The sequence below is a fragment of the Roseateles sp. GW821-FHT09G03 genome (assembly GCF_059416045.1).
The window spans coordinates 1,489,569-1,545,665 of record NZ_JBWKOK010000001.1 but is presented as its reverse complement, the minus strand read 5'-3'; the positions used below and the strand labels follow the sequence as shown (position 1 = coordinate 1,545,665).

The 56,097-nt window shown below is 68.0% G+C and carries 52 protein-coding genes (2 of these 52 running past the window's edge); 23 read left to right on the top strand and 29 right to left on the bottom strand.

Features of this window, described 5'->3' with window-relative positions; all coding sequences use genetic code 11:
* The 4 genes from carA to AC07OZ_RS06870 form a co-directional block, all read left to right on the top strand.
* A protein-coding gene (carA, locus tag AC07OZ_RS06885) for a glutamine-hydrolyzing carbamoyl-phosphate synthase small subunit (protein WP_495466398.1) crosses the window boundary here: on the top strand, positions 1–789 show its 3' portion. 372 nt of this gene lie to the left of the window's left edge; 789 of the gene's 1,161 nt are visible here — the last part of the coding sequence; the start codon falls outside the window, past its left edge; its stop codon occupies positions 787–789.
* Positions 790–807: 18 nt separating this feature from the next.
* Complete coding sequence (gene carB, locus AC07OZ_RS06880) at positions 808–4,074, top strand: carbamoyl-phosphate synthase large subunit (RefSeq protein WP_495466397.1); 3,267 nt, start codon at positions 808–810, stop codon at positions 4,072–4,074.
* 84 nt (positions 4,075–4,158) lie between these two features.
* Positions 4,159–4,638: a transcription elongation factor GreA gene (gene greA, locus AC07OZ_RS06875; protein WP_088406621.1), complete on the top strand. Its 480-nt coding sequence runs from the start codon at positions 4,159–4,161 to the stop codon at positions 4,636–4,638.
* An 11-nt stretch (positions 4,639–4,649) separates the two neighbouring features.
* Positions 4,650–5,087 carry a DUF4149 domain-containing protein gene (locus tag AC07OZ_RS06870; RefSeq protein ID WP_495466396.1) on the top strand — a complete coding sequence of 146 codons (438 nt, stop codon included), beginning with the start codon at positions 4,650–4,652 and terminating at the stop codon, positions 5,085–5,087.
* Positions 5,088–5,185: 98 nt separating this feature from the next.
* On the opposite strand, the gene yhbY is transcribed toward AC07OZ_RS06870, so the two are convergent.
* Positions 5,186–5,665 carry a ribosome assembly RNA-binding protein YhbY gene (gene yhbY, locus AC07OZ_RS06865; protein WP_495466395.1) on the bottom strand — a complete coding sequence of 160 codons (480 nt, stop codon included), beginning with the start codon at positions 5,663–5,665 and terminating at the stop codon, positions 5,186–5,188.
* A gap of 18 nt (positions 5,666–5,683) precedes the next feature.
* On the opposite strand from yhbY, the gene AC07OZ_RS06860 reads away from it, so the two are divergent.
* From AC07OZ_RS06860 to phoR, 11 genes are all read left to right on the top strand, one after another.
* Positions 5,684–6,358, top strand: coding sequence for an RlmE family RNA methyltransferase (locus AC07OZ_RS06860; protein WP_495466495.1), 675 nt, complete (start codon positions 5,684–5,686; stop codon positions 6,356–6,358).
* A gap of 286 nt (positions 6,359–6,644) precedes the next feature.
* Complete coding sequence (ftsH, locus tag AC07OZ_RS06855) at positions 6,645–8,552, top strand: ATP-dependent zinc metalloprotease FtsH (protein ID WP_495466394.1); 1,908 nt, start codon at positions 6,645–6,647, stop codon at positions 8,550–8,552.
* A 202-nt stretch (positions 8,553–8,754) separates the two neighbouring features.
* The gene (folP, locus tag AC07OZ_RS06850) at positions 8,755–9,603 is read left to right on the top strand and encodes a dihydropteroate synthase (protein ID WP_495466393.1); all 849 of its coding nucleotides are present in this window, start codon (positions 8,755–8,757) and stop codon (positions 9,601–9,603) included.
* A gap of 139 nt (positions 9,604–9,742) precedes the next feature.
* Positions 9,743–11,080 (top strand): phosphoglucosamine mutase, encoded by a 1,338-nt coding sequence (gene glmM, locus AC07OZ_RS06845; protein ID WP_495466392.1) that lies wholly within the window; start codon positions 9,743–9,745, stop codon positions 11,078–11,080.
* A gap of 382 nt (positions 11,081–11,462) precedes the next feature.
* Entirely contained in the window at positions 11,463–12,497 is a 1,035-nt protein-coding gene (pstS, locus tag AC07OZ_RS06840; RefSeq protein ID WP_495466391.1) for a phosphate ABC transporter substrate-binding protein PstS, read from the top strand.
* Between the two features lie 187 nt (positions 12,498–12,684).
* Positions 12,685–13,704, top strand: a complete 1,020-nt coding sequence (gene pstC, locus AC07OZ_RS06835) for a phosphate ABC transporter permease subunit PstC (RefSeq protein WP_495466390.1) — start codon at positions 12,685–12,687, stop codon at positions 13,702–13,704.
* Positions 13,701–14,561, top strand: a complete 861-nt coding sequence (gene pstA, locus AC07OZ_RS06830) for a phosphate ABC transporter permease PstA (protein ID WP_495466389.1) — start codon at positions 13,701–13,703, stop codon at positions 14,559–14,561. The genes pstC and pstA overlap by 4 nt, the downstream gene beginning before the upstream one ends.
* Positions 14,562–14,602: 41 nt before the next feature.
* Entirely contained in the window at positions 14,603–15,388 is a 786-nt protein-coding gene (pstB, locus tag AC07OZ_RS06825) for a phosphate ABC transporter ATP-binding protein PstB (RefSeq protein WP_067270340.1), read from the top strand.
* A gap of 19 nt (positions 15,389–15,407) precedes the next feature.
* A complete protein-coding gene (gene phoU / locus AC07OZ_RS06820) occupies positions 15,408–16,115 on the top strand; it encodes a phosphate signaling complex protein PhoU (RefSeq protein WP_067270342.1) in 708 nt (235 codons plus the stop codon).
* 77 nt (positions 16,116–16,192) lie between these two features.
* Positions 16,193–16,897, top strand: a complete 705-nt coding sequence (gene phoB, locus AC07OZ_RS06815) for a phosphate regulon transcriptional regulator PhoB (protein WP_495466388.1) — start codon at positions 16,193–16,195, stop codon at positions 16,895–16,897.
* Between the two features lie 10 nt (positions 16,898–16,907).
* Positions 16,908–18,290 carry a phosphate regulon sensor histidine kinase PhoR gene (phoR, locus tag AC07OZ_RS06810; protein WP_495466387.1) on the top strand — a complete coding sequence of 461 codons (1,383 nt, stop codon included), beginning with the start codon at positions 16,908–16,910 and terminating at the stop codon, positions 18,288–18,290.
* A 212-nt stretch (positions 18,291–18,502) separates the two neighbouring features.
* On the opposite strand, the gene AC07OZ_RS06805 is transcribed toward phoR, so the two are convergent.
* The 4 genes from AC07OZ_RS06805 to trxA all read right to left on the bottom strand — a co-directional run bounded on the left by AC07OZ_RS06805 (position 18,503) and on the right by trxA (position 22,636).
* On the bottom strand, positions 18,503–20,152 hold the full coding sequence (locus tag AC07OZ_RS06805; protein ID WP_495466386.1) for a hypothetical protein: 1,650 nt from the start codon (positions 20,150–20,152) through the stop codon (positions 18,503–18,505).
* A gap of 245 nt (positions 20,153–20,397) precedes the next feature.
* On the bottom strand, positions 20,398–20,667 hold the full coding sequence (locus AC07OZ_RS06800) for a type B 50S ribosomal protein L31 (RefSeq protein WP_331614594.1): 270 nt from the start codon (positions 20,665–20,667) through the stop codon (positions 20,398–20,400).
* Positions 20,668–20,807: 140 nt separating this feature from the next.
* Positions 20,808–22,070 carry a transcription termination factor Rho gene (gene rho, locus AC07OZ_RS06795; RefSeq protein WP_067270357.1) on the bottom strand — a complete coding sequence of 421 codons (1,263 nt, stop codon included), beginning with the start codon at positions 22,068–22,070 and terminating at the stop codon, positions 20,808–20,810.
* A 236-nt stretch (positions 22,071–22,306) separates the two neighbouring features.
* Positions 22,307–22,636, bottom strand: a complete 330-nt coding sequence (trxA, locus tag AC07OZ_RS06790) for a thioredoxin TrxA (RefSeq protein WP_088406647.1) — start codon at positions 22,634–22,636, stop codon at positions 22,307–22,309.
* A gap of 213 nt (positions 22,637–22,849) precedes the next feature.
* Between trxA and AC07OZ_RS06785 the strand changes: the two genes are divergently transcribed.
* Together AC07OZ_RS06785 and AC07OZ_RS06780 are read left to right on the top strand one after the other, a co-directional pair.
* Positions 22,850–25,690, top strand: coding sequence for a PD-(D/E)XK nuclease family protein (locus AC07OZ_RS06785; protein WP_495466385.1), 2,841 nt, complete (start codon positions 22,850–22,852; stop codon positions 25,688–25,690).
* Positions 25,687–29,085, top strand: a complete 3,399-nt coding sequence (locus tag AC07OZ_RS06780) for a UvrD-helicase domain-containing protein (RefSeq protein ID WP_495466384.1) — start codon at positions 25,687–25,689, stop codon at positions 29,083–29,085. Before AC07OZ_RS06785 ends, AC07OZ_RS06780 begins: the two co-directional genes overlap by 4 nt.
* Positions 29,086–29,242: 157 nt before the next feature.
* On the opposite strand, the gene AC07OZ_RS06775 is transcribed toward AC07OZ_RS06780, so the two are convergent.
* A complete protein-coding gene (locus AC07OZ_RS06775; RefSeq protein WP_495466383.1) occupies positions 29,243–29,926 on the bottom strand; it encodes a hypothetical protein in 684 nt (227 codons plus the stop codon).
* 172 nt (positions 29,927–30,098) lie between these two features.
* On the opposite strand from AC07OZ_RS06775, the gene AC07OZ_RS06770 reads away from it, so the two are divergent.
* On the top strand, positions 30,099–30,791 hold the full coding sequence (locus tag AC07OZ_RS06770; protein WP_495466382.1) for a glutathione S-transferase N-terminal domain-containing protein: 693 nt from the start codon (positions 30,099–30,101) through the stop codon (positions 30,789–30,791).
* Between the two features lie 83 nt (positions 30,792–30,874).
* On the opposite strand, the gene AC07OZ_RS06765 is transcribed toward AC07OZ_RS06770, so the two are convergent.
* Both AC07OZ_RS06765 and AC07OZ_RS06760 read right to left on the bottom strand, forming a co-directional pair.
* Positions 30,875–31,102 (bottom strand): hypothetical protein, encoded by a 228-nt coding sequence (locus AC07OZ_RS06765; RefSeq protein ID WP_067270377.1) that lies wholly within the window; start codon positions 31,100–31,102, stop codon positions 30,875–30,877.
* Positions 31,103–31,133: 31 nt separating this feature from the next.
* The gene (locus tag AC07OZ_RS06760; protein ID WP_495466381.1) at positions 31,134–31,970 is read right to left on the bottom strand and encodes a PEP-CTERM sorting domain-containing protein; all 837 of its coding nucleotides are present in this window, start codon (positions 31,968–31,970) and stop codon (positions 31,134–31,136) included.
* A gap of 354 nt (positions 31,971–32,324) precedes the next feature.
* Between AC07OZ_RS06760 and AC07OZ_RS06755 the strand changes: the two genes are divergently transcribed.
* Positions 32,325–32,582, top strand: coding sequence for a hypothetical protein (locus tag AC07OZ_RS06755; protein ID WP_495466380.1), 258 nt, complete (start codon positions 32,325–32,327; stop codon positions 32,580–32,582).
* Between the two features lie 58 nt (positions 32,583–32,640).
* Here AC07OZ_RS06755 and AC07OZ_RS06750 read toward each other — a convergent pair whose 3' ends face one another.
* The 9 genes from AC07OZ_RS06750 to AC07OZ_RS06710 all read right to left on the bottom strand — a co-directional run bounded on the left by AC07OZ_RS06750 (position 32,641) and on the right by AC07OZ_RS06710 (position 41,531).
* The gene (locus tag AC07OZ_RS06750; protein WP_495466379.1) at positions 32,641–33,642 is read right to left on the bottom strand and encodes a PA2778 family cysteine peptidase; all 1,002 of its coding nucleotides are present in this window, start codon (positions 33,640–33,642) and stop codon (positions 32,641–32,643) included.
* A gap of 7 nt (positions 33,643–33,649) precedes the next feature.
* Positions 33,650–34,114 (bottom strand): PA2779 family protein, encoded by a 465-nt coding sequence (locus AC07OZ_RS06745; protein WP_495466378.1) that lies wholly within the window; start codon positions 34,112–34,114, stop codon positions 33,650–33,652.
* A gap of 172 nt (positions 34,115–34,286) precedes the next feature.
* Positions 34,287–35,093, bottom strand: a complete 807-nt coding sequence (locus tag AC07OZ_RS06740) for a hypothetical protein (RefSeq protein ID WP_495466377.1) — start codon at positions 35,091–35,093, stop codon at positions 34,287–34,289.
* 262 nt (positions 35,094–35,355) lie between these two features.
* Positions 35,356–36,219, bottom strand: coding sequence for a hypothetical protein (locus AC07OZ_RS06735; protein WP_495466376.1), 864 nt, complete (start codon positions 36,217–36,219; stop codon positions 35,356–35,358).
* A 15-nt stretch (positions 36,220–36,234) separates the two neighbouring features.
* On the bottom strand, positions 36,235–36,459 hold the full coding sequence (locus tag AC07OZ_RS06730; protein WP_297525741.1) for a DUF350 domain-containing protein: 225 nt from the start codon (positions 36,457–36,459) through the stop codon (positions 36,235–36,237).
* A 141-nt stretch (positions 36,460–36,600) separates the two neighbouring features.
* On the bottom strand, positions 36,601–38,202 hold the full coding sequence (locus tag AC07OZ_RS06725; RefSeq protein WP_495466375.1) for a DUF4178 domain-containing protein: 1,602 nt from the start codon (positions 38,200–38,202) through the stop codon (positions 36,601–36,603).
* Between the two features lie 51 nt (positions 38,203–38,253).
* The gene (locus AC07OZ_RS06720) at positions 38,254–39,339 is read right to left on the bottom strand and encodes an SPFH domain-containing protein (protein WP_495466374.1); all 1,086 of its coding nucleotides are present in this window, start codon (positions 39,337–39,339) and stop codon (positions 38,254–38,256) included.
* A gap of 122 nt (positions 39,340–39,461) precedes the next feature.
* The gene (locus tag AC07OZ_RS06715) at positions 39,462–41,009 is read right to left on the bottom strand and encodes a carbohydrate-binding protein (RefSeq protein WP_495466373.1); all 1,548 of its coding nucleotides are present in this window, start codon (positions 41,007–41,009) and stop codon (positions 39,462–39,464) included.
* 189 nt (positions 41,010–41,198) lie between these two features.
* The gene (locus tag AC07OZ_RS06710; RefSeq protein WP_495466372.1) at positions 41,199–41,531 is read right to left on the bottom strand and encodes a hypothetical protein; all 333 of its coding nucleotides are present in this window, start codon (positions 41,529–41,531) and stop codon (positions 41,199–41,201) included.
* A 315-nt stretch (positions 41,532–41,846) separates the two neighbouring features.
* Between AC07OZ_RS06710 and AC07OZ_RS06705 the strand changes: the two genes are divergently transcribed.
* On the top strand, positions 41,847–42,542 hold the full coding sequence (locus AC07OZ_RS06705; RefSeq protein WP_495466371.1) for an alpha/beta fold hydrolase: 696 nt from the start codon (positions 41,847–41,849) through the stop codon (positions 42,540–42,542).
* Positions 42,543–42,588: 46 nt separating this feature from the next.
* On the opposite strand, the gene AC07OZ_RS06700 is transcribed toward AC07OZ_RS06705, so the two are convergent.
* From AC07OZ_RS06700 to AC07OZ_RS06670, 7 genes are all read right to left on the bottom strand, one after another.
* Entirely contained in the window at positions 42,589–43,266 is a 678-nt protein-coding gene (locus AC07OZ_RS06700) for a hypothetical protein (RefSeq protein WP_495466370.1), read from the bottom strand.
* 19 nt (positions 43,267–43,285) lie between these two features.
* On the bottom strand, positions 43,286–44,848 hold the full coding sequence (locus tag AC07OZ_RS06695; protein WP_495466369.1) for an aspartate aminotransferase family protein: 1,563 nt from the start codon (positions 44,846–44,848) through the stop codon (positions 43,286–43,288).
* A complete protein-coding gene (locus AC07OZ_RS06690) occupies positions 44,848–45,510 on the bottom strand; it encodes a class II aldolase/adducin family protein (protein WP_495466368.1) in 663 nt (220 codons plus the stop codon). Before AC07OZ_RS06690 ends, AC07OZ_RS06695 begins: the two co-directional genes overlap by 1 nt.
* Positions 45,507–47,201, bottom strand: coding sequence for a xylulokinase (locus AC07OZ_RS06685; RefSeq protein WP_495466367.1), 1,695 nt, complete (start codon positions 47,199–47,201; stop codon positions 45,507–45,509). Before AC07OZ_RS06685 ends, AC07OZ_RS06690 begins: the two co-directional genes overlap by 4 nt.
* Positions 47,201–48,157, bottom strand: a complete 957-nt coding sequence (locus AC07OZ_RS06680; RefSeq protein ID WP_495466366.1) for a TorF family putative porin — start codon at positions 48,155–48,157, stop codon at positions 47,201–47,203. The genes AC07OZ_RS06685 and AC07OZ_RS06680 overlap by 1 nt, the downstream gene beginning before the upstream one ends.
* 23 nt (positions 48,158–48,180) lie before the next feature.
* Positions 48,181–48,657: a DUF2147 domain-containing protein gene (locus tag AC07OZ_RS06675; RefSeq protein ID WP_495466365.1), complete on the bottom strand. Its 477-nt coding sequence runs from the start codon at positions 48,655–48,657 to the stop codon at positions 48,181–48,183.
* Between the two features lie 179 nt (positions 48,658–48,836).
* Positions 48,837–50,021, bottom strand: coding sequence for an MFS transporter (locus tag AC07OZ_RS06670; RefSeq protein WP_495466364.1), 1,185 nt, complete (start codon positions 50,019–50,021; stop codon positions 48,837–48,839).
* A gap of 108 nt (positions 50,022–50,129) precedes the next feature.
* Between AC07OZ_RS06670 and AC07OZ_RS06665 the strand changes: the two genes are divergently transcribed.
* Both AC07OZ_RS06665 and AC07OZ_RS06660 read left to right on the top strand, forming a co-directional pair.
* Entirely contained in the window at positions 50,130–50,900 is a 771-nt protein-coding gene (locus AC07OZ_RS06665; protein WP_495466363.1) for a TetR/AcrR family transcriptional regulator, read from the top strand.
* Positions 50,897–51,433, top strand: a complete 537-nt coding sequence (locus tag AC07OZ_RS06660) for a hypothetical protein (protein WP_495466362.1) — start codon at positions 50,897–50,899, stop codon at positions 51,431–51,433. Before AC07OZ_RS06665 ends, AC07OZ_RS06660 begins: the two co-directional genes overlap by 4 nt.
* Positions 51,434–51,476: 43 nt before the next feature.
* On the opposite strand, the gene AC07OZ_RS06655 is transcribed toward AC07OZ_RS06660, so the two are convergent.
* The 5 genes from AC07OZ_RS06655 to AC07OZ_RS06635 all read right to left on the bottom strand — a co-directional run bounded on the left by AC07OZ_RS06655 (position 51,477) and on the right by AC07OZ_RS06635 (position 55,845).
* Positions 51,477–52,613: a hypothetical protein gene (locus AC07OZ_RS06655; RefSeq protein WP_495466361.1), complete on the bottom strand. Its 1,137-nt coding sequence runs from the start codon at positions 52,611–52,613 to the stop codon at positions 51,477–51,479.
* Positions 52,614–52,732: 119 nt separating this feature from the next.
* Positions 52,733–53,362: a substrate binding domain-containing protein gene (locus AC07OZ_RS06650; RefSeq protein ID WP_495466360.1), complete on the bottom strand. Its 630-nt coding sequence runs from the start codon at positions 53,360–53,362 to the stop codon at positions 52,733–52,735.
* Positions 53,363–53,465: 103 nt separating this feature from the next.
* On the bottom strand, positions 53,466–53,984 hold the full coding sequence (locus tag AC07OZ_RS06645; protein WP_495466359.1) for an ester cyclase: 519 nt from the start codon (positions 53,982–53,984) through the stop codon (positions 53,466–53,468).
* A 630-nt stretch (positions 53,985–54,614) separates the two neighbouring features.
* Positions 54,615–55,097, bottom strand: coding sequence for a hypothetical protein (locus tag AC07OZ_RS06640; RefSeq protein ID WP_495466358.1), 483 nt, complete (start codon positions 55,095–55,097; stop codon positions 54,615–54,617).
* A 22-nt stretch (positions 55,098–55,119) separates the two neighbouring features.
* A complete protein-coding gene (locus AC07OZ_RS06635) occupies positions 55,120–55,845 on the bottom strand; it encodes a hypothetical protein (RefSeq protein WP_495466357.1) in 726 nt (241 codons plus the stop codon).
* Between the two features lie 237 nt (positions 55,846–56,082).
* On the opposite strand from AC07OZ_RS06635, the gene AC07OZ_RS06630 reads away from it, so the two are divergent.
* Positions 56,083–56,097 carry the 5' end (the start) of a DUF3667 domain-containing protein gene (locus AC07OZ_RS06630; protein WP_495466356.1) on the top strand. It continues 1,185 nt past the right edge of the window, so the window shows 15 of its 1,200 coding nt (coding positions 1–15); it begins with the start codon at positions 56,083–56,085; the stop codon falls past the right edge of the window.

The following is a 56,097-nucleotide window of genomic DNA, read 5'->3' as shown; positions in this document are numbered from 1 at the left end:
ACGCGCGTGCTGCGCGAGAAGGGCGCCCAGAACGGCTGCATCCTGGCGCTGGGCGCCGGTGAACAGATCACGCAAGCGCACATCGACGAAGCGGTCGCGCTGGCCAAGGGCGCGCCCAGCATGGCTGGCCTGGACCTGGCGAAGGTCGTCAGCCGCACGGAACGCGAAGTCTGGACCGAGACCGAGTGGACGCTCGGCACGGGCTACGGCAAGCAGACCTCCCCGAAGTTCCACGTCGTCGCCTATGACTTCGGTGTGAAGAGCAACATCCTGCGCATGCTGGCCTCCCGCGGCTGCCGCATCACGGTGGTGCCGGCGCAGACGCCGGCCTCGGAGGTCTTCGACCTCGAGCCGGACGGCGTGTTCCTGTCCAACGGCCCCGGTGATCCGGAGCCCTGCGACTACGCCATCAAGGCCACCGCGCAGCTGATCGAGGCCGGCATCCCGACCTTCGGCATCTGCCTGGGCCACCAGATCATGGCGCTGGCCTCCGGCGCGAAGACCTTCAAGATGAAGTTCGGCCACCACGGCGCGAACCATCCGGTGAAGGACCTCGACAATGGCCGCGTTAGCATCACCAGCCAGAACCACGGTTTCGCGGTCGATCCCGACACGCTGCCATCCAACCTGCGCGCGACGCACGTCAGCCTGTTCGACGGCACGCTGCAGGGCCTGGCCCGCACCGACAAGCCCGCGTTCTGCTTCCAGGGCCACCCGGAAGCGAGCCCCGGCCCGCACGACATTTCGTATCTGTTCGACCGCTTCATCGGTCTCATGTCCAAGGCCTGATGAAGAGGGAGACGACTCATGCCCAAGCGTTCTGACATCAAAAGCATCCTCATCATCGGCGCCGGCCCGATCATCATCGGCCAGGCCTGCGAGTTCGACTACTCGGGCGCCCAGGCCTGCAAGGCGTTGCGCGAGGAGGGCTACAAGGTCATCCTGGTGAACAGCAACCCGGCGACGATCATGACGGACCCGGACACCGCGGACGTCACCTACATCGAGCCGATCACCTGGCAGGTGGTCGAGAAGATCATCGCCAAGGAGCGTCCCGACGCGATCCTGCCGACGATGGGTGGCCAGACCGCGCTGAACTGCGCGCTGGACCTGCACAAGCACGGCGTGCTGGACAAGTACAAGGTCGAGATGATCGGCGCCAACGAGCACGCGATCGAGAAGGCCGAGGACCGTCTGAAGTTCAAGGACGCGATGACCAAGATCGGGCTGGGCTCTGCCCGCTCGGGCATCGCGCATTCGCTGGAAGAGGCGTGGTCGGTGCAGAAGCGCATCCACGCCGAGATCGGCGGCGCGGGCTTCCCGATGGTGATCCGCCCCAGCTTCACGCTGGGCGGCACCGGCGGCGGCATCGCCTACAACCCGGAGGAGTTCGAGGAGATCTGCAAGCGCGGCCTCGACCTGTCGCCGACGAACGAGCTGCTCATCGAAGAGTCGCTGATCGGCTGGAAGGAATACGAGATGGAAGTGGTCCGCGACAAGGCGGACAACTGCATCATCGTGTGCTCGATCGAGAACCTGGATCCGATGGGCATCCACACCGGTGACTCGATCACGGTGGCGCCCGCGCAGACGCTGACCGACAAGGAATACCAGCTGCTGCGCAACGCCTCCATCGCGATCCTGCGCGAGATCGGCGTCGACACCGGCGGTTCGAATGTGCAGTTCTCGATCAACCCGGTCGATGGCCGCATGGTCGTGATCGAGATGAACCCGCGCGTGTCGCGCTCGTCGGCGCTGGCCTCGAAGGCCACCGGCTTCCCGATCGCCAAGATCGCCGCGAAGCTGGCCGTCGGCTACACGCTCGACGAGCTGAAGAACGACATCACCGGCGGCATCACGCCGGCCTCGTTCGAGCCGAGCATCGACTACGTCGTCACCAAGATCCCGCGTTTCGCCTTCGAGAAGTTCCCGATGGCCGACTCGCGCCTGACGACGCAGATGAAGTCGGTCGGCGAAGTGATGGCCATGGGCCGCAACTTCCAGGAATCGTTCCAGAAGGCGCTGCGCGGCCTGGAGACCGGCATCGACGGCCTGTCCGAGATCAGCAGCGACCGCGAGGAGATCGTGCAGGAGATCGGCGAACCCGGTCCGTCGCGCATCCTGTTCCTGGGCGATGCCTTCCGCATCGGCATGACGCTGGACGAGGTCTTCGAGGAAACGAAGATCGATCCGTGGTTCCTCGCCCAGATCGAGCAGCTGATCAAGATCGAACTGTCGCTGGCCGGCCGCACGCTGGCCTCGCTGAGCGTCGACGAGCTGCGCCTGCTCAAGAAGAAGGGCTTCTCGGACAAGCGTCTGGCCAAGCTGCTGGGCACCAACCAGCACGAGGTGCGCAAGACGCGTCACGCGCTGAACGTGCGCCCGGTCTACAAGCGTGTCGACACCTGCGCCGCCGAGTTCGCGACGCAGACGGCCTACATGTACTCCACGTACGACGAGGAGTGCGAGGCCAACCCGACCGACAAGAAGAAGATCATGGTGCTGGGCGGCGGTCCGAACCGCATCGGCCAGGGCATCGAGTTCGACTACTGCTGCGTCCATGCGGCCCTCGCGATGCGCGAGGACGGCTACGAGACCATCATGGTCAACTGCAATCCGGAGACGGTCTCGACCGACTACGACACCTCGGACCGCCTGTACTTCGAGCCGGTGACGCTCGAGGACGTGCTCGAGATCGTGGCCAAGGAGAAGCCGGTCGGCGTGATCGTGCAGTACGGCGGCCAGACACCGCTGAAGCTGGCGCTGGACCTCGAGGCCAACGGCGTGCCGATCATCGGCACCTCGCCGGACTCGATCGACATGGCCGAGGACCGCGAGCGCTTCCAGAAGCTGCTGCATGAGCTGGGCCTGAAGCAGCCGCCCAACCGCACGGCGCGCAACGAAGACCAGGCCGTCGCGCTGGCCAACGAGATCGGCTACCCGCTGGTCGTGCGTCCCAGCTACGTGCTGGGCGGCCGCGCGATGGAGATCGTCCACGGCGACAAGGACCTCGAGCGCTACATGCGCGAGGCCGTGCGCGTCAGCGAGAAGTCGCCGGTGCTGCTGGACCGCTTCCTCGAGGACGCGGTCGAGGTCGACGTCGACTGCATCTGCGACGGCGAAGACACGATGATGGGCGGCATCATGGAGCACATCGAGGCCGCCGGCATCCACTCCGGCGACTCGGCCTGCTCGCTGCCGCCGTACACGCTGTCCAAGGAGCTGCAGGACGAGCTGCGCCGCCAGACGGCGGAGATGGCCAAGGCGCTGAAGGTCGTCGGCCTGATGAACGTGCAGTTCGCGATCCAGGGCGACGTCACCAAGGGCTTGTCCGAGAACACGGTCTACGTGCTCGAAGTGAACCCGCGTGCCTCCCGCACGGTGCCGTTCGTGTCCAAGGCGACCAGCCAGCCGCTGGCCAAGATCGCGGCGCGCTGCATGGCCGGCGTCAAGCTCAAGGACCAGAAGGCCGCCGGCGGCAAGCCGCCGGTGGAGATCCAGCCGCCGTATTTCAGCGTCAAGGAAGCCGTCTTCCCGTTCAACAAGTTCCCTGGCGTGGATCCCATCCTCAGCCCGGAAATGCGGTCGACCGGCGAAGTGATGGGCGCCGGCCGGACCTTCGGCGAAGCGATGCTGAAGAGCCAACTGGGCGCGGGCTCCCGGCTGCCGCGTCAAGGCAACGTCCTGATCACCGTCAAGAACAACGACAAGGATCGTGCCGTCGCCCTGGCGCGCGATCTGGCGGCGTTGGGCTTCGGCGTGGTGGCGACCAAGGGCACGGCTGCGGCGATCGAAGCCGCCGGCATCCCGGTGCGTGTCGTCAACAAGGTCAAGGACGGACGTCCGCACATCGTCGACATGATCAAGGGCGGCGACATCCAACTGGTGTTCACGACCGTCGACGAGACGCGCACGGCGATTGCCGACAGCCGCCACATCCGTCAGGCGGCGCTGGCCAACCGGGTGACCTACTACACGACGATGGCCGGCTGCGAAGCCGCCGTCGAAGGCATGAAGCACAAGGACGGGCTGCTGGTGCAATCGCTGCAGGAACTGCACGCGGAACTGCATTAAACTGCCTCATCCCATTCCGCCGCCGCTGCTCAGCGATCCTGAGCGGCAGCGGCGGTTTGTTTTGTTACTCAAGGTTCTAGAGACATGGCCACGACGATCCCACTGACCAAGCGCGGCGCTGAGAAGCTCAAGGAAGAACTGCATCGGCTGAAGACGGTCGAGCGGCACGCCGTGATCAACGCCATCTCGGAAGCCCGCGCGCAAGGCGACCTGTCGGAAAACGCCGAGTACGAGGCGGCCAAGGACAAGCAGGGCTTCATCGAAGGCCGCATCCTGGAGATCGAAGGCAAGCTGTCGTCGGCGCAGGTGATCGATCCGTCGTCGGTGAACGCCGGCGGCAAGGTGGTGTTCGGCACCACGGTCGACCTCGAAGAGGAAGAGTCCGGCAACGAGGTCACCTACCAGATCGTCGGTGACGACGAAGCGGACCTGAAGCAGGGTCTGATCTCGATCAGCTCCCCGATCGCGCGCGCGCTGATCGGCAAGGAAGCCGGCGATGTCGCCGAAGTCGTGGCGCCCGGCGGCATCAAGCGTTACGAGATCGTCGACGTCCGCTACATCTGAGGCGGGGAACGATGCTGCTGCGGATCCGCGCGCTGCTGGCGTCGCTGTGGGCCGGCGAACTGCTGACGGTGGCCCTGCTGGCGGCACCGAACGCGTTCGCGACCCTCGAGCGGGCTGCGGTTGGCAAGTACGTCGCACGGCTGTTCGAGATGGACGCCCGTGTGGCGCTTGCCGCCGGCGTGTTGCTGATCCTCATGGAGCGGCGGCTGCACCGTGACGGCGTGGTCCGCGGTTCGGCGATGAGTCCCGATTTCTGGCTGCCCCTGCTGGCCATCGGATGCACGGCTGCTGGCTTCTATGCCTTGCAGCCGCTGATGGAGGCAGCACGGCAAGGGCAGGGGACCTGGACCTTCCTGCAGCTGCATGCGGTGTCGCTGGTCCTCTTCGGGGTGAGAACCCTCGCCGTGCTGGCGCTGGCGTGGCGGGTGAGCGGCGCGGCATCGCGCTGACCGACCGTCTCCGAACGGCGAGGGCAAAAAGAAAGACGGCCCGTGGGCCGTCTTGTCGTTGATGCCGAAGCGGCGGTGTCGCCGCCTCCATGTCGCGTTCAGCCCTGGCTGGCTTTCTTCACGCTGGTCTGGCGCGGCTTCTTGGCGCGCTTGACCTCACCACCCTGGGTGACGCGCTGGTTGCCCAGCACGGTGACCTTCTTGATCTGCGGACGGTTGTTGCCGCTCTTCGAGAACTTCACGATCTTGACGATCTTGGGAGCGGAACGGGCGTCGTCCTTCGGGGCGGCCTTTTCCTTCTCGGGCATCGGGCGCCACAGGACGAGCAGCTTGCCGATGTGCTGGATGGGCGCGGCGTCGAGCTCTTCGGCCAACGTGGCCAGGATGGCCTCGCGGCCATCGCGGTCGTCGGACATGACGCGCACCTTGATCAGTCCGTGGGACTTCAGCGCGTTGTCGACCTCCTTGGTGACGGCGGCCGTCAGGCCATCGCCGCCTATCATCACCACGGGATCCAGGTGATGAGCGTCGGCGCGTTTTTCCTTGCGCTGGGCAGGGGTCAATTGAATAGCAGGCATCTGCTTATTATCGGTGCAATGAAAGTCGATACCAAAAGCAAGAAGGTGAACAAGGCGTGGTTGAACAACCACGTCAACGATCCCTACGTCAAACTGGCCCAGAAAGAGGGCTACCGCTCCCGCGCGGCCTACAAGCTCAAGGAAATCGACGAGGAATTCCAGTTGATCCGTCCCGGGCAGGTGGTGGTCGATCTCGGCGCGTCGCCGGGGGCCTGGAGCCAGTACCTGCGCCGCCGTTTCGCGCCCAAGGAAGCCGGCGCCGGCGGCGCCGCGGTCGGTGAACTGAACGGGCGCATCATCGCGCTGGACCTCCTGGAGTGCGAGCCGATCGAGGGCGTGGAGTTCATCCAGGGCGATTTCCGCGAGAGCGAGGTCCTGGCGCGGCTGGAGGCGACGCTCGACGGCAGGAAGGTGGACTTGGTGGTCTCGGACATGGCGCCCAACCTGTCCGGCATCGAAAGCACCGACGCCGCGCGCATGGAGCATCTGATCGAACTGGCGCTCGACTTTTCCCAGCAACACCTGAAGCCCGAAGGCGCGCTGGTTGCCAAGGTGTTCCATGGCAGCGGTTACGACCAGCTCGTGCATGCCTTCCGTGCGCAGTTCAAGCGGGTGAAGACCGCCAAGCCCAAGGCCTCCCGGGAAAGATCGGCAGAGAATTTCCTGGTCGGCATCGGACTGAAGAAGGCCTGAACAAGGCTTGGATGGGTCCGATGACCCCTGCGAAGGGGCTGGCGACAAGCGGCGGAATGGGCCGGAAAGCGGCTGGCGGCGACTGAAAGCGCGATGAGGCGTCAAAGTCGGGGGCGCTTCGAACGGTCGGCCGATGTCGCGCGTGGCAATATCTATCGTGGTGTATGGGAATGCCAATCAGGTCTGGGGACTTGACTGGCCTAGAATCCGCCCCATATGCCGTCAAAGTCCGCTGCCCGAGGCTGTATCCGTGGGCGGGCGGTGATGGAATGACAAAGGAGTCGCGGTGAACAATCAGTGGTTCTCGAAAGTAGCTGTTTGGATGGTGATCGCCCTGGTGCTGTTCACTGTCTTCAAGCAGTTCGATCGCAGCGCAACCCAGGGTACTCAGACCGGTTATTCGGAATTCCTCGAAGAGGTCCGCGCCAAACGCGTCAAGCAGGTCATCCTCCAGGAGTTCCCCGGTGGCAGCACCGAGATCCAGGCGACGACCAGCGATGGCACCAAGCTGCGCACGAGCGCCCCGTATCTGGATCGCGGCCTGATCGGCGACCTGATCAACTACGGCGTCAAGTTCGACGTCAAGCCCCGTGAAGAACCCTCGGTGCTGATGAACATCCTGCTCAGCTGGGGCCCGATGCTCCTGCTGATCGCCGTGTGGGTGTACTTCATGCGCCAGATGCAGGGCGGCGGCAAGGGCGGCGCGTTCAGCTTCGGCAAGTCGAAGGCGCGCATGCTCGACGAGGCCAACAACACCACGACCTTCGCCGACGTCGCCGGATGCGACGAGGCCAAGGAAGAGGTCAAGGAGCTCGTCGACTTCCTGAAGGACCCGCAGAAGTTCCAGAAGCTCGGCGGCCGGATCCCGCGCGGCGTGCTGCTGGTCGGCCCTCCGGGGACCGGCAAGACGCTGCTGGCCAAGGCCATCGCCGGCGAGGCGAAGGTCCCGTTCTTCACGATCTCCGGCTCCGATTTCGTCGAAATGTTCGTCGGCGTCGGCGCGGCCCGTGTGCGCGACATGTTCGAGCAGGCCAAGAAGAGCGCCCCTTGCATCATCTTCGTCGATGAGATCGACGCGGTCGGCCGCCATCGCGGCGCCGGCCTGGGCGGCGGCAACGACGAGCGCGAGCAGACCCTCAACCAGATGCTGGTGGAGATGGACGGCTTCGACACCAACCTCGGCGTCATCGTGATGGCCGCGACCAACCGTCCGGACATCCTGGATCCGGCGCTGCTGCGTCCGGGACGTTTCGACCGCCAGGTCTACGTGACGCTGCCCGATGTGCGCGGCCGCGAACAGATCCTGAACGTGCACATGCGCAAGGTCCCGGTCGGCCAGGACGTGCGCGCCGACATCCTGGCGCGCGGCACCCCGGGCTTCTCGGGCGCCGATCTGGCCAACCTGGTCAACGAAGCCGCGCTGTTCGCCGCCCGCCGCAATGGCCGGGTGGTCGACATGCAGGACTTCGAGAAGGCCAAGGACAAGATCATGATGGGCCCCGAGCGGAAGTCCATGGTCATGCCCGAGGAAGAGCGCAAGAACACCGCGTACCACGAAGCTGGCCACGCGCTGGTGGCCCGCCTGCTGCCCAAGACCGATCCGGTCCACAAGGTGACGGTGATCCCGCGCGGCCGCGCGCTGGGCGTGACGATGCAGTTGCCCGAGGGCGACCGCTACAGCATGGACAAGGACCGCATGCTGTCGACGATCTCCGTGCTGTTCGGCGGCCGGATCGCTGAAGAGGTCTTCATGAACCAGATGACGACCGGCGCCAGCAACGACTTCGAGCGCGCCACGGCCATCGCCCGCGACATGGTCACCCGTTACGGCATGACCGACGAACTGGGACCGATGGTCTACGCCGACAACGAGGGTGAAGTCTTCCTGGGCCGATCGGTCACGAAGACGACCAACATGTCGGAAGAGACGATGCGCAAGGTCGATCAGGAGATCCGCAGGATCATCGACGAGCAGTACACGACCGCCCGGGACCTGATCGAAGGCAACAAGGACAAGATGCACGCGATGGCGACGGCGCTGCTCGAATGGGAAACCATCGACGCCGACCAGATCAACGACATCATGGAAGGTCGCCCCCCGCGTCCGCCGAAGGACTGGACACCGCCGGCCAACAAGCCGGACAGCGGTGGCACCCCGGCGGTCACGACGGGCAGTGCCCCGGCAGCCGCCTGATCGACAGGGCATCGGATGACCCGCGAGGGCGTCTGATGCGCGATTGATTCCCGAAGGGCCGGTCTCGCGACCGGCCCTTCTGTTTTTGCGATCTACCCCGACCGGAATTGCTGGCCCTTTCGAGCTTGCGTCATACTCGTCGTCTGGCAAGGCAGTCCTCTGGCGCAGAGCGCGCGGCCGCGCCCTCGACACTCAGCCGTCCATGACTTCTCTCTCGATCTGGCAGACCACGCGCTTCGACCTCGACCTGGCGGAGCGACCCTTGGTGATGGGCATCGTCAACGTGACGCCCGATTCCTTCTCTGACGGCGGGCATCATGCCGACGCGCTGAGCGCGATCAATTTCTGTGAGCGACTGCTTGGCGAGGGCGTCGACATCCTCGATCTGGGCGGCGAATCGACCCGACCGGGCGCGCCTCGGCTCGATGCCGACGAAGAATGGCAGCGACTGGAGCCGGTGGTGCGCGCCGCGCTGAATTTCGGCGTCCCCGTGTCGGTCGATACCTGCAAGACCGAGGTGATGCGCCGTGCGCTGGATCTGGGCGTCGACATCATCAATGACGTGCAGGCTTTGCGCGACGAAGGCGCCGACAGGCTCCTGGCCGAACATGGCAGCGCCGGCATCTGCCTCATGCACATGCGTGGCCAGCCCGCAGGCATGCAGCAACTGACCGCCTACGACGACGTTGTCGTCGAGGTCGCCGACTTCCTGCGGGAGCGGATGAACCATCTGATCGAGATCGGCGTGTCTGCCGAGCGGATCACCTTGGACCCGGGTTACGGCTTTGCGAAAACGGTGGAGCAGAACCTCGAGTTGCAACGGCGCCAGCGCGAACTGCTCGTGCTAGGACGGCCGCTGCTGATCGGCTGGTCACGCAAATCCACGCTCGGAGCCGTGACCGGCAAGGCCGTCGATGAACGCATGCCGGCCAGCGTCGGCGCGGCACTGGCGTCGGTGGCGTTGGGGGCGCGCGTCGTGCGTGTGCACGACGTCGGTGCGACCGTCGACGCGCTCAAGGTCTGGCAGGCCTTCGGCGCATTGCAAGGCTGACGCGGCCCGGGCGGATCCCGCCCGACTGGCGCTTCTGCGTTCCCCTGATCGGGTGCCCCAAGGCGGGCGATCAGCGACCACCTCGGCATCGGCGACAATCCGCAGATTCAAGATCCAGAAGTCGCAGGAGATCGCCTCAATGAGCCGGAAGTATTTCGGAACCGACGGAATTCGCGGAACCGTGGGCCGCACCCCCATCACCCCAGACTTCATGTTGAGGCTGGGCCATGCGGTGGGCCGCGTGCTCAAGCGCAGCTATGCCAAGCCCAGCGTGCTGATCGGCAAGGACACCCGCATCTCCGGCTACATGCTCGAATCCGCGCTCGAAGCCGGTTTCGCGTCCGCCGGCGTCAACGTGCTGCTGACCGGTCCGCTGCCGACTCCCGGCGTCGCCTACCTCACCCGTGCGCTGCGCCAGCATCTCGGCGTGGTGATCTCGGCATCGCACAACCCGTTCGCCGACAACGGCATCAAGTTCTTCTCGTCCAAGGGTGAGAAGCTGCCCGACGCCTGGGAGCTGGACGTCGAGGCCGTGCTGGACGAGCCGCCGGTCTGGGTCGATTCCGCCAGCCTGGGGCGCGCGCGTCGCCTGGATGATGCCCAGGGCCGCTACATCGAGTTCTGCAAGGCCAGCTTCAGCACCGACCTCAGCCTGCGGGGCATGAAGCTCGTGATCGACGCGGCGCACGGTGCGGCCTACCAGGTGGCACCGTCGGTGTTCCATGAGCTGGGCGCCGAGATCATCACGATCGGCAACAAGCCCGACGGCTACAACATCAACGACAAGGTCGGCGCCACGGCGCCCCAGGCATTGGTTGCCGCAGTCAAGGAGCATCAGGCCGACTACGGCATCGCGCTCGACGGCGACGCCGACCGCCTGCAGATGGTGGACGGCGAGGGCCGGCTCTACAACGGCGATGAACTGCTCTATGTGATGGTCGCGGACCGGCTCGCCCGCGGCGAGCGCGTTCCTGGCGCGGTCGGCACGCTGATGACGAACATGGCGGTCGAACTGGCGCTGCGCCAGCGGGACGTCGAATTCGTCCGCGCCAAGGTCGGCGACCGCTACGTGCTCGAGGAACTGGCCGCCCGCGGCTGGCAACTCGGCGGGGAGGGCTCCGGCCACCTGCTGTCGCTGGACCGTCACACGACCGGCGACGGCATCGTGAGCAGCCTGCTGGTGCTCGAGGCGGTCTGCCGCAGCGGTCGCCGCCTGGCGGACCTGCTGGACGGCGTCACGCTGTTCCCGCAGACGCTGATCAACGTCCGCCTGCAGGCGGACCACCAGGATTGGAAGAGCAATCCTGCGCTGGCCCGTGTCGAAGCCGAAGTCATGGCCGAGCTGGGCGACCGCGGGCGCGTGCTGATCCGCAAGTCGGGCACCGAGCCGCTGCTGCGGGTCATGGTCGAAGCCAGCGACGCCGAGGTGGCGCAGCGCTGCGCCGAACGCCTCGCCGACGCCATCCGCGGCGGCTGAGCCGCCTTCCAAATCGCGAAAAAAGAAGGGCCGCCGACGCGGGAGCGTCGACGGCCCAATTTGCATTGGTCGGGTCGCGTCAGGCGCGACTCTTCGGGAGCTGGGCAGGTTGATCCTTTCGCCTCATCGCCACCGCCGTGGCGGTGTCATGAGGGCCGAGAGGGTATTCCCGCACGTCCGGTAGGCTAGGGATCGAAGATGACAGCGGGGTGAATCGAATATGACAATGGTCGTCTGACGCTTTCAGAGGCCCGATTTCTCCTCTGGGCGCTGTGTGTAACGACATTTTTCCGGTTCCTGGGTGGCGTCACGGATGTGTCACATTGAGGTCATAGCATCCGCTCCGTTCGCCAACCAACCCAAGCGATAGGACTGAATGATCATGAATCAACTGCGTGCTGGCCTGCTGTTCGCCGCGTGCGCCGCGATGTTCTCCGCGGCCCATGCTCAAGAGGTGACCGGTGCGGGTGCTTCGTTCCCGGCCCCCGTGTACGCCAAGTGGGCCGACGCCTACAACAAGGCCACCGGTGTCCGCATCAACTATCAGTCGGTCGGTTCCGGCGCCGGCATCAAGCAGATCCAGGCCAAGACCGTCGACTTCGGCGCCTCCGACGCGCCCCTGAAGGACGACCAGCTGGCCAAGGACGGCCTGGTCCAGTTCCCCACGGTGATCGGCGGCGTGGTGCCGGTGATCAACGTCAAGGGCATCAACGCAGGTCAGCTGAAGCTGGACGGCAAGGTCCTGGGCGACATCTACCTGGGCAAGATTACGAAGTGGAATGACCCCGCCATCGCCGCCCTGAACTCGGGTGTCGCGCTGCCGGACGCCGCCATCGCCGTGGTCCGCCGCGCCGACGGTTCGGGCACCAGCTTCCTGTTCACGAACTACCTGTCCAAGGTCAACACCGAGTGGAAGGACAAGGTCGGTGAAGGCACCGCCGTGAACTGGCCGACGGGCGCCGGCGGCAAGGGCAACGAGGGCGTGTCGGCCTTCGTGACGCGTCTGCCGAACTCCATCGGCTACGTCGAATACGCCTACGCCAAGCAGAACAAGATGACCTACGTGCTGCTGAAGAACGCCAGCGGCGCCTTCGTCAGCCCGAGCGACGACGCCTTCAAGGCCGCCGCCGCCGGTGCCAAGTGGGAACAGTCGTTCTACCAGGTGCTGACCGAGCAGGCTGGCAAGGACAGCTGGCCCATCACCGGCGCCACCTTCATCCTGATGCATGCCGCCCAGGACAAGCCGGCCCAGGCCGCCGCGTCGCTGAAGTTCTTCGACTGGGCCTACACCCAGGGCGACAAGATCGCCGACGAACTGGACTACGTCCCGCTGCCGGCTGCCGTGAAGGAACTGGTCCGCAAGCAGTGGACCGGTCAGGTGAAGGACACCGCGGGCAAGGCGGTCAGCTTCAAGTGATCGTCGTCTGACGGATCGGCCCGGTGCTCCTGTTGCGGGACACCGGGCTTTCGTCCAAGACGAGTTGAGGCGCGAGGGTGCAAGGGCGCCAGAAGAAGATCTCGACACAGACGTCGTGACGGACGCGTCGGACCGGCCGGAGGGGGCGGGCGGCGCGCAAGATTCCAAACATTTCAGCGGAGGCCCCGTGGCCGCAATACTTCCAGCCAATTCCCTCGATCGAGGCCAGGAGCGCGCGAAGCCGGACGGCCGTCCGCCGCAGCGCCGCCGCGTCGCGCCCTGGGCCGACACGGTGTTCTCGCTGCTGACGCATGCCGCAGCCTGGGTCACGCTGGCGCTGCTGGTCGGCATCATCGGCTCGCTGCTGGTGGGCGCCGCGCCCGCGATCAAGCAGTTCGGCCTCGGCTTCCTCGTGTCCACGGACTGGGACCCGGTGCAGGAGAAGTTCGGCGGGCTCGTGATGATCTACGGCACGCTGATGACCTCGCTCATCGCGCTGCTGATCGCCGTTCCGGTGAGCTTCGGCATCGCGCTGTTCCTGACGGAACTCGCCCCGGGCTGGCTGCGCCGCCCGCTGGGCATCGCGATCGAACTGCTGGCCGCCGTGCCGTCGATCGTCTACGGCATGTGGGGCCTGTTCGTGTTCGGCCCGCTGCTGGCCACCTACGTGCAGACGCCGCTGCAGACCCTGCTCACCGGCGTGCCGGTCCTGGGCGGGCTGGTCTCGGGCCCGCCGGTGGGCCTGGGCATCCTGTCGGCCGGCATCATCCTGGCCATCATGATCATCCCGTTCATCGCCTCGGTGATGCGTGACGTCTTCGAGGTCACGCCCGCGATGCTCAAGGAGTCCGCCTACGGCCTGGGTTCGACCACCTGGGAGGTGGTCTGGAAGGTCGTGCTGCCGTACACCAAGACCGGTGTGATCGGCGGCATCATGCTGGGCCTGGGTCGCGCGCTGGGCGAGACCATGGCCGTCACCTTCGTGATCGGCAACATGAACCAGCTGAGCTCGCTGTCGCTGTTCGAGGCCGCCAACACGATCACCTCGGTGCTGGCCAACGAGTTCGGCGAATCCGGTCCCGGCAGCCTGCATCAGGCTTCGCTGCTGTACCTGGCCCTGGTCCTGTTCTTCATCACCTTCGTGGTGCTGGCGTTCTCCAAGGTCCTGCTCAACAAGCTCAAGAAGAACGAAGGGACCCGCACATGAGCGCCACCACCGCCGACCGCATGGCGATGTACCACAAGCGTCGCCGTGTCAACATCATCGCGCTGACGCTGTCGCTTGCGGCGATGTCGATGGGTCTGATCTGGCTGATCTGGATCCTCTTCGAAACCATCACGCAGGGCATAGGCGGCCTGAACTGGGCCACCTTCACCCAGATGACGCCGCCGCCGAACACGGACGACGGCGGCCTGGCCAATGCGATCTTCGGCTCCGCGCTGATGGTGGCCCTGGCCACCCTCGTCGGCACCCCCATCGGGGTGCTCGCGGGGGTCTACCTGGCCGAGTACGGCCAGAAGACCTGGCTGGGCAACAGCGTCCGCTTCATCAACGACATCCTGCTGTCGGCCCCGTCGATCGTGATCGGCCTGTTCGTGTACAGCCTGATCGTGCTGCGGTTCAAGGGCTTCTCGGGCTGGGCCGGCGTGATGGCGCTGGCGCTGATCGTGATCCCGGTGGTGATCCGCACGACGGAGAACATGCTGAACCTGGTGCCCGGCGCGCTGCGCGAGGCCGCCTACGCGCTCGGCACGCCGAAGTGGAAGGTCATCATGACCGTGACGCTGAAGGCCGCCCGCGCCGGTGTCCTGACCGGCGTGCTGCTGGCCCTGGCCCGCGTCTCCGGCGAAACCGCGCCGCTGCTGCTGACGGCCTTCAACAACCGCTTCTGGTCGACCAACCTGTCCGGTCCGATGGCCAACCTGCCGAAGGTGATCTTCGACTTCGCCATGAGCCCGTACCAGAACTGGCAGAAGCTCGCCTGGGCGGCGGTGTTCATCATCACGATCGGCGTGCTGCTCCTGAACATCCTCGCGCGCTTCGCCTTCAAGCAGAAGCATTGAGCCGAACCCCGGTCCACGAATCCAACGAATCGAGAAACAACATGGACGTCAAAGTCGACATGCCGGTGACCGAGAAGGCGAAGCTCTCGGTGAAGAACCTGAACTTCTACTACGGCAGCTTCCACGCGCTGAAGAACATCAACCTGGACATCCCCGAGAACAAGGTGACCGCGTTCATCGGTCCGTCGGGTTGCGGCAAGTCCACGCTGCTGCGCACGCTGAACCGCATGTTCCAGCTCTATCCGGAACAGCGCGCCGAAGGCCAGATCCTGCTGGACGGCGAGGACATCCTCACCAGCAAGGAAGACGTGTCGCTGATCCGTGCCAAGGTCGGCATGGTGTTCCAGAAGCCGACGCCGTTCCCGATGTCGATCTACGACAACATCGCCTTCGGCGTGCGCCTGTTCGAGACGCTGTCGCGCGTCGAGATGGACGAACGCGTCGAATGGGCGCTGAAGAAGGCCGCGCTGTGGAACGAGGTCAAGGACAAGCTGAACCAGAGCGGTTCGGGCCTGTCGGGCGGCCAGCAGCAGCGCCTGTGCATCGCGCGCGGCATCGCCATCAAGCCGGAAGTCCTGCTGCTGGACGAACCGTGCTCGGCGCTGGACCCGATCTCGACCGGCAAGATCGAGGAGCTCATCCATGAGCTCAAGCACGACTACACGGTCGCGATCGTGACCCACAACATGCAGCAGGCGGCACGCTGCTCCGACTACACCGCCTACATGTACCTGGGCGACCTGATCGAATTCGGACCGACCGCGGAGCTCTTCATGAAGCCCAAGCGCAAGGACACGGAAGACTACATCACGGGTCGTTTCGGCTGATCAACGGGGAGCACACACCATGACCGACAAGCATCTCTCTACCCAATTCGACGCCGAGCTGAGCGGCATCTCCACGCGCGTCCTCGAGATGGGCGGCCTGGTGGAATCGCAGGTGGCGCAGGCCGTCGAGGCGCTGGGCAGCTTCAGCGGCGACATCGCCAGCCACGTGCTCAAGCAGGAAGAGATCGTCAACACGATGGAGATCGAGATCGATCGCGACCTGTCGACGATTATCGCCCGCCGCCAGCCGACCGCGCGCGACCTGCGCCTGCTGATCGCCGTGTCCAAGACGATCGCCAACCTCGAGCGCGTCGGCGACGAGGCTGCCCGCATCGCCCGCACCGTGCAGCGCCTGATCAACACCGGCGTGTCCAGCCGTCTGCGCCTGCCGATGTCGGACCTGTCGTACGAAGCCGAACTGGCCACCGCGCAGCTGCGCAAGGCGCTGGACGCGTTCGCGCGCCTGGACGTGGACCGCGCGCTGGAAGTGCTGAAGGCCGACGACCAGATCGACAAGGAGTTCGACGGCCTGATGCGCAAGCTCATCACCTACATGATGGAAGACCCGCGCACCATCTCGTCGTCGATCGACCTCGTGTTCGTCGCCAAGGCGATCGAGCGCGTCGGCGATCACGCCAAGAACCTGGCCGAAGTCATCATCTACGTGGTCAAGGGCACCGACGTCCGCCACAACTCGCCAGACGCCGTCGAGAACATGGTGCGCTGAGCACCGATCGCGATCATCCCGTCCGGTCCGCCCGCCACGGGCACGCCGGCGGGACCCAATAAGAGGAGTTACCCCGCATGAGTCGCATCCTGGTCGTCGAGGACGAATCCGCCATCGCCGAGCTGATCTCCATCAACCTGCGCCACGCCGGTTACGAGGTCACGCTGGCCGGCAATGCCGAACAGGCCCAGCTGGAAGTGGACCGCGTGCTGCCCGATCTGGTCGTGCTCGACTGGATGCTGCCGGGCCAGACCGGCCTGGCGCTGGCGCGTCAATGGCGCGGAGCCACCCGCACCCGCGAGCTCCCCATCATCCTGCTGACGGCGCGCGCGGAAGAGGTCGACAAGGTGTCCGGCCTGGATGCCGGCGCGGACGACTACCTGACCAAGCCGTTCTCGACGAACGAGCTGCTGGCGCGCATCCGCGCGGTGCTGCGCCGCAAGGCGCCCGAGGCGCTGGACACGGCCGTCGAGGTCGGCGGCCTGGTGCTGGATCCCGGCACCCGCCGCGTCAGCCGCGAGGGCGTCGAAGTGAAGCTCGGTCCGACCGAGTTCCGCCTGCTGCACTTCTTCATGACGCACCCGGAGCGTGTGCACAGCCGCTCGCAGCTGCTGGACCGCGTCTGGGGCGACCACGTGTTCATCGAGGAACGCACCGTCGACGTCCACGTCAAGCGCCTGCGCGAGGCGCTCGAGAAGGTCAACTGCGCGCGCATGATCGAAACCGTTCGGGGTGCCGGCTACCGGCTGACCCAGCAGAGCAGCAGCGCCCTGTCGGCCTGAGGGCGCATCCATGGCGTGGATGTTCTCTCGCGTCTTGATGCTGGTGCTGGGCACGGGTGTCGCGGGCGGCTTGGGGTACTGGCTGGGCGAGTGGACGGGGATGCCGCACCTGGCCGCGGCGTTGGCCGCGGCGACGGCCGTCGTCCTGATGGCGGTCTGGGACGCGGCCCGGGCGCACCGGCTCGTGCACTGGCTGCGCGGCGACCAGAACGACGATGCGCCGCGCGTCGGCGGCCTGTGGGGCGAGATGGCCTACCGCGTCGAGCGCGGCCTGCGCGACCGCGAGCGCCGCTATGAGCGCGAACGCCAGCAGCTCGAACAGTTCCTGCTCGCGATCGAGGCCTCGCCCAACGGCGTGATCCTGCTCGACGGGCAGGACCACATCCAGTGGTGCAACGTCGTCGCCGGCGACCATTTCTCGCTGGATCCGCAGCGCGACAAGCTGCAGCGCATCACCAACCTGGTCCGTTATCCGGCTTTCGTCTCCTATCTCCAGAACGGCAACTTCCAGCAACCGCTGACGCTGACCAACACCCGAGCGAAGTCGACGCTGCAGGTGCTGGTGCGCGATTACGGCGTCGGCGGGGAGTCGCGCAAGCTGGTGCTGTCGCTGGACGTCACCGACCGCGAGCGCAACGAGGCGATGCGGCGCGACTTCGTCGCCAACGTCTCGCACGAGATCCGCACGCCGTTGACGGTGCTGGCGGGCTTCATCGAGACGATGGCCAGCCTGCAGCTCACCGAGGCCGAACGCAAGCGGGTGCTGCACCTCATGCAGCAGCAGACGACGCGGATGCAGACGCTGGTCGGCGATCTGCTGACGCTGGCGCAGCTCGAAGGCAGCCCGCGGCCGGGCGCGGATCACTGGATCTCGCTGGATCCGCTGCTGCAGCGCGTCGGTGCGGATGCGCAGGCGCTGTCGAACGGTCGGCACGAGCTGGTCTGCGAACGTCATACGGGCGTCGAGCTCGCGGGCGTCGAGACAGAGATCCTCAGCTCCATCGCCAATCTGGTGAGCAACGCGGTGCGCTACACCCCCGAAGGCGGGCGCATCGAATTGCAATGGCGCTGGCTGCCGGACAACGGTGGCGAGATCTCGGTCATCGACAACGGGCCCGGCATCGCGCGCGAACACCTGCCGCGGCTGACCGAACGCTTCTATCGCGTCGACGGCAGCCGCTCGCGCGACACCGGCGGTACGGGGCTGGGGCTGTCGATCGTCAAGCACGTCGTGCAGCGCCACGGCGGTGAGCTGCGCATCGAGAGCGAACCCGGCAAGGGTTCCAAGTTCAGGTTGCTGTTCCCCGCGGCGCGCGTGCGCGTCGTCGATGCGTCGGCCATGGGCGACGAGGCGGCGCCAGCTGCGCTGGCAGGTGGCGACGACGATCTCTGACGGCGGCTCAGGCGCTCACGAAATGAAGGGCTCCGTTCGGAGCCCTTCTTGCTTTCGGAAGATCGGCGCGCCTGGCCGCGGGTGCATGAGGCCTTGCCGGCGAGCGGCAAAACCTCAAGCACCCCCGTCCCCGAACCACCCAGCACTTTCACGGTCTGGGACCGGGGACTGAATCGATTCCTGACAGAGGGGCGCGTGCGGTGAGTATTGGATCAACGATCCTTCTGCATCACCAGGTAGGTACCGAAACGGTCCGTCGGGCGACGGACCACGCCGAGCACGCGCCAGCCACTCGGCGGCATCGGCGTGTTCTCAGCCTGCACCGTGATCGCGATGGGACAGTTGGTGCGGTCGAGCCCTTGCGTCGCGTCAACCTTCCAGTGGCCCTGGAACTCCAGCGCCGCCAGGGCATGGGTCGGCACGTTGGGAGCGGCGATGCACTCGACGTTCGCCGGCACGTGTGCAGCGATGCGCTCGATCAGCGGCTTGTTGCTGCGCGCGTAGTTCAGCGTGTGCAGGCCCAGCGTCATCGCCAGCAGCCAGGCCAGTGCAACGCCGCCGGCCGGCAGCGCGAGGCTTTTCCAGAGTGCGTGGCGATGTCGTGCGGTGCGCCAGCGCACCAGCCACAGCCAGGCCAGCGTGCCCAGCACGGCCACCACGAAGGTCAGCAGGCTGAATTGCGGCTCGTAGCCCTGCGCCAGTTTGCGGACGTTGGCCAGGAGCTTCGCCGGCCAGCCGATCTGCAGCGCCATGTAGTACAGCCACAGGAAGATGGCGCCGACGGTGAAGAAAAAGACCGAGAACCAGTCGAGCAGGGCACTCGCGCTGCGCTGGAAGGTCGGCAGCGCGAAGCTCGCCAGCACCGCGAGCGGCGGCAGCGCGAGCAGCATGGCGCGGTCGTCGGCGCCCATCAGCAGGCTGGTCAGCAAGGGCACCAGCGAAGCCAGCAGCGGGACCGACACATGGCGGCGCATCAGGTGCGAGCGCCAGCGCCACAGCGACCAGGCCGCCAGCGGCCAGGCCGGCCAGCAGAACCAGCCCAGCAGGCGGAGCCAGTCCAGCACGCTGCGTTCGCTGGCCTTCACGCGCCAGGCCCAGCCATGCATCGGCCAGGCGACCAGCGCGGCCAGGACCATGGCCGCCAGGATCCAGGGCAGGAACTTGCGGGCATCCTCGTAGGTGGAGCGGAAGCAGAGCCACAGCGCGCCGACGGCCAGTGCCAGCGCGACGACAGGCGCGCCGCTGGTGGCGAGCACCGGCAACGCCACCAGCATCGCCGTGCGGGCCTTCCAGGCGCGGAAGGGCAGCGCTGCGAGGCTGTAGACGAACAGCGTGATGCCGAGTAGCTGGAGGATCTCCGGCGTGATCTCGTGGCCCAGGCGCAGCAAGCCCAGGCTGGCGATCAGCGCGAGCAGGCAGCCGTCCGCCATGGCGCGGGCGTAGTCGACCGCGTGGGCCTCGCCACCGAAGGCGAAGGCGACCGGCTGTGCGGCTTCGGTACGCGCCAGGTGCAGGCAGCTGTACCAGGCCAGCGCCAGCACGGCGGCCAGCATCAAGCCGAACGGGATCCGCGCGGCGACGGAGGGATCGAGGAAGGGCAGCAGCTTGACGCCCAGCGCGCCGACCCAGTACGGCAGCAGTCCGCCATCCGCGGGCAGGCCGGCGATCGCCGGTTGCAGCCAGGGGGCGTGGCCCTGCGCGATGCTGGCGATGAAACCGAAGGCGGTGAGGTCGGCATTGCGCCAGGGGTCGCGGCCGAACAGGCCGGGCAGCACGTAGGCGGCGCACAGCAGCAGCAGGGCCCAGCGCGGGATCGGGTGCGTGCTGCGCTCGGCCACGACGGCCGGGGTGGGCAGATTCATGCGCGTCTGTCTCGTTGTCGTTGTGGATGCCGGTGCGCATCATGCCGCAGCTTCGCCGGCCTCAGAACGAGTCTCCTGACAGCGTGCGGTAAAGGCGGGCGAAGCCCTGTCCCCCGACGCGACGACGTGGCGCGGACGTCATGGCGCAGGGGGATGCGGCGGATTCCGCCGCGGCCATGAAAAAAGGCAGCCGGAGCGGCTGCCTTTTTGCGGTGACCGGATCAGGCCCGGTCGGGGAGGGCTGCTCAGGCCTTGGCGCCGGGGCGCAGGTTCGCAAACTTGTTGCGGAACTTCTCGACACGACCGCCCAGGCTGTCGATGCTCTTCTGCGTGCCCGTGTAGAACGGGTGCGATTCGCTGGAGGTTTCCAGCTTGACCAGCGGCAGTTCGCGGCCGTCGTCCAGCTTGATCGTTTCCTTCGTCTGCACCGTCGAACGGATCACGAACTGGGAACCATTGGACTGGTCCACGAAGACCACGTCGCGATAGTTGGGGTGAATGCCTTCTTTGGCCATTTGAAAATCCTCGCTGCGGTGCCGCCAGCCACACTGCCCCTTGCAGCGCACTTGTCGACAGCGGAAAAACGCGGAGTATAGCTGAAATGAGAGAAGCCGCCCAGGGGCGGCTTCCGTGAAGTCCAGAGAGGGGGCCGAGATCAGCCGCCGCGTCTCATCATGTCGAAGAAATCGTGGTTGTTCTTCGAGGACTTCATCTTGTCGAGGATGAACTCCATCGCCTCGATCTCGTCCATCGGGTAGAGCAGCTTGCGCAGGATCCAGGCCTTCTGGAGGATCTCCGGCTTGAGTAGCAGCTCTTCGCGGCGGGTGCCCGACTTGTTCAGCAGGATCGACGGATAGACGCGCTTCTCGGCCATGCGACGGTCCAGATGGATTTCGCAGTTGCCGGTGCCCTTGAACTCTTCGTAGATCACCTCGTCCATCTTGGAGCCGGTGTCCACCAGCGCGGTGCCGATGATGGTCAGCGAGCCGCCTTCCTCGATGTTGCGCGCGGCGCCGAAGAAGCGCTTCGGGCGCTGCAGCGCGTTGGCGTCCACGCCGCCGGTCAGCACCTTGCCGGAGCTGGGCAGCACGTTGTTGTAGGCGCGGGCCAGGCGGGTGATCGAGTCCAGCAGGATGATCACGTCCTTGCGCAGTTCCACCAGGCGCTTGGCGCGCTCGATGACCATTTCCGCGACCTGCACGTGGCGCGCGGCCGGTTCATCGAAGGTGGAGCTGATGACCTCGCCGCGCACCGTGCGCTGCATCTCGGTCACTTCCTCGGGGCGTTCGTCCACCAGCAGCACCATCAGGTGGGCGTCGGGATAGTTGGCCGCGATCGAGTGCGCCAGATGCTGCATCATCATCGTCTTGCCCGACTTGGGCGGGGCGACGAGCAATGCGCGCTGGCCTTTGCCCAGCGGGGCGATCAGGTCGATGATCCGGCTGGTGATGTTGTCGTCGCCGCGGATGTCGCGCTCGAGCTTGAACTGCTCCTTCGGGAAGAGCGGCGTCAAGTTCTCGAACATGATCTTGTGCTTGGACTCCTCCGGCGTCAGGCCGTTGACGCGGTCCACCTTGACCAGCGCGAAGTAGCGCTCGCCGTCCTTGGGCACGCGCACTTCGCCTTCGACCATGTCGCCGGTGTGCAGGTTGAAGCGGCGGATCTGGCTCGGGGACAGGTAGATGTCGTCCGTCGAGGCCATGTAGCTGGCCTCGGGCGAGCGCAGGAAGCCGAAGCCGTCTGGAAGTACTTCCAGCACGCCGTCGCCGAACACCTGCTCGCCGGCCTTGGCGCGCTTTTTCATGATCGCGAACATCAGCTCCTGCTTGCGCAGGCGGGCGACGTTGTCGATCTCCAGCTCTTCGCCCATCTGGATCAGGGCGGAGACGTGAAGCGCCTTCAGTTCAGAAAGATGCATGGGGGGTTTGACCCGGTCTGTCGTCCAGAGCCTGCCAAGGCCAGAGACACAAACAACGGCGAGCCCAAGGGACGCGCATCCGCGTTGCGGCGGACTTGAGGAAAGCGTGGAGACTTGGGCGCCGAGTCCACGCGCTCACCCGGAAGGTCGACGGCGTCCGAGGACGCCGTTTTGCCCGGGAGGGCGTGGTGGCAAGTTGTTCGCCGGAGCCGCGTGGGCCCCGACGAATGGAATCATTATAGGTTGGCGTCCAGGAAGGACGTCAACTGGGCCTTGGACAACGCGCCGACCTTGGTCGCGGCGAGCTGGCCGCCCTTGAACAGCATCAGGGTCGGGATGCCGCGGATGCCGAACTTGGCCGGCACTTCGCGGTTGTCGTCGACGTTCAGCTTGGCGATCTGCAGGCGGTCGCCGTAGTCCTTGGCGACTTCGTCCAGGATGGGGGCGATCATCTTGCAGGGGCCGCACCACTCGGCCCAGTAATCGACCAGCACGGGTTTGTCGGACTGGATGACGTCGCTGTCGAACGAGGCGTCGGAGATGTGTTTGATCTGTTCGCTGCTCATGGAGATGATCCTTGCGTGGTGTCCCTGCCGGGCGGGTGCCTCGGTCGGGCGGCCGGCCGGGCGACAATGCGTCGCCCCGAGGGCCCAGGTCTGCAGGGTGCGACGATTCTCACACAAGCCCGGAAACCTCGGCCCGAGTAGGCGCTCCCTCGACATGACGGTGCGCAGGTCGCATCTCAAGGGGCGCGGGCCTTGGATTTCGCTATCGTCGCGATGCGCGGAATCTACGGTGGACCTTTCCGGTCCCTCCGGCCCGCCTCCGCCTCGATCGCCGCCCCTGTCACCACCGTCACCGCCAGCATCACCGCCTTGTCGATCACGCCGCCGCCCTCGATGACGTCCCCGCCGCCGGTTGGCGCACCCGTGTCGCCGGTCGACGTTGCGCCGTCGGCGCTCGACTTTCCGTTGTCGCCGGCCCACACCAGCGCGGCGATCTGGGACGGCGTCACCCGCCGGGCTTCCGACTGGCTGGAGTCCCGCGGGCTGTCCGCACGCGACGCGGTGCTGCTGCTGCCATTCGCGCAACACCTGGCGCCGGCGCGGCGCGCGTGGATGAAGCTGTCGCGCTGGCAGCCGCGCATCGAGACGACGCACAGCCTGGCATCGGCGCTGGGGCCCAGTGCGCTGCCGCAGGCGGACCAGCTGACCGGCGATGCCGCGATCGATGCGCTGGCCGCGCGCGCGCTGATGCGCGGCCAGAGCTGGGCCGAGGCCCTGCGCAAGGAGGATCCTCGCGCCTATGACGCTGCAGTGCAGCGGCTCGTCGAAGCCGCGCATGCGCTCGCCCGCGCTGCCGCGCTGCGCGATCCGGCGCATCGAGGCGAGTTCTGGGAGCAGGGCCGCCAGGCACTCGCGCTGCAGAGCGGCGTGGGGCATCTGGAGCGCGCGCTGCTGGCGGTCGCGCTCGAATGGGCCGCGGCCGACCCGCGCGCGCCGGCGACCGATGCGCTCTTCGCGCTGCGCCCCAGCGCCTGGCTGCACCTGCAGTGCGGCGGGCCGGATCCGCTTGCCGAGGCGTTGCTCGCGAGCGCGGAAGCCGCCGGCGTTCCCTGCCTGCGCCTGAATGCCGATTTGCCGTTGGACGCAGCCTTCGACGGCGGCGCGCCGGTCGGCCGGATCGAGCAGGCCGTGTGCGACGACTTCGAAGACCTGGCGCAATGCAGCGCCGCCTCCGTGCTCGATCACCTGCAGGCGGGCCGCGCGCCGGTCGCGCTGATCGCGCAGGACCGCGTGCTGCTGCGCCGCGTGCGCGCCTTGCTGGAACGCCAGGGACTAGGCATCCAGGACGAGACCGGCTGGACCCTCGCGACGACGGCGCCTGCCGCTCAGTTGATGGCGATGCTGCGCGCTGCCCGCCGCGAGGCGACGGTCGACGACTGGCTGGCCTGGTTGAAGACGCCGCTGGCCGCGTCGCTGCGAGAGAAGGGCGGCAGCGCCTCGCTGAGTGCGCTGGAAGCGCACTGCCGCCGACGCGGCTGGTCCGTGCCGCAGGCGGTGCGTGCGGATCGCCTGCCGCCGGGCAGAGAGCGGCTCTGGGAAGCGGCGCGCGAGGCGCTGGTGCCGTTGCAACTGCGCGGCGCGCAGCCGCTCGACGCATGGATCGCCGCGCTGGGACAAACGCTCCAGCAACTGGGTGCCGACGAGCAGCTCAAGCGCCAGCCTGCCGGCGGTCCTCAAGTGCTTGAAGCGCTCTGGCTGAGCAAGACGCCCTGGCCGGGTTCCGGTCACGAAGCAGTCCTGCGAGGCGCGCAACTGAGCGCCTCTGAATTCGTCGACTGGGTCTCGCAGACGCTCGAGGCCGGCGAATACAAGCCGCCGCTCGAAGGCGGCCTGCAGATCATGATCACGCCGCTGGCGCGGACGATGCTGCGTCCGTTCGGCGCGATCGTGCTGCCGGGCGCGGACGCCGCGACACTGGGGCCGGTCCCGCCGGGGCCGGTGCTGATCGGCGACACCTTCGCGCGGGAGATCGGCCTGCCGACCGTCGAAGGCAAGCGCCAGGCGCTGGCCTGGCAGTTCGCGCAGCTGCTGCGCGCGCCGGCCGTGACGCTGCTGCGCCGCGGGCACCTGGGCAGCGAGCCGCTGGCGGCGAGTCCGCTGGTGGACCGGCTCGATCTCGCGCTGCAGGCGGCCGGTCATGCGCTGCCGCATTGGCACGATCCGCGCATCGAGGCGAGCGTGCCTGCGGCGCATGTCGACCGCGCCGCTGCGCATGCGGAAGGCCGTCTGCCATCGGCGTTGAGTGCGAGCGCGGTGGAGTCGCTGCGCCAGTGTCCGTACCAGTTCTTCGCCCGCGTGCTGCTGGGCCTGCGCGAGGCCGGTGAGCTCGACGTCCAGGCCGACAAGCGCGACTACGGCACGTGGCTGCATGCGGTGCTGCACCAGTTCCACACCGAGCGCGTGGAGGGCCGCGATCCGCATCTCGACGATGAAGCGCGGCTGCAACGCGCCGCTCAGGACCAGATGCGCGAACTCGGCCTGGCGCCGGCGGAGTTCCTGCCGTATTCGGCGAGCTTCGCGCGTTTCGTGCCGACCTACCTCGGCTGGCTGTCTGAGCGCGAAGCCGATGGTCAAAGCTTCGAACGCGGCGAGGTCGACCGCCGCGTCTGGCCGTGGGCGCAGATCGAGCCCGCGCTCGCGGAGCTCGCGCTGCTCGGGCGCATCGACCGGATCGACGACGCGGCCGATGGCCAGCTGCTCATCGACTACAAGACCGGCAGCCTCAAGGGCCTGAAGGACAAGGTCGCGAATCCGCTCGAAGACACGCAGCTCTCCGTCTACGCCGTGCTCATGGGCTTCGGCCAGTCGCACGACCAGGTTGCTGGCCCGCTGCGTGCGCAATACCTGGCCCTGGACGACGCCAAGGGCATTGCCCAGATCGAGCACGAGCATGTGGAAGAGACGGCGGCCGTGATGCTCGACGGCTTGCGCCAGGACCTGATGGCGATCCACGTCGGCGACCCGCTGCGGGCTTTGGGCGAGGGCGTCGCCTGCGCCTACTGCGAGATGCGCGGCCTGTGCCGCCGCGACGATTGGGATGGAGCCGCGCCGTGACCGCGCCGACGAACAGCACCCCGATGAACGCCGCCGCCTACACCCTCGACGGCGCGCCGGTCGCGCGCGAGCGCTTCTACGAACTGGCCTGCGACCCGGCGCGCAGCGTCGTCGTGGAGGCCTGCGCCGGCGCGGGCAAGACCTGGATGCTGGTCTCGCGCATCCTGCGCGCGCTGCTGGACGGGGCGCGGCCGCAGGACATCGTCGCGATCACCTTCACCCGCAAGGCCGCCGGCGAGATGCGAGCACGCCTGAAAGAGTGGCTGCACGAGTTCGCCCACTGCGACGACGCGGGCCGCGTGCTCGCCTTGCGCCAGCGCGGGCTGCCGCAGGCGCAGGCCGTCGAGCTCGCGCCGCGCCTGGCCACGCTGCAGCAGCGGCTGCTGCGGGACGCGCGTCCCGTGGAGATCCGCACCTTCCACGCCTGGTTCTCGCAGCTGCTGCGTGCGGCGCCGCTGGAACTGCTGCGCGCGCAGGGCCTGTCGCCGGAGCTTCAGCTGCTGGAGGATGAAAGCGACCTGATGCCCGAGCTCTGGCAGCGATTCCACGCCGCCGTGCTCGAGGACGAGGCGCTGCTCGCCATCTACCGTGACCTGAGCCTGATCCACGGCCGCAACAAGCTGCAGGACTGGCTGACGTCGGCGTTCGACAAGCGCGTGGAGTTGCGCCTCGCTCACACGCATGGCCGGCTGATGGACAGCATGCCCACGGCGGCCGAGGTCGTGCCCGAGCTCGCCGCGTTCGCCGATCCCATCGAGGCTTTCGCGACGATGCGCGACGAGCTGCAGACGCTCGCGATCGAACTCGGCCAGTCGACCAAGGTCACGCCGAAGAAGTGCGCGGCCGCCATCGAGCAGGCGCTGCAGCTGGCCGACGCAGACGCGCTCGCCGGTGTGCGCCAGGCGCTGTTCACGGCGGAAGGATCGCTGCGCAAGAACCTGGGTGAATCGCCCGCGCTGTCGGCAGCGTCGGACCGCCTGCAGCGGCTGCTGCTGGCGATCGACCAGGACCGCGCGCGCCTGTGGCACCAGCAGATGTGCGCGCTGGCGCTGACGCTGCTGGACGCGTTCGACCGGCTCAAGCGCGAGCGCGGCATCGTCGACATGAACGACCTGGAGCGCGGCGCGCTGGCGCTGCTTGGCGACGTGGACCTGTCGGGCTGGGTGCAGGAGCGGCTCGACAGCCAGGTCCGGCACCTGCTGATCGACGAGTTCCAGGACACCAGCCCGCTGCAATGGCACGCGCTGCATGCCTGGCTGTCGGGGTACGTCGGCGCGGGCGGCGGCGCCAGCGGTCAGCGGCCGCCGTCGGTGTTCATCGTCGGAGACCCGAAGCAGAGCATCTACCGCTTCCGCCGCGCCGAGCCGCGTGTCTTCGCGGCGGCGCGCGATTTCGTGCGCGAAGGACTGGACGGCGTGCTGCTGGCCTGCGACCACACGCGGCGCAACTCGGTGCCGGTGCTGGCGGCGGTCAACGCCGTCTTCGAATCGGCAAGCCTGTCGCAGCAGTACAGCGGCTTCCGCCCGCACACGACGGAGTCCGGCGGCGGCGATCCGCTCGATGGTGTCTTCTTCATCGACGGCGATGAGGCCTCCGATGACGAAGCCTCCGGGACGGGGCGGGAGGAGGGCGCCTGGCGTCCTAGCCTGACCGAGCCGCGGCGCGAGCCCGAGCTGCACCGCCGCGAGGCCGAGGCCGAGCGGATCGCCGCCTGCATCGGCGATCTGCTAGCGAAGAGGGAGGCGCAGCCCGGCGAGATCTTCGTGCTGGCGCGCAAGCGCGAGGGCCTGCGCGTGCTCGCGCAGATCCTGAAGGGCAAGGGCATCGCGCACGCGGCGCCCGAGGACATGGCGCTGCTGGACGCGCCCGATGTGCGCGACCTGCTGGCGCTGCTGGATGCCTTGGCATCGAGCGGGCATCAGCTGTCGCTGGCGCACGCGCTGCGCAGTCCGTTGTTCGGCGCGAGCGAAGCGGACCTGTTGTGGCTCGCCGCCGAGTCACGCTCGGTGAAGTGGTTGGGCGAGCCGGTCCTCGAGCCGGCGGCCGATGGGACCGAAGGTCCCGTCATGAAGACCTGGTGGGAGACGCTGCTCCAGGCGGACCCGGAGGCCTTGAGCGAGCCATTGCGCCGCGCGCAAGGCCTGCTGTCGCGCTGGGCCTCGACGGCGCTGCTCCGCAGCCCGCATGACCTGCTCGACGCGATCGTGCACGAGGGCGACCTGATGGCGCGCCTGGCGGCCGCCGTGCCGGCCAGCGAGCGCCGCGCGCGGCTGCATGCGGTGGAGGCGCTGCTCGCGTTGGCGCTGGAGCTGGATGGCGGCCGTTATGCCGGCCTGTACGGCTTCGTCCGCGCGCTGAAGAGCCGCGCGCTGAAGCTGGCGGCGCCCGCCGAGCCCGATGCCGTGCAGCTGCTGACGGTGCACGGCGCCAAGGGACTGGAGGCCAAGGTCGTGATCCTGATGGACGCGGAGGCGGGCCCGGCGCGTGCGGAGAGCATGGCGCTGGCGATCTCCTGGCCGGTGCAGGAGGCGGTGCCGCGGACGGTGGCCTTCCTCGTGTCGGAGGCGAAGCCCCCGCCGTCGCTGCAAGCCTTGCTCGACGACGAGAAGGACCAGCGCCAGCGCGAGGAACTCAACGCGTTGTATGTCGCGATGACGCGCGCGCGGCACCGGCTGCTGCTGAGCCGCACGCCGGCGAAACGTCAGAGTTCATCGGGGACGTGGTGGACGCGGGTGCAGCCGCAGGCCGAGGCGATGGCCGTGCCCGAACTGATCGACGACGCGTCCGCGCCGGACGAGGACGTCGCGCGCCTCAAGGTGCTGCCGCGTGTCGAGCCGCTGCCGGTCGAGGTGGCGGAGGCCGGCGCCGACGTCGGCCAGAGCCCCGACGAGGTCGACGACAGCGCGGCGCTCGGCGAGGCGCTGCATCGTGTGCTCGAATGGCACAGCGGACCGCAGGGCGGCACGCATCCGCTGGAACGGCTGATGGCGGCCGCCGCGCAGATGTACGGGCTCGACGCGCGCCGCACCGAACGCCTCGAGCGCAGCGTGCGCGCGATCCTCGGCAGCAGGGAGTGCGGGCCGTTCTTCGACGCCGCCGTGCTCGACTGGCACGGCAACGAGGTGCCGCTCAGCTGGAGCGGCCACGACATGCGGCTGGACCGGCTCGTGAGCCGCAGCGACGGCGCGGGTGTGCGCACGTGGTGGGTGCTCGACTACAAGCTCCACCCGGCGCCGCAGCGCAATCCCGAGTACATCCAGCAGCTGTGGCGCTACCGCGAGGCCGTGATGGCGCTGCAGCCCGGCGAACCGGTGCGCTGCGCCTTCATCACGGGGCAGGGCCGGCTGATCGATTGCACCGAGGCGGTGGCCGGCGCGGCCGACCTCTTCGCGTAGATTCGACGCCAGCTTGCTGACTGCGCAGGCCGCTGGCCCTCACCCCCGCCCTCTCCCGCAAGCGGGAGAGGGAGTCCGACTGGCGCCGTTCTTACTCCCTCTCCCGCTTGCGGGAGAGGGCAGGGGTGAGGGCCAGCGGCGGTGGCAGTGCGCAGGCTCAGGCCGGCGAGCCGTAATCCCCTTCGGACGGCCGGCTGTGCCAGGCCACCGAGGTCGTCGTCGGCCACGGCCCGCCGTCGCCCAGGCGCTGGTGCACCGCCTGCGCGCTGGCCGCCGCGGCTTCCAGCACGCGCGTCAGCGCCTGGAACTCCGCCATCGACGGTTCCGGCATGGCCGTGCGCAGGTAGATGTTGCCGCGCAGGCTCAGCAGCACGAAGGGTCTGCCCTCCACCAGCACGTCCTGCGTCGCCTGCGCCAGCCGCTCCGACAGGTCCTTGTCGAGCCAGGCCATCACCAGCTCCCGGTTGATGCCCACCGCGCCGAAGCGCTGCCGCACGAGCTTGGACTCCATCTGCGAGTGCTTGGGGAACATCACCAGCCAGCGCATCTCCTCGGGCGTGTCCGTGTCCACGCGCGTGCGCAGCGTGTCGGTGTAGGCCTCGAAGACGCTGCTTTCCAGACGCTCCATCAGCTTGCGCTCGATGAGCATCATCTGCATGTCGGGGTTGATCTTGAGCTCGCAGCGCATGCGCAGCTCGTAGCCGTCGATGTAGCTGCGCTGCGACGGCCCCCACTCGATGCGGGTGAGCCCGGGCAGCGTGCGGGGCAGGTCGATGACGAAGCCGCGCCCGTCGCGGGCCTGGCGCAGTTGGCCGCCGCGTTCCGAGGCCCATTCGCTCAAGGGACGCCACCGGGCCGCGTTGGCACGGGCGGCGAACCACAGTTTGATTTGTTTGATTACCATGAGGCGGGACGATGCGCGCGGGGCCAGGGGTCCGTGCATTGCGGTGTCGACGGAGTGGTCGATCGACATGTGGACGACAAGGGCCTCGCGCCCGAACGGAGAACGCTTGATGATCGAAGTGTATTCATGGCCCACGCCCAATGGCCACAAGGTGCACATCATGCTGGAAGAGTGCCGCCTGCCTTACCGGGTGATTCCCGTGGACATCGGCGCCGGCGACCAGTTCGATGCGAAATTCCTGGCCATCAGCCCCAACAACAAGATCCCCGCGATCGTCGATCCCGACGGGCCGGACGGGCAGCCGATCTCGCTGTTCGAGTCCGGCGCGATCCTGCTGTACCTGGCCGGCAAGACCGGGCAGTTCCTGCCGCCGGACACGCGCGGGCGCTACGAGGCGCTCCAGTGGCTGATGTTCCAGATGGGCGGCGTCGGGCCGATGCTGGGCCAGACGCATCACTTCCGGATGTACGCCCCCGAGAAGATCGAGTACGCCATCGACCGCTACACCAACGAGGCCAAGCGCCTCTACGGCGTGATCGACCGGCGCCTGGCCCACACGAAATACATCGCGGGGCCCGCGTACGGCATCGCGGACATGGCGATCTTCCCGTGGCTGCGCGGCGCGAAGAACCAGGGCGTGGAAATGGCGGACCACCCGCACCTCAAGGGCTGGTTCGACGAGATCGCGAAGCGGCCCGCCGTGGAACGCGCCGTCGAGGTGCTGGCCGAAAAGCGCCGGCCGCTGGTCGACGACAAGGCGCGCGAAGTGCTGTTCGGGAAGACGCAGTACGAGCGGCGCTGAGGGTCGGCGGCCCCGCCCGGCCGGGCGCCGGCGCATGCTGATGCGGCCGGATCGGCCGCGCCGCAGTATCGACGGCGACGGGGTCAGATCTTGCCCAGCCGCGCGCGGTCGCCGAGCTCGGTGAGCCAGCGGCGGCCGTCCTCGCGGATGGCCGTCGCCAGGCCCTTGTCCTGCAGGCGCTGCTGCATCTCCTCGCTGACCGGCATGCCGCCGGGCGATTGCGGGAGGAAGTAGAGCGCGGCGCGCTCGTCCTCGGTGATCACCAGGTCGGCGGGCGGGACGGGGAAGCTGAAGGTCGGCGGCGTGGACATGCGCCGCAGTATCCCTCAGGGTCCGGCTCCGTCAGACCGCGGCCGCGGCCTTGATCGCGCGGGTGCGGCGGCGGCCGGCCACGCCTGCCGCCAGCGCGGCGATGCCCAGCAGCGCCAGCGAACCCGGCTCCGGCAGTTCGCCCGCGGCGAAGGCCAGCGAATTGGCCATCAGCAGCGCGCCGTCGCTGGACGGATTCCAGCCGCCGGACCAGACGTCGCTGGAGGTGGGGAACATGTTCAGTCCGACGACCACGCCGTTGTGGTCCATGCGGTAGCCCGCCAGCGCCTGTCCGTTGCTCCAGTCGGCGACGATCTCGGCGCCGGCCTTGGCCGTGAGGCGGTAGCAGAAGGCGGACGCGCCGCCGTTGAAGCTGGTGATGTCGCGCATCAGCGGGCTGTCGGCTCGGACCACCGCGCCCAGGCCACCGCAGGAGTTCTGGTTGTTGTTGGTGTTGAAGACGTCGTAGTTGGCGGAAACGAAGCGGCCTTGCATGCCTTTGAATCCGGAGGTCGCGTGCGACAGGCCGGCCTCGACGACGCCGCCGCCGAGGTCCACGTAGTCCGCCAGCACGTTGCCCAGCAGCACGGCGCTGGCAAAGGGTACGGCGGCGCTTTCGTTGTAGACCAGGACGGCGTCATAGGACGTCAGCATCGCGAGCGTGGGGGTGCCGGTGGCGACGTTGAAGACGTCGACCACGCCGCTGACCACGCCGGTGGCGGCGATCTTCGACTGCACATCGGCCAGGCCGCCCGCCTGCACGGGTGCGCCGAGGATCAGCACCGAGGCTTGCGCGGCCGCAGCGGTCGCGCACAAGACGGCGGCGGCGAGGGTGGCGCGGAGACGGGGAAGGAGGGGCGAGCGCTTCATCGGGGGTTCTCTCTCGGACGGTCGTTGTTCTGGTCGTTGGCGGGAGGCCATGAAACGGGAATGGAAAGCAACATCCAAGCCATTGAGGCCGAATCCCCGGTGCCTCAAGCACTTGCGGCATCTGTCCCTGGAGAATGGGTCAGCGGATGTAATGTATCCCGACACTTCCGGCGTGGAAGTTGCTTCACGCATCGCCCATCCGGGCGGGTGCCGGCCTCCCTTGTAATGCGGGGGTAAAACACCGTCGGCCTGCGTGGCGTCCGGCGACGGTTGGAGGGAAACTTGCCCAGGCGTGAAGGCGCCACCTGCTTGCCAGCAGGTGGCGGATCTGATCACAACGCAAAAGGAGTCCTCATGTCAGCCAAGCCAGACCACACCGACGCCGTCGGCGGCGTCGAGAGTCACAACGGACGCTGGTTCGTCCGCGAAGTCGTCGGCGAGGCGCCGCCGTTCCGGGCGCGTTACCTGGTGATCGCCGCTCATGCCGCGACCGGCGGCAAGGCGGAACTCAACGGCTACTGGCACGAGCTGGAACGCAGCTTCGACACGTGGAGCTATGCCGCCGACGCGGCCCTGGAGGCCGCGCAGCGGACGATCGATTTCCGTCCCTGAGCAACAGAAGACCACGCAGAAGACAGCGCGTTGCGAAAGGCGGGCCAGACCAGCCGGCTCACATGCCCGCGGTGATCTTCTTCTGCAGCGCCTTGTACTGATCCACGCGGGGGCCGCCGAGCGCGACCGCGCGCTCGATCGCGAGCGAGGCCTTGTAGCGCTGGCCTTGCTCCATCAGCACCTGGGCCAGGTTGTTCCAGCCTTCGGGCAGATCGGGCCGCACGTCCGTGAGCCGCGTGTAGTGGCGGGCCGCGGTCCGGCGATCCTTCGCGGCGTAGGCGGTGTTGCCGGCGCCCAGCAGCAGCACGGGCTCGCCGGGCCAGCGCGTCAAGGCCGCCGTGTAGCCCTTGCGCGCCGCGGCGGCGTCGAGGCGCTCCAGCGCCGCCAGCGCCGCACCGGTGCCCGCGCCGTCCAGCGAGGCCGGCAGCAGATCGGGCGGCAGCGTCGTCATCGCCCAGTAGTCGCCGCGCGCCCAGGTGCGCTCGAAGACGGGCAGCTCGACCTCCTGCCGCGCGGTCTTGCCGCTGTGCAGCAGGATCGTGCGGCGTTGCTTGTCGTACCCGACGGCGACGGCGTAGTGCCACACCGGCGCGATGTCCAGCGACAGGTTCTGGAACACGATCACCGGATGTCCGGCGGCGACCTCGGTCAGCAGCGCGTCCAGCCGCGGCGGCAGCACGTAGGCCGGCAGCCCCTGTCGGCGCGTCGCGACCAGCATCTCCGTCTGCAGCGACCCCTTGCGGCCCGGCAGGAAGACCTGCGGCTTCAGCTGCTCGACCGTCGCGGACTTGCCGGCCGTGCGCAGCAGCATCGCGAGCGCGGCCGGGCCGCATTCGTAGTCGTCCTGCGCGATGAAGGGCGTCTTCGCGGACAGGTCCACGCGGGCCGGCAGATCGGCCGGCCACTGCCGCTCCAGCGCCTGCAGCTGCGGCGGCGTGCTCGCGCAACCGCCGAGCAGCAGCGCGAGCGCCAGCACCGGCGCGGCCAGCGGGATCAGCGACCGGCCGGACCCGGCTGTCTGAACGGGCTGCAAGGGCCGAACGGACCGCGTGATCGACATGGGGACCTCAGCGGATCGATCGCGTGAACGGGAAGACCTTGGTGAAGCCCAGGATGTCGGTGATCAGCAGGATCACGAACACGGTGAAGATGATGCCCAGCACATCGCCGCCAGCGGGCGCCTGGGCGATGCGGCCGTCGAGCGCGCGGATCTCGTCGTCGGACATCGCGTCCACGCGCGCTTGCGCGGCGGCGGCATCGACGCCTTCCTTGACCATCGCCAGACGCACGTCCTCGCGGGCGAAGAACGCGTTGACGCGGACGCGGCTGTCGGCGGCCGTGCCGGCCGTCGTGGCCGGTTGCACCAGCGCGTCGGTGGGCACGACCTGCGCGCTCGCATGCATCGGCAGCGCCATCAGCGTGCAGGAAGCGATCAGCGTGGACGCGATCGCGCGCTTGGCCAGCGAGGGGCGCGTCGCGGGCGCGAAAGCGGTGGCGGAAGCGGCTTGGGAAGCTTGTTCTTGTCGGTTCATGGTCGGACCTGGAAGGGAAGATGGCGAAATCCTAGGTCCCCCCGCGAAGCTGTTACAAGTTCGATTACCGGGCGTCACATCGGATGCAACTCCGGGGTGATCGGATGCCCGGTCGGGCTTGAAAAGCGTGATAGAGCGATGACGCAACGCCGGGCACCGGGCGCCGGGCTCTTCAGCGATCGCAGCGTTGACCGCTGGCGCTGCGCAGGATCCAGCGTTCGGCCTTGCGGGAGAGCAGCGCGGTGGAACTCAGCGTGCCGAGGTCGCAGGTCGTCGCGTCGACTTCGGCGAACTGCGCGAGCTCGACCGTGTCCGCATCGCGCCAGCGCATGAAGCGGAAGCTGATCGCCGTCTGATCGGCCGTGGGCTGGAACCGGTAGCGCTCGACGAGGCGCCCGTCCTCGCGGCTCCAGAGCACGACACCGTTGAACTCCGCGCCCGGCGACGCGTGCGTCACCACCAGGTAGCGGCCGTCCGGCGACGGGTTGACGTTGCCGTGCATCTCGTAGCGGGTGCCGTCGGCGCGGGAGATCCACAGCAGTTCGCTGCCGGCGGCCAGCGTCGCGCGAACCACATAGAACTGGCCGTCGGGCGACAGCCCGTCGAGACGGAAGTCGACGGCGGGCGCCGTGGGATCCGCGGGATCGGGTGGCTGGTTGTCGAGGACCACCGGGCGGCCTTTGGCGACCGGCAGCCACAGGCGTTGGTCGTCGCGGCGCGCCGCCAGGCCGAGCCGGCGCAGCACCTCGGCTTCAGCCTGGGCGCGGAACTGCTCGTCGGAACCTTCCTCGGCCGCGGGGCCACCGGCGGTCGCGGACGACGGCGCGAACAACATGCCGCGCGGCGCGAGTCCGACTGACGCGACCGGGCGGGGTGGCGAGGGCCAGGCATTGGAGGAGGCTTCAGCGGCGAGTCCCGTGAACAGCAGCGCGACCGCGATGGCCGCGCGGAGCGCGTGGCCGAATCCGGCGGCTGGCATCGCGACTGGAAGTGCGGCTGCAGGTGCTGCTGCAGGTGCGGCAGGAACGGCAGCCGGGAGAACTGCTGGCATGGCTGCCAGAACAGCGGGCGGGACGGACAACATCGGGACGGAACAGCGGGCGCGCGTGGAACGGAGGACTAGGCGCCGCAGTCTAAAAGCGCTCCGTTCGCTGGCCCACACAACTTACGCCTGGTGACAAGGCCTGCCCCTGACGGGGTCAGGCCTTGACCTCGACGACGTCTACGCCGTGCCCCTGCGCTCAGCGCTTGCAGCGCGGCGAGGTAACGTCCTTCAGGGTCCAGTTGTCGCCCTCGCGCGTGAGCACGACCAGCGTCTCCTCCATCGCATTGCGGCAGGTGAGGGGATCGCCCTGCGTGGTGCGCTCGAGCTCGATGGTCCGGTTGTCCTTCCAGCGCATGAAGCGGTAGAGCGCGAAGCGGTCGCCGGGCTCGTGCCGGAACTTCTCGACCAGCCGGCTCGACACGCGCTCCCAGATGAGGATGCCGTTGAAGTCCATCAGCTCGGAGGCGCTGACCACCGCCAGCAGGCTGCCGTCCGGCGACGGCTTGGGCGTGGCGCGCAGCCGGTAGCGCTCGCCGTCCTGGCGGGAGACCCAGATGACGTCGCTGCTCTCGTAGTAGGTCGCGCGCACGACGAAGAACTCGCGGTCCGGCGACAGGCCGTCGAAGCGGTAGTCCTCGTAGGCGGCTTCGCTGTGGCCGCTGGCGTTGGGCCAGACGCTGTCGAAGATCTCGGGCCGGCCGGAAACCGTCGGCAGCACCAGCCGCGAGCCGGTGCGCTTGATCAGGTCGTGCCGGCCTGCTGCGTTGGCCTTGCGGATCGCGTCGGCCTCGGCCTTGGCGCGGAAGGCCTCGTCGGAACCTTCATTGCCGGCCGCCTGGCCCGGGTCCGCCTCCGGCCGCGCGCGCTGCAGGTCCTTGGTGAAGTCGCCCTTGGGCGCGATGCCGGACGGCTTCGGCAGCGGGGGCGGCTTGTAGGACTGCTGCTGCGCGGACGCGGGACCGGCGGCCGCCAGGAGGGCGAGCGCGGTCAGCGCCGTCAGCGCGAATGGCGCGACGGCGTGGGCGACGGATCTGGCAACGGATCGGGCGAAGGGGCGCATGAAAGTCTGTTCAGTTCAGCCGTGTATCGCCGCGGCGACGATCTGGCCGATGGAGATGCACATCGCCGCGACCACGACGGCCAGGGCCATGTTCTTGTGCTCGACGATCTCTTCCCACAGCTTGTACGGGGTCAGCTTGTCGATGACGACGAAGCTGATCCAGAACACCAGCACGCCGATGAGGGCGTACAGGATGGAGCCCAGCACGATCGCGGGCTTGAGCCATTCGAAACCTTCCATGTCGTTCTCCTGGTCGTTCGTTCAAAGTCGATAGGGCCATCGATGTCGCCATCGATGCCGGTCATGGAGACCGTGGGGCGCGAAGGTCCGAGCGGGCCGGAGTGTCTCCGCGATTGCCGTGGCGCTCGTGACCGCTCGTGACTATTTGTGGCCGCCGCCACCGCTGCTGTAACCGCCGTAAGAGCCGCCGCTGGATCCCACGTAACCCACGCCGGAGCCGCGGCTGCTGCGCTTGCACTGCTGGTACTCGGCGCTGCTCTCTCCGTAGGTGTCCTTGTAGCGGTCGCAATCGTCCTTGCTGCAGGCGCGCAGCATCGCGAACAGCACCGCGATCACGAAGATCCCGATGATGATGTTGCGCAGCAGCTTGCCCTGGTCCATGCCCGACGTCACGTCGCGGCGCAGCGCCGGCATCTTGTCCTCGGGCAGCGCGGAGAAGCGGCGCACCTCGGCGGCGTCGACGGCGCGGCCGTGGCTCCAGGTGACCTCGTTGCCGGCCTGCTCGCTGCTGAGCAGTTCCAGCCGCGTGCCGTTGCGCCATTCGAAGTCGCGGACGAGGGCGCGTTCCTCGCGCTTGACGCGCCAGTAGAACTCGCCGAGCACGTAGGTGACCTTCGCGGTGTAGGTCCACTTGTGCTTGAAGTCCTTGTCCTTGTAGCGGACCGACTTGGCTCCTGCGTTCGACGGCGCGCCGGTGATCGGCCGCACGACGCTCCAGCCGTCCTCGGTGTCGACGAGGAAGGCGAAGCCCTCCATGCGGCTGAACAGCAGGTACTCGCGCCAGAAGGTCTGTTCGTCCTCGCTGGACTCGGGGATGTCGCAGCGCTCGAGGTAGCCGACGACCTGCCAGGGCTTGGGCGTGCCGCCCTCGATGGCGAGCATCCCGGTCGTGCCGAGGGGGATCTGCGGCTCGCCGCCGGTGTTCTGACGGTACGCCGCGAGATCGGCGCCGGCCCCCTTCGACACGTCGACGACGGACTTGCACTGGCCGCAGACGATGGACTGCGTCGTGCCGAGTTTCGGTTCGAGCGCCGCGCCGCAGTTGGGGCAGGGCAGCGCCTTCGATTGCAGCGTGGCGCCGCTGGCCTCGCGCAGGCCGGTCAGCGCCAGGTCGGCGAGCTGGACCGCGCGGCCGATGGACCAGGTCGGCTGGGCCGGATCGCTGTATTCGAGCGTCGCGACCTCGCCGGCGGTGTTGCGCAGGTCGACGACGGGGTAGCTCTTCGCGAGCTCCGGCGGATGCGGCAATTCGCCTTCGGCGGCGGCGAGCGTCGCGTCGACGATGGACGCGACCTGCCACGCCGACCCGGCCAGCATCTGCAGCTCGCCGGGGCGCAGCGTGGCGGGATCGGGCGCGCGCTCCTGGAGCGGCGCCTCGAAGCTGATGACGAAGCTGCCGTTGTCCTCCGCCAGCCAGCCGCTGCGGGGCGGCTGGTCGGCGCTGGCGTCGAACAGGATGTGCCACTCGTTCCAGCTGCCGTCGGCATAGGCCATCTGCAGCCGGCCGGCGACGACGAAGCCCGCGCCCGCGTAGCGCCCGGCGGCGCCGAGCTGCAGCGGCGAGTAGTCCTCGAACAGTTCCGCGCTGGTGCCGATCTTGCGCAGCGCGTCGCCTTCACGCAGCAGCGTGGAGCGGCAATAGCTGCAGACGGCGCTGGCGGACGCGGCCGAGGCGAACTCGACCGGCGCCCCGCAGTTCGGGCAGTGCGCCTGCCAGCGGCGCTGGGGGGAAGCGGTGGCCAATCAGGATCCGGAGCGGGTCATGCGTGGGAAACGCGTGGACGCCGGACGGCGTCAGCTGAGCTTCTTGAGCAGATCGGCCTTCTTGGCCGCGAACTCCTCGTCGGTGAGGATGCCCTTGGCCTTGAGGTCGCCGAGCTTTTCCAGCAGCAGGAGCACCTCGTCGGCGCTGGCGCTGACGGGTTGCGGCTGCACCACCGGCGCGGCACCCTGTGCGGCTGCTTGAGCCGCTGCTTGAGCGGCCGCCTGGTTGGCGCCGGACAGGCCTTGCTGCAGCTGCTGCGCCATGGTCTGGCCGAGCGCCAGACCGGCGCCCAGGCCCATCGCATCGCCCGCGATGCCACCGCCGCCGCCCGCGCCCACCCCTTCGGCGAGCTTGGGGATGGCTTGCGCGGTCTGGTACTGCAGGAACTGGCCCATGTTCTGGCCGATCATGCCCATGCCGATCTTCTGGTCGAGGATCTTCTGCAGTTCCTCGGGCAGGGAGACGTTCTGCAGCGTGACGCCCTCGAGCTTGAGGCCGAGCGCGTCGAAGGACGGGGCCGTGGCTTCCTGCAGCGCCTTCGCGAACTCCACCTGGTTGGCGGCGAGGTCCAGGAAGGGGATGCCGGACTGGGCGACCGCGTCGGAGATGTGCTGCAGCATCAGGCCGCGGAGCTGGCCGTCGAGTTCGGTGACGGTGTAGCGCTCGCGGGTGCCGGAGATCTCGGTGTGGAACTTCTTCGGATCGACGACGCGGTACGAGTAGTTGCCGAACGCGCGCAGGCGCACGGCGCCGAAATCCTTGTCGCGGATCGTGACGGGCTGGGTGGTGCCCCAGCGCTGGTCGATCTGCTGGCGGGTGGAGAAGAAGTAGACGTCGCTCTTGAACGGGGACTCGAAGAGCTTGTCCCAGTTCTTGAGGTAGGTGAGGACCGGCAGTGTCTGCGTGGTCAGCTTGTACATGCCGGGGCCGAACACGTCGGCGACCTTGCCTTCGTTGACGAAGACGGCCATCTGCGATTCGCGGACGGTGAGCGAGCCGCCGTACTGGATTTCAAAGTCCTGCATCGGGTAGCGGAACGCGAGGACGCCGTTGTCGTCCTCCGTCCACTGGATGATGTCTATGAACTGTTTCTTGATGAAGTCCATCAGGCCCATGGCGCTGCTCCACGAAAGGCACGGTCCAAGTCGACCGTCGCGAGGGAGTATCCCTCAGCGACGGGGCGACCTTGGTCACCCTGAGGGGGGAGACCTGTGCGGGGGAAGCGACGCGGCCCCGCCTACGTCGAGGACCCGCAGCTGGCGGATGCCGGCGTCCACAGCGTCGGCGTCGAGGCCGGTGTCCAGCCGGCGCCGGCCCACGCGGTGTGCGTGACCAGGGCCTTGTAGGTCCTGCCCTGGTAGCTGACGACGGTGCCGACGTTGAAGGTCTTGCCCTCGCTCCACGCGGGGCAGCTCGGCGCGGGCGCTGGCGAAGGCGCCGGGGCGGGTGAGGGCGCCGGAGCGGGCGATGGCGCAGGTGAAGGTGCGGGTGACGGTGCAGGAGAAGGCGCCGGTGCGGGCGGTGGCGGCGGTGGCGTGGCCCCGCTCGTGTCCGTGCCATGGGTGGCGGTGGTCCAGCCGAGGAACTCGTAGCCGCCCTGGTCCGGTCCGTGCGAGCGCACGTACGACTGGAAGTTGGGGATGGCGACGCCGCGGCTCACGTAGCCGTTGAGCGCCAGTTCGGTGTAGCCGGACTCGGTGTGATAGCTGCGGCAGTCGCGCACGCCCGCGCCGTTGTTCAGCGACTTCGCCATGTACTCCAGGCCCATGGCCAGGCGCGGCAGCGCGTCCTTGGCATTGGGCTTGTGCATCCAGACCGAGTTGTCGCCCTGGTTCGCGGCCATCTCGGCGGCCTGCGCGATGCCGATCAGGTTGTACTGCGGGTGCCAGCAGTCACGGGCCTTGAGCTCGTTGATCTCGCCGTTGCCGTAGATCGACACCGGGATCATCTCGATCAAGCGCGTCAGGCCGGCGGCGTAGCGCGTCGGGTTGTCCTGGAAGACGCCGGTGGCCATCATGCCGAGCGCGGCCGAGACGGCCCAGTTGTTGACGCGCGATTGCGCCTTGGCGGTCTCGGTGTAGAGGCGGTCGACGAAGCCGTTGAAGCGCGTCACTTCGGCGGCTGGCCAGTTGCCGAGGCCGCCGCCGTGATGCCGCAGGATCTCGGCCGCGCTGATCCACACGGGCAGCATCCACGCCGCTTCCAGCTGGACCTGCGCGGCGTTCGTGCCGGAGGCGACGGTGAAGCCGCGGAAGGTGGCGGCCCAGTCGTTGAGGATGGCGACGGCCTTGTCGCGATGGCGCACGTCGTTGGTCTTCACCCAGCGCAGGGTGTTGAGGTAGGCGGCCATCGCATCGTTCTTGAAGCGCGATTCCTGCGGACCTCTGGCGCTGCCGACGACCTCGACGGTGGTCAGCGCCTGATGCGCATACGTGTAGTTGCTGCGCGAGTCGGCGAGGACCACGGCGTAGCCCGTCTTGATGCCGCTCCCGGACGGCGAGTTGGCCGAGGCCTTGAAGGTGTCCAGCCGCGCCTGGCTCATGAAGATGCCGGGGTGGCGGAACTTCGCCGGCGCCGTGGCCTGGATGGTGGCGCGATCGCCGTCGCCCTGCGCGTCGGGCGCGGGCGCCGCGTCCTGCGCGCCGACGCGCGGGTCGAGGCCTTCGCCGCCGCCGCAGGCCGCCAGCGCGGCCAGCAGGACGGGCGTGAGCGTCCATCGGAAACGCCGGGCGAAGGTCGCTTGTGGCGAGTGCGCGTGGCGCTTGGAGGTGTCCAGTCCGGTCATGTTCGTGAAGCTCCGCTGATGAGGGCGAGGCGACTTTACGAACCTGAAAACTGGAGGGATGTGACCGTGGGTAATGAGATGCGAGGGGAGAAACGACTGCGCGTTGGAGCTACCCAGAACGGGGTAGTCACCGAGGGTCTTCCATGAGCGACTGAGGGGCCGAACTCAGGCCCGGCGGGCGACTCGATCTCAGGACGCCCGGCTCTGAGCCGCTTCCACCCGCGCGAGCACCGTCGCGACCTCGAAGAACACGAGCCGGCGGCGCGTCTCGATGCGGGTGAACTCTTCGGCCGACGGCACGAGTTCCAGGTCGCCGAAATGGGCGTGGCGCAGCCAGCCGCTGAGGCAGGCCTGCGCGATGAGCAGGGAGCGGTCCGTCGACGCGCCGTCGTCCGATCCCCCCGCGATGCCGAAGATCGCGCGCAGCGGGATGCCGGCGGCGTCGGCGGCGAAGAACTCCTGGGGAACGAAGGGAGGCGCTCGTCGTGACGAGTCGCCCGAGAGGCGGTCGTTGTTTGTCACTGGCGGCGCTCGGTGGGAAGGGGATCGCCAGTCTGTCGGGCCACGACCGGCATCGCGTCCGTGGAAACCCGCCGCAAGCGTTTGGCTTTGAGCGAAACCCGCACGACACCCGTCGACGGTGCGGTGTGCAAGCAAAAGCCTTGCCAATCGCACGACCCGGGCGACGTCCTCGTGTCCCCCGAAAGTACTTGAAGCCTAAATGATTGAAGCCTAATCTTGTCTCGCAGTGCTTTAAGCCTAAAGCAAATCTGCGGCGAGGCGGTTCATGAGGCCCCTCGCTCCCACTCTCTCAACATCAACGAAAGCGAGATCATCATGAACGCACTCACCGTCAGCATCATCCTCATCCACGGCGGCTTCGTGGACGGCTCCGGCTGGGAACCCGTCTACAACATCCTGAAGAAGGACGGCTACGCCGTCAGCATCGCGCAGCATCCGACGACGTCGCTGACCGACGACGTGGCCTACGTGCGGCGGCTCGTCGCGGAGCAGAAGGGTCCCGTCCTGCTGGTCGGCCACTCGTACGGCGGCGTCGTGACCACCGAGGCCGGCAACGACCCGAAGGTCAAGGGCCTGGTCTACATCGCGGCCTTCGCGCCGGACAAGGGCGAGTCGGTCGACTCGCTGATCAAGAACCCGGTGCCCGGCGCCCCGGTGCCGCCCATCCTCCCGCCCAAGGACGGCTTCCTGATGCTGGATCAGGCGAAGTTCGCCGCGGCCTTCGCCGGTGACCTGAGCGCAGACAAGGCAGCGTTCATGGCGGCCTCGCAGGTGCCCTGGGGTGTCAATGCGCTGGCGGGCGCGGTGACGCAAGCCTCGTGGAAGACCAAGCCGAGCTGGTACCTCGTGGCCAAGGACGACAAGATGATCCCGCCGCCCGCACAACGCGCGATGTCGCAGCGGGCCGGATCGACCGTGGTGGAGGTGCCGGGCAGCCACTCCGTCTACGTGTCGCAACCGGAGGCGGTGGCGGCCCTGATCCGTCAGGCGGCGCAATCGACCGGCAAGTGATGGCCGGCAAGTGATGACCGGGAAGTGACGATCCGGCTGGGGAAGGTCAGTAGCCGCGGGTCTCCTGCGGTGGCTTCCCCAGCCTCACCTGCTCGCGGGCGCGAGCCTCTTCCTTCATGAGCCTGCCGTTGGCGACGCGGCGGACGATCCACGGCAGTGTGCGCAGCTTCGCGCCGCTGGCGGTCGCCGGCACCCAGGCTTTCGCGCATTTCTCGAAGAGCTCCGCGTTGAGCGCGAGGCGGGACGGCGTCATCCCCAGCAGCAAGACCTGACCCGCATGCAGCCCCACGTTGCCGCCATCGGCCAACGCAGCCGGCAGCTGCGACAGGGTGTCGGTCGGGCGCGCCATGTGGCCGAGCTGGCGGATCTGCTCATCGAAGACGGCCGGCATCCATCCGCCGAACGCCGCCATCTGGCGGCAGAACGGGCCTCCGCCGACGAGCACGGCGCAGACGTCTGGCCGAGCTTCATAGATCGTCCGATGAAGTGCCAGCACGCCCGTGCCACCGGCTTCGGCAGGAGCGAGATGCGTCGTCCGCATCGATGCGTCCGTGGCTGTTCCCCATCCCAGGCGCCCGCTGGCGGGATCGCGCAGCGAGAGGCTGTCCGAATCGCCCGGCATCAACCCGCGCGCCAGCAGCCGCTGCCGAAGGCCGTGCCAGGTGTCCTTGAGCGCCTCATCGTTGCAGGCGCCGTCGGCGCCGGCCGGGAACTCGTTGTTCATGGCGTCGTCGACGGTGCCGTCACACCAGCGCCATCACATCGTCGAAGCGGTTCAGCGCATCGTCGATGACCTCGTCGGTGTCGGCCAGGCTCGTGTAGAGCCGGCTGCCCGCGACCGAGATCAAGCCGTGCGCGGTGAAGGCCGCGCCCATCTCCTCCATCATGTGCTTGCGCCGCTTGGCCTCGTCCTTGACCTTGATGAGCTTCCACAGGCTGCTCGTGTCGAGCAGCAGCACGCCCGAGGTCTGCAGATGCACGATGGAGCCGAGGTTGTAGGCCACGTACGGCAGTCCGCGCCGCTGGATGATCTCGTCCAGCCCGATGCGTAGACGTTCGCCCGCGCGTCCCGCCACCGCTGGCGCGTTGGTGCGCTCCACCTCGAGGAGCGAGTGATAGCCCGCCACGCAGCTGAGCGGATTGGCCGACAAAGTCCCGCCGACGAAAGCGCGCCGCGAGGTCGTCCCGATCCCGCCGACGAGCGACATCATGATCTCCCGCTTGCCTCCGATCGCGCCCGCCATCGGATAACCGCCGGTCAGGCACTTGCCGAGCACCGTGAGGTCGGGCGTCACGCCGAAGTAGGCCTGCGCGCCGCCCATGCCGGCGCGGAAGCCGGTCACCACCTCGTCGAAGATCAGCAGCGCGCCGAACTCGTCGCAGAGCGCGCGGACCTGCGCATTGAACTCGCGGTGCACGGGCCGCGTGCCGCTCTCCGGCCCGAAGGGCTCCAGCAGCACCGCGGCCGTGCCGCCGCGCAGGCGGTTCCAGCGCAGCAGGCGGCGCAGGGCCTCGGGGTCGTTGGGCAGGCACTCCTGCGTGTTCGCCGTCGCGCCGCGCGGAATGCCGATCGCTTCCATGCGGCCCGTCTTCGGCAGCCGCATGCCGTAGACGAGCTGGTCGCTCCAGCCGTGATACGCGCCGCCGATCTTGATGACGCGCTGGCGCCGGGTGAAAGTGCGGGCCAGCCGCACCGCGCCCATCACCGCCTCGGTGCCGGAGCCCAGCATCCGCAGCATCTCCACGCCGGGCATGTGGCGGCAGACGAGCTCGGCGAGCTTCACCTCGTACTCGTGCAGCAGGCCGGTGACGGGGCCGCAGTCATCGAGCAGCGCATGCACGGCCGCGCGCACGGCCGGCGGATTGCCGCCGAGCAGCGTCGGACCGCCGGCCTGCAGGAAGTCGATGTAGCGGTTGCCGTCGATGTCGGTGAGGTGGGCGCCCTCGGCGCGCGTGATCGCGAGCGGGAACGGATGGTTGAACGCGAGGTTGTGCTGCACGCCGCCGGGGATCACGGTGGCGGCCTGCTCCGCGAGGCGCTTCGAGCCGGCGCAGTGCTCGTCGAACCAGCGCAGCACCTTGGGCATCGCGTCCGGCCGGATCGGCCGCATCGGCTGGTTGACGAGCGCGGCGAAGCGCTCGTAGAGCGCGTGCGTATCGGGCCACGCGGGCACCGCGGGGGCGCCGGGCGGCAAGGCATTGGCTGGCGACGTCGCGCGATGCCCGTCCAGTGCGGACGCGGCGGATGCGGCTGACTCGGCGGATGACGGCGTGGGCGCGGCGGGGGCGGAAGCAATCGTAGACATCACGGTCCCTTGAGATGAAGCAGCAGGTCGCGCACCGGGGTGAGCCGGGCTCGCAGGCCGGGCTCGCGGCGGGCGCGTTCGTCGATGTGCGCCGCGAGCAGGTCGCGGGCGAGCGTCTCGAGGCGCTCGACGGCTTCGAGCGCGGTGGCGCTGTCCGCGGCGCAGCACAGGATGCCATGGTTGCGCAGCAGGTAGGCCTGGCGGTCCGGACGGACCGCCTTGGCGAGCTTGCCCGCCAGCCACGCGGTCCCCGACGGCGCATACCCGACGACCGGCACTTCCGTGCCGAGCCAGCGCTGCATCGGCTCCGGCACTTTCAGCGGCAGACCGATCAGCGCGCAGGCGCTCGCCAGCGGCTGGTGCGTGTGGATGCTGCAGCCGACGTCGGGCCTCGCGCGCATCACGCGGGCATGCAGGCCGGTTTCCACGGAGGGCTGGCGCTGGCCGCCGCTGGCGTCGTCGACCACGGTCAGGTCGGTCAGGCGCAGCACGCAGACGTCCTCCGGCCGCATGACGAGGTAGTCCGTGGCCGACGGCGTGACGGCGACCAGATCGTCGGCGATGCGCAGCATCAGGTTGCCGCCCGTGCCGGCGAAGTAGCCGCGCTCGGACAGGCGCAGGCAGAGCTGCACCACGTGATGGCGCTCGATCTCGTGCTTCATGTCGCCGCTCCGGCGGCCGTGCTTGTGGCAACACCTGGCACCACCGCTGTCGCCGGGGCACGGTTGAGGCGCTGGTACAGCGGCGCCAGGCGCTTCTGGACGTCCTTGAAGGCCTCGAACTTGTCGCTGTAGAGACGGCTCAGATCGACCGCCGGTTCGTAGATGCGGCGCGTGCGACGCAGCGCCGCGAGATCGCCGAAGCGCAGCGCCCCGGTGCCGATGCCGGCGAGGAAGGTCGCCCCGATCGCGTTGGCCTGGATCGGATGCTCCAGCTGCCGGATCGGCTGGCCGGTGACGTCCGCGAAAATCTGGCACCAGACATCGCTCTGCGCGCCGCCGCCGACCGCGGCGATCGTGCCCGGCGAGCGCCCCAGCAGCCGGGCGAAGGGTTCCATCATCCAGCGCGTGTTCAACGCGACGCCCTCCAGGAAGGCGCGGAAGATGTCCTCCCGCGAATGCTCCAGCGAGAGATTGATCAGCCCCGCCCGCAGCAGCGGATCGTCGACCGGCGTGCGTTCGCCGAAGAGCCACGGCGTGTAGATCAGTCCGCGCGATCCCGGCGGCACGCGCGCGGCGATCTTGTCGAGCAGCTCGTAGACGGCGGGGTGTTCCTCGTCGGACGCCAGCTCGTCGGGGTGGTACAGGATGCGGTCGCGCAGGAAGGACAGGTTGGCGCCGGCCGTCGACTGAAGCGCGAGTGCGAGATAGCGGTCGTCGACCGCGCAGGGCACGGCCGCGATCTTGTGGCGGACGTCGGTCCGCATCTCAGGCACATGCGCGCCCAGCCACGAGGACGTGCCCAGGTACAGGTGGGTCTCGAAGTCCGTGACGGCGGCGCCGACCGCGACGGCGGAGGTGTCGACGGCGCCCGCCACGACCGGCGTGGACGCGGGCAGTCCCAGCGCCGCGGCAACATCGGGCAGCAGCGGGCCCAGCACCTCGGTGGAGCGCACGATGGGGGGCAGCTTGTCGGCGTCCAGCCCCAGCGCGCGGATGAGCCGCCCGTCGTAGCGGATGCGCGAGGGATCGCGGTTGTCGGTGACCCAGCTGGTGAGGATGGAATCCTGCGTCGCGCAGACGCGTCCGCAGAGGCGGTAGTTCAGGTAGTCGAGCGCGTTGAGGAAGCAGCGCGTGGCGTCATGCACGGCGGGCATCTCGTCGCGGATGTAGGCCATGTGGCCGGCGGCGTCGCGCCCGCTGAGCGACGGCGCGCCGCCGGTCAGCCGCAGCCAGCGCCAGAGCTGGTGCGGCGCGTAGCCCTCGATGTTGAGCCAGCGGCCGCGCAGCCGGCGTTTGATGGCCGCGGCGCCACGCGCGTCCAGCCAGCTGAAGGCCGGACCGATCGCGCGTCCGTCATGGCCGAGACAGACGGTGACCTCGGTCTGCGTGGAGCAGCACACCGCCGTCACGCGCCGCCGCCGCGCCGCGTCGGGCGCGAGCACTTCGCCGGCGGCGTCGAGCAAGGCCTGCCACCAGGCCTGCGGATCCTGCTCCGCGCGCGCGCCGTCGACGAACAGCGCCACGGGACGGAAGGCCCAGGCCACGACCTCGCCGTCCAGGCTCACCAGCGCGCACTTGCAGCCGCTGGTGCCGAGATCGACCGCCAGCACCAGCGATGAGGTCGACGCAGTCGTCGCGATCGACGATGTCGGAGGCGACGACGATAGTGACGAGGGAACCGGAGACGTCATCAGAACTTGCGCGACACGGACACGACCACGGTGTTGTTGTCCTGGCGCTTCCAGCCGTCGCCGTCGGGGATCATGAAGAGCTCGGGCCGATGGGTGCTGGTGGCGACCCATTCGGCGGTGAAGTTGAGGCCCCAGCGCACGTGGGTGATGCCGATCGAGTAGTCGCTGAAGTCCGCTTCCTTGAAGTGGCGGATCTTCTGCGTGCCCGCATGCAGGTTCAGCGTGGTGGTGGGTGTGAGCGGATGGCGGTAGGTGAGGTCGTAGAGCAGGCTGCCGCGCGAGTTCTGGTCGCCGCGCGCGTAGCACTCCAGCGCTGGCGTGGGATCGACGCCGGCGACGAGGATCTGGCCGCAGACGCCACCCGTGTCGGCGCCGCGGTAGGTGCGCGACAGCACGTTGAGGATGCGCCCCTCGAGCTTGCCCCAGCCGATCTCCAGCACGGCGTAGGCGGTGTCGTAGCGGGTCCGGCGGAAGTCCACCGGCACGCCGGCTTCCATGTCGATGCCGTGGGGCGCGTCGAACTTCGCGCCCGGGAAGAACTCCTTGGCCAGACCCACGCCGAAGTGCCACCCGTCGGGATCGCCGAAGCGGTAGCCGGTGCCGAGCAGCAGGTTGACGCCGTCCCCGTCGGTGAAGGCCTTCTTGCTGACGGTGGACAGCTGCGCGAGGCCGATGATCCCGGACTCATGCGCGAGCTGCACGCCCAACTGCAGCGACGGCTTGCGGCCCGAGTCCGACACGCCGCGGTTGCGCAGGTCGGAGAGCAGCTTCACTTCCGTCTCGATGCCCATCGTGGCGGTGCCGGTCTCGTCGGCGCGGGCGGCCAGCGGGACCAGCGCGCTGATGACGGCCAAGGCGCACAAGGCCAGCCGAGGCGCATGAGGTGGCCGGGGCGAGCGACGCACGCGAGTCATGTCGGGCGCGAAGGTCGGGCGAGCGGAGGTCTGGCGGGTCATCTCGGGTCTCCTCGTTCTGGTGTTCAGGATTTGCAGACGGGCGAGGCGGGCAACTCCGCCACGCGCTTCATCTGCTCGGTCTGGCCGAGGATCTCGGTCCCGATGTAGGCGCGGATGTAGAGGTCGCCGCTCTTCACGCGCAGCGCGCCCTTGTATTTCTTCTTGTCGCGAGGGTCGTAGACCCAGCCGTCGCGCCAGGCCTCGTTCTCGTATCGGTCCAGCTGCGCGATCTGGATGCCGCAGGTGTCGTCGGCCTTGCCGGCGTCCTTGTCCCAGACGATGCGGCCGCACAGCGCGGTCGGCTTGTCGTCGCACGGCTTGAACTCGATGACGGCGCCGCCGTCGGCGCTCAGCCAGCGGCCCTTGGCGTCGTCCGGGCCGGCGGCCATCGCCAGGCACGGGATCAACGCAGCGCACAGCGCCACGAGCGCGGCGCCTGTGGCCGGTCCGGGCCGGATCCCCGGGAAGCCTCGTCGAGAAGGGGCTTGTCGAGCTGCCATCGCGTCCTCTCCGGAGGGGTTCGTCCTCGCATCATTGGATAGTGATGGCTATGGTATAGCGATGACTATCGAATTTGATTTGCGGAGAAACCCTGGCGGAACCTCTCTTGCTCCCTCTCCCGCTTGCGGGAGAGGGTAGGGGTGAGGGCCAGCGGCGGTGGCAGTGCAGAAGCCTTCGATCAGTCCGCGGCGGGCCGCGCGGGCGTGCGCGTCAAGGGCAGCGCGACGATCGCTAGCACGGCGAAGCCTGCGGACACGAACGGCACGGGCGCGACTTCATCGCCCGTGACGACCAGCGAGGCCATCAGCGGCCCGAACGCGCTGCCGAAGAGCTGGGCCGCCGGCACCAGCGACGCGACGCGCCCGCCGCCGTCGACGCGGAAGGCGAGCGCCATCTGGAACGGCAGCATGAACAGCCAGGTGAAGGTGAACAGCCCACAGAGCGCGGCGAAGGCGCCGGTGCCGCCTTGCTCCGTCCGCGCGATGCCGAGGGCGCTGAGCCCGAGCACGACCGCGCATCCCAGCAGCACGGGCCGCACCGGCAGTCGCCGTACGAGCCACGTGCCGACGCTGCCGCCGACGACCTGCATGCCGAGTCCGGCGGCGATCAGCGTCTGCACGGCCAGTGGCGAGAAACCTGCGCGGGTGCCGAGCGGCTCCGCATAGGCCCACAGCGCGCCGAGGGTGGCGAGCTGCAGGAAGACGACCAGCAGCGTGCCGATGCGCGGCCGGGTCCAGGTCATGCCGATGCCGGCCTGGCTCACGGTGGGCGTGAGCGGGCCCAGCGGCCGCGCGAAGAGGAGGGCGAGCAGGGCGGCCAGACCGCAGAGCCCGGCCAGCACCGCGAAGCCGCCCGGCCATCCGGACACGGGAATGACGAGGTGCGCCAGCGCAAGGCCGAGCACGGACTGCGCCAGGGTCTGCACGACGAAGAAGAGGCCGGCCAGACGCTCCGGCACGGCGGCCCGGACGATGACGGCGGTGGTGCTCCAGACCATGAGGCCTTCGGCCACGCCCGCGCCGGCGCGGACGAGTCCGACCGCCAGATCGCCCGCCACCCGCATGGTCACGAGGTTCAACGCCGCCGCTGCCAGCGCGGCGAGGACGGTGATGGACCGCAGCGACCGCACCGGCAGCGCCAGATCGCCGATCAGCACGCCGAGTCCCAGGGCCACGATCTCGCCCATGGCCACCAGACCGACGCCCTCCAGCGTGACGTGGCCGGCTTCGAGCAGCGCGCCCAGCAGCAGTGGCTGCAGGCCGAGCATCAACAACGCCACCGAGCCGACGGCGATGGCCAGGCGCTGCGCGCCCCGCGTGCTGGCCGAAGCCGGGGTTGGTGCCGCGAAAGGAAGTGTGGTCATCTCGGCGCAAACCATGCGTTGGAAGATGAGCGGAGATCTTATAGTCATGGCTATCGTTCCGAGGTGCTCGCCAACCCTGGAAGAATCCCGCAGAGCTCACGCCCGCCCATGCCCATGCCCACCTCGCGCCGCAAGACTTCCGAACCTGCCCTGAACGCCGCGTCCGTTGTTGCGTCCGGTGCCGCGTCAGTGGCCGGGCGCCCACTCGAGGCCGAGTCGGATGCCGGACCGGACGCCGTGACGGCACCGGCCCTCGCGGCCAAGAAGTTGCCCGCGCAACAGCGCGCCACGGAGACCTACGAGCGCATCCTGGAAGCGGCCGCGCAGACCCTGATCGAGGTCGGCGTGGAGCGGCTCTCCACCAACCTGGTCTGCATGCGCGCGGGCTTGTCTCCACCGGCGCTGTACCGCTACTTCCCCAACAAGTACGCGCTGCTGTTCGAGCTCGGGCAGCGCCTGATGCAGCGCCAGAACGAGTGCGTGGCGAAGTGGATGTCGGTGGAGGTGGTCCGCGGCGGCGTGCCCGCGCTGGAAGAGGCGCTGGCGGGGCTGCTGCTCGACACCTACGCGGCGACGCGCGACACGCCCGCGGGCGTGTGGATCATGCGGGCGATGCGGGCCGTGCCCGCGCTGCAGGAGGTGCGCCTGACCTCGCACGCGGCGGTGACCGAGGCGCAGACGCGGCTGCTGGTGAAGGCCTTGCCGGGCGCGAAGCGCGCGGAGCTCAAGCTCGCGAGCCGCATCGTCGTGGAGCTGATCTACGCGACGGTGGAGATGCTCTTCGACGAGAGCCTCAAGCCCAAGGAGGTCGCGCGCATCGCTGCGGGGATGATGGCGAGCCACTTGGCGAAGGTGATGCCGTCGAAAGGACGAGGATGACCTGGGACGTCGGAATGGATGGGCAAGATCTGCCCTGGGCATCGAAGGACGCCGAGGTCGTCGAAGGGCAACTTCGGATCGTCTGCGAGGACGTGATGCGCCGGACGCAGGCCTTGTCTCAAATTGATTGGGATCACTACGGGTCCGGCTACGCGTCGTTCGTCGACGCATGGTTCTATCAGGAGACGGCGGACTTCCGCGTCGCTCACGAGGGTGTGCATGACGAGTACGTCGGACTGGTCGTGATCCTGAGCCGGTTGGCGCCGTGCTTCGTTTTCATGGAAGGCGCGAAGGGCTGGCATGCGAAGGGAAGCCACAGCTACATGCCGCGCTTCGAGATGGTTGACGCGCTGAAGACCGAAGCTGTCATCCGTCTGGCCTCACAGGTCCAGCCGATCCTCGAAATCCAAGGGCTGACGAGGTTGCATCGACATCAGCTGGAGGAGTTCCTGCCGTCGGACGTCGTGCTGCATACCAACCTCGGCGATCCGCCGCTCAGGCGGTTCGATGCGTTGTTCCATTGGGAAGATTGACTCGGTAGACGAGTGAGGCTCACGACGAGAGCTCGGTTTTCCATCAGTCTTCGTGATACGCCAGCCAGATGACCGTGTCGAGCTCTGCCAGGTTTCTTGCGGGGTGCCCAACGCTGGCCCTCAATGAAGCCCGTAGCCGTTGAGCGAGATCGACATAGGATGCGCCTTCTGACGCCCCTCTTGGGCCGCGGAAGTTGATGTCCCTGAGGAACAGCTTTACCGGCTTGTCCATGACAGGGTATTTGTCGGGGAAAAACTGGCAAAGCATTTCGGAGAGAAAGGCTGTTCGTGCTCGATTGCCTTTCTCGTGGAGAAAGTCAATTGCGGTTGCAACGACATCATCTCGATCATCCGGAGGCGCATCAATGATCTTCAATAGTGCATCGCTCAGCATCTGGAAATCGCTGGCCTTTCCTTGTCGCTCCCAGCCAGAGCCTTGGAAGCGATTTCCAACATCGAAGCCCCAATGCTCAGGCAGTTCCGAGTAGAAATCCTCGGGCGATGTGGCTCCAGTTCGACAGCGCCCGAGAAGACCAACGAGCGCCCCCTTGCGCCGTTGAAACTCGCGCATCTGCTGTCGCCGCGCGCGAAGCTGTTCCTCCATGCCGTCAGGCCTCGGCAGTTGGATCTGCTCCAGAAATGCGGTGACTGGAGACGCTGACTTGTTGCGCCTTGTCGCGCCGAGCGCCGCTTCCTGATATTGATCAAGCCAGCCGCCGCCGGCGGGAACGGACTTCGCCTCGATGTCCTTGACCCACCTTCGCGCTTGATCGAACTGTTCGTCGGTCAATCGATGCAGCGCGTTGGCTTCGTAGTTGCTTGTGAATGCGGCCTCTGTAAGGTTGGAGGAGCCGACAAGGCTGTAACACTCACCCGCAACAGTTCGCCAGAGCAATATCTTGGGGTGAAAGCCGTCGATGCCGGCGGCAGCCATGAAGCAGTTCTTGCGGTTCGCCGGCAACCACTTGAGTACGGCTTCGCATGCATGTTTACGAGTGATGCCGAAGTCCTGTCCCACGATGAATCTGAATGAAGTGCAGTGCGCTGCCAGTTGGAAGTCAGGTGCCCAGTTGGTCAGGTAGGCAGAGAGCAGGTAGAGCTCCCGAGCACTCTCAAACGCATTCTTGTAGATCAAGTCGAGTTCGCATTCCTTCGCCGGAAGAAGAATGAGCTTGTCCATGACGCCTCCCTCTTGGTTGTTCTTGGCTTCGAGTCTATGGAGCGCATGTGTTTCTTGTCATTGAGGGGAAACGCGTCGTCCTTTCGATTGCTCGCACATCTGACGGGGTGGCGTGCCCCTCATTCCTCCACGAGGAAATCGATGAACGCCCGCGTCTTCAGTGGCAGGTGACGTCCCGGCGTGTAGACCGCGTGCACGTCGCTGCAGAACATCTCGTGCAGACGCCACTGCGGCAGCACCGGGACCAGCCGCCCGGCGGCGAGCCCGTCTCGCGCGGCGAATCCCGGCACCAGACCGATGCCGCCGCCGGCCTCCACCATCGCCAGGATCGCTCCGCTGTTGTTGGTGCGGATCCGGCTGGCGGGCACGACCTGGCACTCCTGCTGGCCCTGCCTCAGGGTCCAGCGGTCGAAGCTCTCGTAGTTGAAGTGGATCAGCGGATGCTCGTTCAGCGCCGAGGGTTCCTGCGGCAAGGCGTTCGTCTGCGCATACGCGGCCGATGCCACCAGTTGCATCTCGCTCGTCATGAGCCGCCGCGAGACGAGACCGGGCGCGAGCTCCCGGGCGATCCGCACGGCGATGTCAAAGCCTTCCTCGATGAGATCGACGTTCCGGTCGGTCAAGGCGAGGTCGACGTTGACCTCCGGATGCCGCGCCACGAACGCCGGCAGGCGCGGCGCGATCCACATCTGCCCAAAGACTACGGGCGCGGACACCCGGATCGTGCCGGCCGGATGCGCGCCGTACACGCCGGCCATCTCGTCGAACAGGCCGGTGGGGGGGTGGTCATTGGGCGTGGATCCGGAGGGAGGCGCGGAATGGACGCACCTTGCCGGAAGGCCCGCGTCCGGCTCATCGCGGGGTCCCGGCGGCCGGCGCGGAAAACTGGCGCAGGCCGGTGGCCCAGTCCTCGATGTGGTGGGTCTCGACGATGAGCCCGTCGCGCACGCGGTGCACGTCGATCGTCATGACCCGGAAGCTCGCGCCGGAGGGGGCGACGCCCAGGAAGGCGGTGCGCGGCGTGCCGCTCGCCTCGCCGCGCACCACCAGCGTGTCGTCGCCGGCGAGGACGAGGGCACGCTGCGTCCACCGCAGGTCGGGCACGGCGTCGAGGCGGCCGCGCCAGCGCTGCAGCGTGGCGGCGCGATCCTGGCACTCGTCATTGCCGCCGCAGTTGCGCCAGTCGGCGCGCGTGGCGCTGTTCAACCGGGTCTCCAGCGTGTGGGCGTCGCTGGCGGTCAATGCGCCGTAGAACGTGTCGACCAGTGTCTGGGCGACCCCCGGGTCCAAGGGCGCGGCTTGTGCGCGCGTGGCGGTCGACGCGGCGGTGGCGCACAGCGCCGCCAGCAGGATGATGAGACGTGCCTTCATGAGCGATTCCTTCCAATGGGCCAGCTCCGGCGCAAAGCCGGTTCACGGGGGCGATCCGCACCCTCGATATGGATTCTTCCTGGCAGTCCGCCATCGGTCGATGCGGACGCAGTGCCATCAGAAGTTCGTCATGGCCAACAGTGGGTGTGAGAGTTTTCCAGCCGCGTGTTGCCGTGCCGACAAAGGCGCTTTGCTTCCCGGAGGAGTTCCGCCGCGCGGCGTGGCGCCTTAGCCTCTCGCGTTTTCAAAGCCGTGCCGATGCGATTCAACCTCAAACTGATCTGGTGCCTGGCCCTCGTCTAGGTGATCTGGGGCTCGACCTACCTGGCGATCAAGGTCGCCGTCGGCGGACTGCCGCCGTTCGTGCCGGCATCCACCTGGATCGCGTTCGCGTACCTGGTGGTGTTCGGATCGATGGTGGCGTACTCCGCGTATGTCTACATCCCCCGTTCCGACTGGTGTCGACGACGAAGGTCTTCGTCCCGAATCCGTCCTTCGTGAGCTCGGCCACGATGGCCTTGCCATAGGTGGTTTCGGTCTGGGTCGTCTTGCTGTCGCACTTCGCGCTGCCCAGGTCCGCGAGCGCGTCGAACAGCAGGGCAGGGAGGAGTCGCGCGCCGCGTCCCCCGATCATCGGCAGACCTCGTCGATCCACTCACGGGAACCGGGCTTCAGCGGCACCAGCCGTTGGCCTTGCGCGCCGTCGGAGGCGAGGCAGAACTTGGCGCCGTAGCCATGCGTCGGATCGGACGGATCCGAAGGGCGGCCGTTCAGGTAGACCAGATAGACGCGGTCGGGCTGCAACGGGGCTGGCGGCGTGCTGGTCTCCGCGCCGGGCGGCACCTGGCCATAGGCGATGCAACTGGCGTTCGACATCGGCGCGCCCTGCGCGGGATCCACGCCCATCGACCACACCTTGGTCACCGGCTTGGACGACGCATCGGAGACGATCACCGCCTGCAGTCTCACGCCGGGATCGCGCTTCGCTTCCTTCGCCGTGAGCGTGAAGCAGGGCTTGCCGCCTTCCATCCGGACCTCGGCCTCGCCGCGGCGCGACGTGGCGCAGGCCGAGAAGATGCTGGCGGACAGCGCGAGCAGCAGGAGCGGTTTCATCGACTTCATGGACGTCATGGGCTCAGGGCAGGTTGGCCTTGTCGGCGGGATTGGCGATGAAGGCTTTGAGCACCTCTTCGAAGAGGGGCAGGCTCTTCGCGTACTGCCGCTGGCTCATGGCATCAGGCGAATTCAGGTGCTTGAGCGCGAAGTAGTCGGCGAGCAGGTCGCCCTGGGCTTCCATGTTGTAGTCGCCCAGGCCCTGGCCGGACTTCAGCTCGTACTTGTAGGACAGGCCGATCCGGATCGCGCCGCGCAGGCGCACCCAGTAGCCGAGCTGGTGTTGCCACACATGGACCATCTCATGCATGAACCAGTGCTTGTCGCCGTCCTCGCCCTGGGAGAAGTCTTCCTTGAAGTAGCTCTTGTTGAAGTACATCTCGCCGTTGGGCGTCATGGCGGTGTCGTCGGGCTGCAGGCCGAAGGGCAGGTACTCGTCCTTGTGGACCTTGATGGTCGTGTAGTCGAGCGAGTCCTGGAACAGCAGCCGCGCCATCGCGATCTCGCCGGTGGTGAGCCCGCGGGCGCCGCCGTCGGCGGTGGCGATGGGTTTCCTCGGCGCGGGCACGTGAGGCGCGTCGGCCGGCGGCGTGAAATCCGCAGCCACGAGCAGCCAGTTGTCACCGGCGGACGCGTCCAGGCCGACAGGCCCGGGGCGGGGCGAGTCGCCGATCCATTTCGTGCCCGGATCGGACATCAGCCGGGCGACGTCCAACCCGATCGGACCAGGAACGACGGCACGTGCCATGACAAGCTCCCTGCAAGGCGCCGCGGAAAAGCCCGGCGGCAAGCGGCCCATGTTGCCCGGTCGGAGGAGTGGGCGCAAATGACTCTTGGCCAGTCGTGACGCGGGCCGCCGGGCGACGAGGGCGACACGGGCCACCGGGGCCGTCGACGGCGGGTTTTGCCGATCCTTCGAGTCGGGGAGTGGAGGGGATACTCCCCGCCGTTGCCGCGTTGCGGCGCTCGTCAGGGTTGGGGAGCCATGAGTATCCAAGTC

Excerpts from the sequence above, each read along its gene's own strand:
- carB (WP_495466397.1), top strand. The coding sequence starts at position 808 with ATGCCCAAGCGTTCTGACATCAAAAGCATCCTCATCATCGGCGCCGGC.
- greA (WP_088406621.1), top strand. The coding sequence starts at position 4,159 with ATGGCCACGACGATCCCACTGACCAAGCGCGGCGCTGAGAAGCTCAAG.
- AC07OZ_RS06870 (WP_495466396.1), top strand. The coding sequence starts at position 4,650 with ATGCTGCTGCGGATCCGCGCGCTGCTGGCGTCGCTGTGGGCCGGCGAA.
- yhbY (WP_495466395.1), bottom strand. The coding sequence starts at position 5,665 with ATGCCTGCTATTCAATTGACCCCTGCCCAGCGCAAGGAAAAACGCGCC.
- AC07OZ_RS06860 (WP_495466495.1), top strand. The coding sequence starts at position 5,684 with ATGAAAGTCGATACCAAAAGCAAGAAGGTGAACAAGGCGTGGTTGAAC.
- folP (WP_495466393.1), top strand. The coding sequence starts at position 8,755 with ATGACTTCTCTCTCGATCTGGCAGACCACGCGCTTCGACCTCGACCTG.
- glmM (WP_495466392.1), top strand. The coding sequence starts at position 9,743 with ATGAGCCGGAAGTATTTCGGAACCGACGGAATTCGCGGAACCGTGGGC.
- pstS (WP_495466391.1), top strand. The coding sequence starts at position 11,463 with ATGAATCAACTGCGTGCTGGCCTGCTGTTCGCCGCGTGCGCCGCGATG.
- pstA (WP_495466389.1), top strand. The coding sequence starts at position 13,701 with ATGAGCGCCACCACCGCCGACCGCATGGCGATGTACCACAAGCGTCGC.
- pstB (WP_067270340.1), top strand. The coding sequence starts at position 14,603 with ATGGACGTCAAAGTCGACATGCCGGTGACCGAGAAGGCGAAGCTCTCG.
- phoU (WP_067270342.1), top strand. The coding sequence starts at position 15,408 with ATGACCGACAAGCATCTCTCTACCCAATTCGACGCCGAGCTGAGCGGC.
- phoB (WP_495466388.1), top strand. The coding sequence starts at position 16,193 with ATGAGTCGCATCCTGGTCGTCGAGGACGAATCCGCCATCGCCGAGCTG.
- phoR (WP_495466387.1), top strand. The coding sequence starts at position 16,908 with ATGGCGTGGATGTTCTCTCGCGTCTTGATGCTGGTGCTGGGCACGGGT.
- AC07OZ_RS06805 (WP_495466386.1), bottom strand. The coding sequence starts at position 20,152 with ATGAATCTGCCCACCCCGGCCGTCGTGGCCGAGCGCAGCACGCACCCG.
- AC07OZ_RS06800 (WP_331614594.1), bottom strand. The coding sequence starts at position 20,667 with ATGGCCAAAGAAGGCATTCACCCCAACTATCGCGACGTGGTCTTCGTG.
- rho (WP_067270357.1), bottom strand. The coding sequence starts at position 22,070 with ATGCATCTTTCTGAACTGAAGGCGCTTCACGTCTCCGCCCTGATCCAG.
- trxA (WP_088406647.1), bottom strand. The coding sequence starts at position 22,636 with ATGAGCAGCGAACAGATCAAACACATCTCCGACGCCTCGTTCGACAGC.
- AC07OZ_RS06785 (WP_495466385.1), top strand. The coding sequence starts at position 22,850 with ATGCGCGGAATCTACGGTGGACCTTTCCGGTCCCTCCGGCCCGCCTCC.
- AC07OZ_RS06770 (WP_495466382.1), top strand. The coding sequence starts at position 30,099 with ATGATCGAAGTGTATTCATGGCCCACGCCCAATGGCCACAAGGTGCAC.
- AC07OZ_RS06765 (WP_067270377.1), bottom strand. The coding sequence starts at position 31,102 with ATGTCCACGCCGCCGACCTTCAGCTTCCCCGTCCCGCCCGCCGACCTG.
- AC07OZ_RS06760 (WP_495466381.1), bottom strand. The coding sequence starts at position 31,970 with ATGAAGCGCTCGCCCCTCCTTCCCCGTCTCCGCGCCACCCTCGCCGCC.
- AC07OZ_RS06755 (WP_495466380.1), top strand. The coding sequence starts at position 32,325 with ATGTCAGCCAAGCCAGACCACACCGACGCCGTCGGCGGCGTCGAGAGT.
- AC07OZ_RS06750 (WP_495466379.1), bottom strand. The coding sequence starts at position 33,642 with ATGTCGATCACGCGGTCCGTTCGGCCCTTGCAGCCCGTTCAGACAGCC.
- AC07OZ_RS06745 (WP_495466378.1), bottom strand. The coding sequence starts at position 34,114 with ATGAACCGACAAGAACAAGCTTCCCAAGCCGCTTCCGCCACCGCTTTC.
- AC07OZ_RS06740 (WP_495466377.1), bottom strand. The coding sequence starts at position 35,093 with ATGCCAGCCGCCGGATTCGGCCACGCGCTCCGCGCGGCCATCGCGGTC.
- AC07OZ_RS06735 (WP_495466376.1), bottom strand. The coding sequence starts at position 36,219 with ATGCGCCCCTTCGCCCGATCCGTTGCCAGATCCGTCGCCCACGCCGTC.
- AC07OZ_RS06730 (WP_297525741.1), bottom strand. The coding sequence starts at position 36,459 with ATGGAAGGTTTCGAATGGCTCAAGCCCGCGATCGTGCTGGGCTCCATC.
- AC07OZ_RS06720 (WP_495466374.1), bottom strand. The coding sequence starts at position 39,339 with ATGGGCCTGATGGACTTCATCAAGAAACAGTTCATAGACATCATCCAG.
- AC07OZ_RS06715 (WP_495466373.1), bottom strand. The coding sequence starts at position 41,009 with ATGACCGGACTGGACACCTCCAAGCGCCACGCGCACTCGCCACAAGCG.
- AC07OZ_RS06705 (WP_495466371.1), top strand. The coding sequence starts at position 41,847 with ATGAACGCACTCACCGTCAGCATCATCCTCATCCACGGCGGCTTCGTG.
- AC07OZ_RS06700 (WP_495466370.1), bottom strand. The coding sequence starts at position 43,266 with ATGAACAACGAGTTCCCGGCCGGCGCCGACGGCGCCTGCAACGATGAG.
- AC07OZ_RS06695 (WP_495466369.1), bottom strand. The coding sequence starts at position 44,848 with ATGTCTACGATTGCTTCCGCCCCCGCCGCGCCCACGCCGTCATCCGCC.
- AC07OZ_RS06690 (WP_495466368.1), bottom strand. The coding sequence starts at position 45,510 with ATGAAGCACGAGATCGAGCGCCATCACGTGGTGCAGCTCTGCCTGCGC.
- AC07OZ_RS06685 (WP_495466367.1), bottom strand. The coding sequence starts at position 47,201 with ATGACGTCTCCGGTTCCCTCGTCACTATCGTCGTCGCCTCCGACATCG.
- AC07OZ_RS06680 (WP_495466366.1), bottom strand. The coding sequence starts at position 48,157 with ATGACCCGCCAGACCTCCGCTCGCCCGACCTTCGCGCCCGACATGACT.
- AC07OZ_RS06675 (WP_495466365.1), bottom strand. The coding sequence starts at position 48,657 with ATGGCAGCTCGACAAGCCCCTTCTCGACGAGGCTTCCCGGGGATCCGG.
- AC07OZ_RS06670 (WP_495466364.1), bottom strand. The coding sequence starts at position 50,021 with ATGACCACACTTCCTTTCGCGGCACCAACCCCGGCTTCGGCCAGCACG.
- AC07OZ_RS06665 (WP_495466363.1), top strand. The coding sequence starts at position 50,130 with ATGCCCATGCCCACCTCGCGCCGCAAGACTTCCGAACCTGCCCTGAAC.
- AC07OZ_RS06660 (WP_495466362.1), top strand. The coding sequence starts at position 50,897 with ATGACCTGGGACGTCGGAATGGATGGGCAAGATCTGCCCTGGGCATCG.
- AC07OZ_RS06655 (WP_495466361.1), bottom strand. The coding sequence starts at position 52,613 with ATGGACAAGCTCATTCTTCTTCCGGCGAAGGAATGCGAACTCGACTTG.
- AC07OZ_RS06645 (WP_495466359.1), bottom strand. The coding sequence starts at position 53,984 with ATGAAGGCACGTCTCATCATCCTGCTGGCGGCGCTGTGCGCCACCGCC.
- AC07OZ_RS06640 (WP_495466358.1), bottom strand. The coding sequence starts at position 55,097 with ATGAAACCGCTCCTGCTGCTCGCGCTGTCCGCCAGCATCTTCTCGGCC.
- AC07OZ_RS06635 (WP_495466357.1), bottom strand. The coding sequence starts at position 55,845 with ATGGCACGTGCCGTCGTTCCTGGTCCGATCGGGTTGGACGTCGCCCGG.